Raw genomic sequence first — 57,671 nt, forward strand, 5'->3', positions numbered from 1 at the left:
TAATGCGAGACAGTTCAAGCTTGATGGGAAACGGGATAGGGCCTATCCACGTGCGTTAAAAATGAGTAAAAACAAGTATCCCATTAAGTCTAAGAAAAATGCCGTTCACACTAAGTGAACGGCATTAGCCTGAGGCCGGTTTTTTGATAACGAGAAGTATTACTTGGCTAATAAGCCGCGACTGCGAAGTAAGGGTTCAATGCCAGCTTCTTTGCCCCTAAACTGCTGATATAACGCCATCGGATCGGCACTGCCGCCTTGAGATAGGATGTTATCGCGAAAGGCTTTGGCGGTTTTTGGATCAAAAATGCCATTTTCTTTGAAGGCCTCAAAGGCGTCGGCGCCTAGGATATCTGACCATAAATAGCTGTAATATCCCGCGGAGTAGCCACCGGAGAAGATGTGCGAGAAATACGTGCTGCGATATCTTGGGACTATTTCTTCAATCAGTCCCATATTGGCCAGCGACGCTGCCTCAAATTTAGCGGCATCTTGCGGGGTGGTATCTGTCAAGGTATGCCAATCGAGATCGAGCTTAGTGGCCGCCATGTATTCAACGGTAGCAAAGCCTTGATTAAACTTACTGGCGGCTTGAATTTTTTCCACCAATGCCGTTGGGATCACCTCTCCGGTCTGGTAATGCTTAGCAAATTGCGCTAATACTTCAGGCTGTGTCATCCAGTTTTCCATGACTTGCGATGGAAACTCCACATAATCGCGCGGCACGGCCGTCCCGGCTTGCGAGCGATATTGTACATTTGACAACATGCCATGCAGGGCGTGACCAAACTCATGGAACAAGGTGCTGGCTTCATCAAAGGTTAATAGGCTGGGCTCGCCAGCGGCGCCCTTAGGATAGTTAAGGACATTGACAATAATGGGTACTGAAGTTTCGCCATTCATTTGATACTGAGGGCGATACGCATTCATCCATGCGCCACCACGCTTTGAGTCTCTGACAAAATAATCGCCCATGAAAATAGCCAATAACTTGCCGTCGTTATCAAATACTTCAAAAGTGCGGACATCAGGGTGATATTTAGGCAAGTCATCGCGTTCTTTGACCGTGATCCCAAAGAGTTTATTGGCGGTATAGAACACCCCGTTTAATGTATTTTCTAATGAGAAATAGGGGCGCGTATCTTGCTCATTAAAGTCATATTTAGCCACCCGAATTTTATCGGCGTAGTAATCCCAATCCCAAGCTTGTAAGTTAAAATCTTGGCCTTGTTGATCAATCAATGCTTGCATGGTGGCCACTTCTGCTTGCGCTTGCCCTAAGGCCGCAGGCCATACTTTGTTCAGCAGTTCATACACATTTTCAGGTGTTTTGGCCGTTCTTTCTTCTAAGACCAAGTGTGCGTGGGTTGGGTAACCTAATAAGGCGGCACGTTCGGCTCTGAGTGCCGCCATTTTAGCTAATATCTGCTTGTTATCATTTGCATTATTGTTATTGCCGCGCTGGATGTAAGCGTTAAAGATTTGCTTTCGTAGCTCGCGATTGTCGGCATAGGTTAAGAAGGGCGTGATTGATGGGCGCTGGGTGGTGAAGACCCATTTGCCATCATAGCCTTTTTGTTTGGCGGTGGCAGCCGCGGTGGCAATTACATCGGCAGGCAGACCGGATAAGTCGGCTTCATCAGTGATCACCAATTCATAGGCATTGGTTTCTGCCAATAAGTTATCGCCAAATTCTAAGCTTAATTTGCCGATGGCTTCGTTGAGTTGGCGTAAGGTATTTTTGTCTTGCTCACTGAGGTTCGCGCCGCCACGCACAAAGCTCTGATAAGTATCAGATAATAACTTTTGTTGGGCGGGTGACAGTGTCGCTTTGTCTGGGCTGTTATAGACGGCTTTCACACGTTGGAATAACTTATCATTGAGCATGATGTCATCATAGGCTGCGGATAACATCGGCGAGACGTCTTTAGAAATTGCCCTGAGATCATCATTGGTATCGGCACTGGTTAAGTTAAAAAATACCCCTTGCACCTTGGCGAGTAAATTACCTGAAAACTCCATGGCTTCAATGGTATTGGCAAAGGTTGCTGGTTGGGGATTATTAATAATCGCGGCAATTTCCGCTTGCTGCTCGGCGATACCGCGTTCAAACGCTGGTAAGTAGTGGGCTGGCTTAATTTTGCTGAAATCAGGGATTTCTAAATAGGTATTGTACGGTGCAAAGAATGGATTGATGTCGGTGGCTTCCTGAGTTTGTGTATCACTGGCCACTGGTGTTTGCGTCACTTCAGTGGGGGCTTCTTGGCTACAGCCGCTCGCAAATATGGCAAGTGCGACGGCAGCGGCCAGATGAGTCATTTTCATTGGATGTCCTTAATTTTCTTGATGACGTTGTTAGAATTGATAGTTGAAGTGGTGTTGTCACTTCTGTGCAACAAAGTTATCACAGCAGGGCGGGACTGGCTAATAATCAGCCATAAAAAGGCCGGTATTACCCGGCCAGTAGAGATATTGCCAACAATGACTAATGGCCAGCGGTTAATGAGCCTGGGCGGCGAGGATCGGAACTGCCATACCAACCGTCAAGGGTACGCATGATTGATTGGGTACTGCCCATGGCATTTTGTACTTTAACCTTGTGTCCCTTGGCTTCTAATAATTTTAAAGTGTCGAGATTAATCGAGCGTTCGACTCGTAATTCATCGGGAAGCCATTGATGATGAATGCGACCAGCTAAAGTAGCCTCGGCAATATTAAGCTGATAATCAATCACATTGGTGATGATTTGGAGCGTGGTTGAGATAATGCGTGAGCCACCGGGAGTGCCGGTGACTAAATAGACTTGGTTATCTTTCAAGACGATGGTGGGGCTCATTGAACTTAATGGCCGTTTTCTCGGGGCAACCGCATTAGCCTCACCACCAATTAAGCCATAGCCATTAGGGACCCCAGCCTTGGCGGAAAAATCATCCATTTCATTATTGAGTAGTATGCCAGTGCCAGCCGCCACTAAGCCCGAACCATAACTGAAATTAAGGGTATAGGTATTGGACACCGCATTACCCCATTGATCCACCACCGAATAATGGGTTGTTTGCGGACTTTCGTACTGAAGTTCGGCGCCGGGTTTAATTTCGGCCGAGGCCCTGGCAGTATCTTTAATGCTGTTGGCCAATCGTTGCGCGTAGGGTTTGGCGATTAGGGCTTGGGTAGGCACCGGGTAAAAATCGGGGTCGCCTAAATACTCACTACGATCGGCGTAGGCTAATTTCATTGTCTCTGTGAATAAGTGCAAGCTCGCGGCACTATTATGTCCAAGCTCAGCTAAAGGAAAATGTTCCAGTGTATTGAGCATTTGAATAATATGGATCCCACCTGAGGACGGCGGCGGCATTGAAATGACACGATAGCCGCGATAATTACCCTCGACAGCATCACGCTCAACGACTTGGTAGGATTGCATATCTTCAAGCGTTAAGATCCCGCCGGCCTCGGTGACGGCAGCGACAATGTTATCGGCAGTTTCGCCTTGATAAAACCCCGCAACGCCTTTATTGGCGATGAGTCGTAAACTATGAGCTAGCTCGGGTTGTTGCAATATAGCGCCGGGGGCAAAGGCATCGCCATTGGCTTGATAAAAAATGGCATTGGTGCTTGGCCAGCGACTGAGCCTAGGCTGGAGATCGCTTAAAGATTGGGCGAGGTCATAGGTTACCTCTATGCCATCTTGGGCAAGCGCAATGGCGGGGGCCATCACTTGTTTTGGCGTCATGGTGCCATACTTTTCCAGCGCACTCAGTAAGCCCATCACAGTGCCAGGGACCCCGACCGCTAAGCCATGTTGTCTCGACCATTGCTTGTTGACTTCACCGTTATCACCAATAAATAAATCTTTATGGGCTTTTGCCGGCGCCATTTCACGGTAGTCAATGGCGATGGTTTTTTGCTTATCCGCTAAATACACCAGCATAAAACCGCCTCCGCCAATATTACCGGCTCTGGGCAACGTGACCGCGAGGGCAAAACCTGTGGCCACGGCCGCATCTACGGCATTGCCACCTTGCTTTAATATGTCGACTCCAATTTGGGTTGCTAAGGCTTCTTGACTGGCGACCATGCCATGCCGTGCCCATTGCGGTTGAGCTGTCGCTTGGTGTTCATAAATAGAGGTCGTCGTTGGGGAGTCGGCGTAAACAGAGCCAGTCGATAAGAGTAACATCAGCAGGAATGACGCGTTCCACCAAGGGGTGATGCCTAGGCCCGGCACAGCGTGGCAGGAACGATTAAGAGTTGTTGACTGTAACGGCACAATGCTACCTTAATGTTGTTATTGTTAGTAAGCACTCAATGTGCCGTTAAATGATAGGGATTGCAACTGTGAAGCCATCAACGATAGCCCGTCTGCCCAGTGGCGCCAATGGCGAGTTAGCACTCAGTGTGCATGAACATCAGGACATCACTGCCATTGATGCTTGCGATTGGGATCGCTTAATGGACGATGCTGGGCTAGCTAACCCTTTTAATTGCCATGGGTTTTTATCGTTACTTGAGCGCAGCGGCGCGGTAGGTAATCACAGCGGCTGGCGCAGTTGTCATTGGTCAGTCGAACTCGATGGTCGAGTTGTGGCAGTGATGCCCCTGTATATAAAAGCTCACTCCTATGGGGAGTATGTGTTTGATTTTTCATGGGCTCAAGCCTACAAACAGCAGGGATTAGACTATTACCCTAAGCTATTAACCGCGATTCCGTTTACCCCAATTTCGGGCACGCGATTAGGGCTATGTTCGCGACTCGATAGTCAGCAAAAGTCACAAGTGCTTGACATAGTGATGGCCACCATCGCCAGTCGTTTGACTCGCGGAGTGTCATCCTGGCATGCCTTAGGGATCCCGGAATCACAAGCCATGTCATGGCAACAACGGTATTCAGGGGTCATGAGACAGACGGCGCAATTTCATTGGTTTAATGATCAATACGCAGATTTTGATGACTTCTTAGCGCGCTTAACGGCGGGCAAACGTAAAACGATTCGTAAAGAGCGGCGCCAGATCGCAAGCTACGGCTTATCGTTTCGATTTTTAACCGCAGACGCGATAGAGCCACAGCATTGGCAAGGGTTTTATGCGTGTTATCAGCACACTTATTTAAAGTTATCTGGTCATCAAGGCTATTTGCCTTGGGCTTTTTTTGAGGGCCTAGGTCAGTTGTCACTGGAGGTCATGTTATTGGTGGCCGAAGACAGTGACAAAGCTATGGTGGCCTCGGCGTTATATTTTCGCGATGAGGAGACCTTATATGGCCGCTATTGGGGCTGTTTGCAAGAGTTGCCCCTGTTGCACTTTGAAATGTGTCTCTATCAGGGAATGGATTACTGCATTGAGCAGCGGTTAGCTTGTTTTAATGCGGGGGCTCAAGGCGAGCATAAGTTACTGCGTGGTTTTGAACCGGTATTGATGTATTCCTATCATCGCCTTGAAACCTCCATACTCAGTGCTGCCATCACTCGCTATTGCCACGATGAACGGCAGCAAGTGGACCATTATGTCGCTCAAGCGAGGTTATGTTTGCCCTACAAAGAGGCTGGCAATCACCGCGCTTGAGCACCTAGCTTAGCCAAACGCTAGCCATAGGCCGACAAATAGCATCAGACTGCCGGCAATGCGGTTGAGCAGTTTAATGTTATTACCTTGGCTTAAAAAGATTTTTAAGGTTCTGCCACCACTGGCATATAGCATCATACACACAAACTCAGACACTAAAATAATCGCTATTAATGCGATCAATTGTGGCGGCATAGGCGATTGCGGGTTAATAAAAGGCGGTAAGAGTGACACCATAAATGCCCAACCTTTAGGATTCGCGATCGCCGTCCCGAACCCTTGCGTTAACAAGGTATAGCGGCTCACGTTTTTGTCAGTATCGGCCACTATTGCCATGCTGCCACGGCTGCGCCACATATTGATCCCGACATAAATCAAATACGCTCCGCCAATCCATTTCAGCAGCGAAAATACTTGAGGGTAGTTGAGCATCAAGCTCGCAACGCCCATGACGGCGGCAATCGCGACTAAGGCAACGCCAACGAGTTCACCCAGCATCATCCATAAGGTTTTACGTACGCCAATACTCATGCCAAGTGTCATGGCTAAGGTCATGCATAACCCTGGGGTCACAGATACAAAAAAGAAAGTGGGAATAAATACGGCGAGCAGAGTGAAATCAGGCATAGTGGTCTTAAGCAAGAAAAGGTAGTGGATTTTACCTGTGAAGCGGTTGAAAAAAAACTGCTCATAACGAGGTTATAAGCAGTTTGTGATATTGACCATCAGTCTATCGATGTTGACCGGAGATGGGCAGGTTATAAAACGCCCCGGCGAACTTGATCGCGCTCAATCGACTCAAATAAGGCCTTAAAGTTACCTTCACCAAAGCCTAAGTTATTTTTACGTTGAATGATTTCAATAAAGATAGGACCAAACAGATTTTTGGTGAAGATCTGCAATAAATAGCCAGATTCATCGCCATCGACCAAAATTTGATGCTGTTTAATTTTTTCTCTATCTTCCGTCACTTGCGGTAATTTCTCGAAGATGGTGTCGTAATACTCGGGAATGATATCTAAGGTACTGATCTTTGTTCCTTGCATTGCATCGAGAGAGGCGACGATATCCCGGCTTCGAAACGCCAAATGCTGCACGCCTGGACCATTGTATTCTTTAAGGTACTCATCAATTTGATTATTGTTATCGCCTTTACCTTCGTTAATCGGAATACAGAAGCTGCCATCAGGTGAACGCAGGGCATAAGAGATCAATGCGGTTTGTACGCCGCTGATATCAAAGTAGCGCACCTCAGTGAAACCAAAAATATCTTTATAGAAATTGGCCCAATACTCCATGGTGCCTTTAAAGACATTGTTAGTGAGGTGGTCGACCTCGATAAAGCCTTTGTCTGGCACAATGATAGGATCGGTTAGACTGACAAAGTCCGCATCATAAATCGTGCCTTTATCACCAAAAGTATCAATAAAGTAAATTAAGCTATCGCCAATGCCGTAAATCGCAGGATAGGGCAGGTCTGTTTGCTCCGCCGGCGCCGGTTTTGCGCCGCGAATAACGGCTTGCTCAAACGCAAAATTAGCGTCTTTGACCCGCCAGCCCATTGAACTAATCGCAGGGCCATGCGCCTGAGTAAACTCGGCACTAAATCCTTTTTTTGATTTATTTAGTAAGAAGTTAATGTCGTTTTGGCGATAATAATAAATGTCTTGCTGTTGATGTTTTTTGAGCATTGAAAAACCAAAGTCAATAAACACTTGGTGCATAAAGTCGAGATCTGGGCTGGCAAATTCAGTAAATTCTATGCCCATTAAACCTAGAGGGTTAGTTGCGTTTGTCATGTGAATAATCCTGTATCAAAAATGGGTAACTATGAATAATCGACGGTGGCTCATTCAAGCCATGAACTCGGATAATCGGCTGCCATGCTGTGTTTGACGTGTTCAGTGAGTTTAAGCGCTGCAAACGTGTCAACCATGACCGCATATTCTTGGGTGTCTTTTTTACCGATACTCGCTTCTGTCTTGCCGGGCTGCGGCCCATGAGCCACCCCTTTTTGATGCAAGGTGAGGTAGCCCGCTTCAATGCCTTTGCGGCTCATAAAGTCGCCATCGACGTAATATAAAACTTCATCACTGTCGATATTGTTGTGGAAATACGGGGCTGGGATCGCTTGGGGGTGAAAGTCATAGAGGCGTGGAACAAAGTTACATACCACAAAATTGTGGGCGGTAAATACCAGATGCTCTGAAGGCGGCAAATGAATTTTCCCGACTTTGGGGGCGTAATCTTGGATATTAAAGGCCCAAGGGTAGACATAGCCGTCCCAACCAACCAGATCAAATGGATGCCACTCAAGCAGGCTTTGTTGGTATTTATCACCAAACTTACTGATCAAGCTAAACTCACCTTGCTCGACAATGGCGGCACTTAACTCGGGCGTGCGGATATCTCGCTCACAATAAGGGGCAGACTCCAGTAATTGGCCATATTCATTACGAAAGTGCTTAGGTATTTCGACCATGGACATGGATTCGATAATAAACAGCCTGACATCTTGATAGTCATCAAATTTCAATTGATAAGTCGTACCACGGGGCACCACCAGGTAGTCCCATTGCTTGACAGATAAGACCCCATACTCACTGAGCAGTTGCCCTTGCCCTTGATGTACGAAAATAATTTCATCGGCATAGGCATTGCGATAGAAGTGATCGGTATCCTCAGTGACTTTAGCGCTGTACATGGCAACATCAGCGTTATAGAACAATTGATTGCGGGCTGAGAAGAAATGTCCAGGTCTATCTAGCACCCGTGAGTCCAATTTGTAATTTTGGATCAAGGCATTTTGCCAAGGTTGACCATGCTCAATATCAAATATGCGATTTTCTAATAGTTTAGTGGGCATATTATGGTGATATTTATTTGAATAGATATTGGCAAAGCCATGGGTCGAAAACAGTTCTTCTCGATATAAGCCACCCTCGGGCTTTTCAAAGATGATATGACGTTTACTCGGAATATCACCTTGCTTGATATAGGTCGGCATAAGGTTTCCTTGGATAAGCTTAGGTTGGCTAAATGTGATCCTGATAACAATTTAGTTGCTTGAATGAACAAAAAAAAGAATAATAAATTGCTCAACATAATCTAATTATTTGATGGAGTCGCCATGAAAGTCGATATCGATGCTTTTCGCGTGTTAACTGTGTTAGTAGAGAAAGGCAGTTTTGCTGCGGCGGCTGAGTCGTTACATAAGGCGCAATCGGCGGTGAGTTATCAAATTAAAAAATTAGAACAAGAGCTTGGGATCCAGTTATTAGATAGGAGTCAGTATCGGGCTCAGCTCACCCCTGAAGGTAAGGTGATCCTCAAGGAAGGCCAAAGGTTATTGCGCCAATGGGACAACATTCGCCAGTTAGCCAGTCGCTTTGGAGAGGGCTGGGAACCCAAATTAGAACTGGTGATCGACGGGGCTTTACCGATGGAGCCGGTGATGACTGCGCTTAAACGTATGGCCGAGCATCAAGTGCCCACCAAAATCCAATTAAATATCGAATATCTTGGCGGGGTTCAACACAGGTTTTTACGCGATAGTGCCGATGTCATGTTAGTCAAAGAGCTACACACGGGGCCTGAGTATCATGCGACACCTTTGCCGCAAGTCACCAGCGTATTAGTAGTGGCTGCCAGCCATGCTTTGGCTGTGAAGACCCAGGTCACATTGAGTGAGTTACAGCAGTTTGTTGAGTTGACCATTGAAGACTCATCTGGGATCACAGGTTATCGAGACGATATGCAATTTGGCGGCGATAAAGTTTTTTATTTGTCCGATTTTATGATGAAAAAAAATGCCATCTTAAAAGGGTTAGGCTTTGGCTGGATGCCAGATTATTTAGTGGAACAACAACTGGCCTCTGCTGAGTTAGTCGAGGTGGATTTTATTGGGGGGTCGCGCTACCCCTTTATTCCGCAGTTGGTATGGAGCCAGCAGCGTCCGCTAGGGCGAGCTGGGCAGCTATTTACCCAATTGCTACTGGAAGAATGTGGAAATTCATTTGAACACTCACCTTTGGGTTAACGGCCTAAATTGAGCAGTAGTTGCCAATAGTGAGCGCTGACCGGTTGAATGCTCAAACGCGGGGATTTTAGCAAGGCCAGATCGGCAACTTGCGGTAAGGTTTTCAAGGTAGAAAGACTCAAGGTGTGGTGCCAACGCTCAACGAACTTAATATCCACCATTAACCATTTCGGTTGCTCATGGCTGGATTTAGCATCGTAATATGGGGATTGGCGATCAAACTGACTGGGGTCTGGGTAAGGGTCACTGGCGACTTCGGCGAGGCCGACAATGCCAGGCTGCTTGCAACTCGAGTGATAAAATAAAATGCCATCACCAAGCACAATGTTATCGCGAATGAAATTACGCGCTTGGTAGTTACGTATTCCACTCCATGGTTCAACGTTAGGCGCAAGCTTGGCGAGATCATCAATGCTAAATTCATCGGGTTCTGATTTAAATAACCAATACTGCATGTGATTGCCTTATTTCCAGTGCCGTAGTCGCAAGATTGCTCGGCTAATCATCCTAGTGGACAGTGGCTAACAGTTTACGAAAATCTAAGCGGCTCAGCAATATATGGCAGCAGGCAACCATGAATGTCTCTCTCCTCTAGGCTAAAAAAATGCCCCAAGATGGGGCATTGCGCTGTAAAGCCGAGACACCACCGAGGTTGATTATTCGGCGAAAGGTTGAGGTCTTGGCGTTTGTGGGGTGGACGGTGGCAAAATTGGCAAGACAATTTGCGGTTGTTCACCGGTTAACGACTTTAAGAAGGCAACCACTTGTTGAGTTTGGCCTGCAGTAAAGGTTTGCCCTAATTGAACATCAGCCATTACGTTTACCGCATCTTCAAGATCCCACACACTGCCATCGTGGAAGTAGGGGTAGGTGAGTTCGATATTTCTCAGTGTCGGCACCTTAAAGACATGCAAGTCAGCTGGATTACCTGTCACGCCCTTGCGACCTTCGGCAGGGTTATTTGTATGAAATGGTTTGATCAGTCCCATTTTCATGTACATGGTGCCGCCAACTGCAGGGCCATTGTGACAGCTAATACAGCCTTTATCTTTAAACAGTTGATAACCCGCTTGAGCGTCTGAACTTATCGCCGCTTTATTGCCCGCTAAATACAAGTCAAATGGACTGTTGGGGGTCACCAAGGTTTTTTCAAACTCAGCAATGGCATCGGTGATCATCTCGATATTGATAATGTCGCTGCCATAAATTTGTTTAAATTTAGCGCGATATGCCGGTAACGATGACAAGGTATCGATGGCTAATTCATGAGTGAAGCCCATTTCTTTGGGGTTTGCTATTGGGCCGCCAGCCTGTTCTTGCAAATCTTTGGCACGTCCGTCCCAGAACTGTGCCAACATAAAATCGGCATTCAGTACGGTTGGAGCATTAATGGGGCCTTGTTGCCACTGATCACCGATGGACGTAGGGATCGCATCGACACCACCGAGTGACAAGTTGTGGCAAGAATTACATGAAATAAAGCCTGATTTCGACAATCTTGGTTCGAAATAGAGCATTTTACCTAGCTCGACTTTTTCAGGTGCAGTAATTGTTGCTGGTTGGATAATATCAATTGGTTCCGCCTGTACCAGCGGCGAACAGCATAATGCAATAACAACCCAGTTGAGTTTCACAGTTTAATCCCTTACATCTATTGTGTGTATAGCCCAGATAATATAGCTAAATTAACTTATTGAATAATAAAATATTTAGATTAGCGAAATCGAAGTTGTGGATTAAATTTTTGTGACAAAGCCCGTAGTCTTCTTTAAAAATACTTGCTAGAGATACACTATACTTAGCGATTATCACCGCCGTAAGGACAATCAATCATTGATTATGCGCTCGTTAGTGTTAACTATTATTAGGCGTGGTCTTACCATGGCGTTGTTAAGCGGGTTCGTATCGACCGTTTGCATGGCCGAAACCTTAAGGCTGACGTCGCTATTATGGCCACCTTATTCGGGGCAAATGTTGGCCGAGCAAGGCGTGAGTGTCGCAATTGTCAGAGCGGCATTACAAGCAGAGGGCCATACTCTCGATGTTGATTTTTATCCATGGAGTCGAGCAAAAAAACTGGCACTATCTAACACAGGTCAGTATCAGGGGTATTTTCCTGCGTATGGTTTTGATACCGATGAGTATATTTTTTCCAATGCTATTGGCATCAGCCAGTTAGGCTTGGCCACTAAGCGATTATCGCCAGTGGTGTGGCGTCAAATCAGCGATCTAGAGCAATATAAGCTTGGGGTCGTGAAAGAGTATGCCAATCAAAATGAATTGGATAGAGCCATTTTATCGGGTCAACAACCCGTCGTTGAAGCGGGATCTGATGAACATAACCTGCAACTTTTGGCCAGTAACCGCATCGATGCGGCGGTGATCGATACTAGAGTCATGGAATACTGGTTGGCACAAGCATCTTTAACCCCCGTTGCTCACCAAATACAGCGCCATGCTAAATTATTGGTGAGCCGAGATTTACATATTGCCTTCGCCGCCAATAGCGAGGGCGAAAAATGGCGTAATCGAGTCAATGATGGCTTAAAGAAAATAGATACTCAAACCATCATAGAGAATTACTTCTCAGCCCATCCTTAAGCCTTAGCAACTACCGTTTGACCAATCGGCGTTAAGCTGAGTACCGCCAGTTTGAGGTGCTGCAGGCCAAAGGGAATCCCGATAATGGTAATAAAATAGCCTAACGCTAAGACAAGGTGGCCAAGTCCGAGCCAAAAACCGAAGAAGATAAACCAAATGATATTTCCGACCATACCAAAGGCGCCGGTGCCCAGATCTTCTTCTCCTGAAATCAGTTGACGATTGACACTTTGTTGTCCAAAAGGCCAAAAAGCCATCTCACCGATAACAAAACAGGCGCGGCCGAAAGGAATGCCAATAATACTGATAAAACATATTAAGCCAGCTAACCACCAACCTAATCCCATAATGAAACCGCCACATACAAACCAAATAATATTTAACAGTAAACGCAGCACTGACATTGAGGTGTCTCCATAAGTAAAAACATGAATAAAGCAATCTTAATGCCATCATGTTAACACCATGATTTAATTTGCAATAATTAATGATAATTTGTTTGGCGTGAGCATTCTTACTAATTAATGGTTAGGTTTTGAAGCTAAAGTGGCTAAAATACACTTTTTGCCAATCGCTCAATGATGAAACTCGCTCACACGCCTATTCAGCCTTTTCAATTTTTAGAACATTCACTGTGGATCAAGCGCGATGATTTATTACATCCCCATTTCTCTGGCAATAAGGCCCGTAAATTTTCGGCCTTATTAGCCGCGAAGTCTAGTCTTTACACTCGGTTAATTGGTTACGGCTCACCCCAAGCAAATTCATTATTATCGATGGCAGCACTGGCCAATATGAAAGGCTGGCAGTTGGAGTTTTATGTCGATCATATTGCCAGTCACTTGCAGCAACACCCTCGGGGTAATTATGCGCATGCCTTAGCACTTGGCGCGAAAATTATTGCCATGGATACGCTAGCAACGCAGTTGAACTGTCATGATTATATCGAGCAAGTCCGGATGGTTGCTGATGATGCTCAGCAGTGTGTGTTTGTGCCTGAAGGCGGACGCTGCCAACTGGCTTATCAAGGGGTGGCACAACTGGCGGATGAGGTCATTAACTGGCAAAGGATAACGGCACAAGCCACGACGGTGTTTTTGCCTTCTGGCACCGGCACCACTGCATTTTTCTTGCATCGGCGCTTTTTGGAGCGTGGGGTCGATATTGAGGTAGTGACGTGCGCTGCGGTTGGGGGCTGTAGCTATTTGCAAATGCAATTTAAACAATTAGGGGCAGCAAGTTTTGGTATGCCTCATATTATTGAATTGCCGAAAAAATTCCATTTTGGAAAACCTTACCTTGAATGCTATCGCCTCTGGCAAGCGGTCAAGCAAAGCTCGAACATGGATTTTGAACTGTTATATGATCCGATAGGGTTTATGGCGTTGCAGCAATGGTTAGCGAAGCCGCGCTTACGGCAGATAGTCTATTTACATCAAGGGGGATTAATAGGTAATGAGTCTATGTTACCTAGGTATCAACGGAAATTTGGACTATAGGGAGTGTGATGCTTTGGTTGGCAATGGATTCCACACCATGGCATCACACCTTAACGACACCTGTTGAGGTACAGGGCGTAGAATTAACGATTACCGCTCAGTAACCATTTCATGAATTTCAACGCATCAGTGCGTTGAGAAAAGGTTTTTCTATTTTTACCTAGTCTATCGGTGAAAGCGATAGATGATTTGTTCACCGAGATTGAATCTACTGGAAAACAAACGTTTATTTCGTGGCCATCAAATTTGTATGACATAGTTAAAGCTCCATTAACACCAAAGGTGTCGAAAATTATGCAATAAGCCATCCTCGTACTGTGAAATTTACGGGTTTGCTAGATCGGGTTATGTTTTGATATCACTAGTAATTCCTCAAGGTTAATTGAGTTGTCAGTCTACATATTAGGCTTGTTTTATGACCAATAGATGACGCTGAATCATTTTCTTACATTAGTTGCTTAACTAATCGAGAAAAGAGTAGAGGGACTACGGAGATAACAATGACGGATAATAACAAGTTACCAGTCATTGTCAATCATTCTGTATAAAAATTAGCAGTTAACCCAAGGTGAGGCCAACGCCATTGACGTTAGCCTCACCTAACTCATTTTAATAGATCAGATCACCAATCGGATTGAATAATTTGCTAATGCCTTTAGTGAAATGCAAGGGCGCATTGACCACGGTATAACATAAACAACCCGATGCACTGCTTGGGCTATGTTCGTCATCGGGGCCTTTGATAATAAAATCACCTGGACGGTAACTGCCTTGGTCATCGCAAAATTCACCCGCTAACAATAAAGTAATTTCCACTCCCTTATGGGTATGGGGCGGAATATTTCCTGTCGCTTGGATGTGTAACAATGATGCTCTTGCCGCATTATCTTGATGAGGTAGGCGCATCCGACTAATTTTCCCAAGTGACTGCCATTGACTCGCCAGTTGCTGATTAAAAACTTTAGGTAACTGATAGCGTTGGTTTTTAATAGTGACTTCGGGGGGGGGTATCACCGGTTGCGAATGGTCGGCATCGAGTGCGGTAATAGCCCCAATCATAGCAGAAAGATCATCTGACTCAGCAAGCGCGGTGTTTGTCGCTGGAGACTGCACAAATGCCTTGGCTGAGTTGCACTTGACCATGTTTGCTAACGCTTGTTGACAGTCATGGCAATAATGGCAATGGGCGCTCACCCCAATGGCTAATGAAAGGTCAAGATCACCCGCTGCATGAGCAGTTAACATCTCTTGAGTGGGATGAAATTTAATCATGAACATTCTCCAAATAACTTTTTAATTTTTCAAGTCCAAGCCTGAGTCGAGATTTGACGGTACCTATCGGGATTTGTAAGCGATCGGCCAGTTCTTGTTGACTGAGTTCTTGTAAGTAAATGCCTTGCACCACCTGACGTTGCAACACGGGTAGTTGGTGCAGTTGCGCTAGCAGTTGTTGCGTGATTTGCGGTTCCTGTGCCGGCGGGACGTGTTCATCTTCATCAATCAGCGGCCAAATATCATCGCCAAAAGTATCTTCTCGATTAGTTTGGACTTTCCTCAACATATCAAAGCATTGGTTACGCATGATGGTGTATACCCAGGTGGTTGCTGCCCCTTTATCTAGGTTATACAGGTGAGCTTTAGTCCAAACCGTCGACATGGTTTCTTGCACAAGATCTAACGCCAGCCCCTGTTGATGCAAGCGTTGAAAACCAAAGGCGCGGATTTTAGGGGCAAAAAAATTAAATAAATGGGTAAAGGATTGTTTGTCCCTGTGCTGAGCGACTGCCGCAATCCATAGCTTCAGCAAATGTTCTAATTCTTGTTTGTCATCTGACATTCTAAGGGCCTGAGTCGATGGAGCGTCTTCGGCTAGTGTAGCGTTATTCACCGTCGGTTGCCCACGAATGCTGTCCAATGTTATCGGTATAGAATGCGGCAAATTCATCAACTCGGCTTCCTGTATCATAGTGTCGGTGTTGTGAACTCAACCTATTGAGTCCGCGATCATTGTTGTCAATATTACTCAGTACGAATCAAACAATAAAATGGATCTGTTAGGGCGTAATTTTAAAAATACTGTGCAATAGTTTCATTGTGAGTCGATGATCGCTCTGATGAATACATTGCAGTTTTTTATCGTTCTCTATGGGGAGCATTTCTAGCCAGCGTTGACATAAAAACCCAATATCATCGAGCTGCGCCTCTTCGTAGGCTTGATGTTGTAAAGGGTATTGTTGCAAAATCTGCGAAAAATAGGTCTGTAAAATTCGTTCAGATGGCTTGACTGGTAGGCTCGGCCACTGAGGTAATAATGCCACAGTCCCTAATTGCAGCCCATCGCTTTCACGCGTGGTTTGCTTGAGATTAAATCGTTGCTTGCCAAAGATGGTAATACCCAGCAAGCCATCCTCTAAGGTTTCAAAATCGATAATTTCAGCCAAGGTGCCAATGGCAGCCGGTCCTGAGGGGGTCGGTAGGCACACGCCAAACCCTTGTTGATTACTGGTGGCAATGGATACTAATCGCTGATAACGCGGTTCAAAAATCCGCAGTTGTAAGTATCCACCGGGTAGCAAGCATTGATTTAACACAAAAAGTGGCAACTGCATGATTGACTCGATTGATCTATTTGCCTTTTTTTACGTATGCCTAAGCGTGGTGGATCACAAATAGGTTGAGATGATGAAACTGAATGAATTTGAAAAACGGCTGGTGGCTCATCCCATTCGGCGATGGTTCCAGTCAAAGGTTGAGTTACCCATATTAGTCTCCTTGTTTAAGGGGAGTCCGTCGCCAACGCCTATGGTCTTAGAAATTGGCTGTGGCTTTGGTCATGGGATCCCGCTTATTTTAGAACACTTTAAGCCGATGCAACTGACCGCGGTTGATATCGATGGCGACATGGTCGAAGCTTGCAGACAGCAGTGGCAACATCATCCCAACGTTATGATTTCTCAAGCCGATGCCGAGCAACTGGGATTTCAGGATAATCAGTTTGATTTGGCCTGTAATTTTGCGGTGTTTCACCATATACCGCAATGGCAAAAAGCGCTGGCGCAGGTCTATCGGGTTTTACGGCCCGGTGGCTACTTTTTAATGGAAGACTTGTATCGGGCAGCGATCTGCAACCCCTTAAGTAAGCGCTTGTTTGACCACCCTCAAACCAATCGTTTTGATCATCAATCCTTGCTTGATGAACTGCAATCCTGCGGCTTTGAGATTGTAAATCAAGCGCATATCTTGAATTTATCTGGGATGATCCTCGCACAAAAACCGCGACATTATTTATCATGAGTGACCCAGATAAAGGCGTCTGGGCTTATCCCTAGGCGGCCGGCATCGCTGATTAAATCTTGTTTGGTTTGCGCTGTAATTGCCGGTTGACGTGACAAGATCCAAGCATAATCGAGGTTAGGGCCAATAATTAATGCCGCATCATATTGGTCTTGCTCATTGGTTTGTAATCGATGAATTTGGTAGGCTCCATAAAAGGGGCCAAAGAATGATACTTTTAATAAGCCGATGTTAGGGTTATCAATGAATTTGGCTTTACCGATCGCTTGTTGCCATTGCTGCGTTTGCGGATCGAATCCGCGATTGATGACTTTAATTCCATCGATGAGAGGGATGTATTGTGCGGTAACGTTTGTTAAACCACGTTCAAAACGATGATCTAATCGAGCCACTTCATACCAAAGCCCGACGTATTCATTACTGTTAAAATTATCAACCACACTGACTTCATGATCTAACATGACGCAACCTGTCAGAAGTAGGATCCCTAATATGCTTAAAATTCGTTTCACGGTTTGTCATCCTTATGCAGGTATTTAAGCTCAATACACATTGAAAAATCAGTAATAATTTTTTTTGATAACTTTCAATATTTATACTGTTTGAGTCTATACTTGCAACAAGCAATAAGGATAATCTGGTTCAAATCAGTTTGAACCCTGAGACAGTGGGATAGTCATCTATGGCCAAAGTACTAGAAAGTGTCGACCAGCGAACGCAGCTGGTGGGGGAAAACCGACTCGAATTACTCCTCTTTCGTATTAACTCTACTCAACTCTTTGCTATCAATGTGTTTAAAGTGAGAGAAGTGGTAAAACTCCCGCCGTTAAATGCGCTTCCAGGGAGTCATCAGCATGTCGCTGGAGTGGCCAATATTCGGGGTGTATCCATTCCCGTGATAAATTTAAAAGGCGCCATTGGTTTTAAACCCATGGAGATGACGGCCGATTGTAACCTGATCATTACTGAATATAATCGCACGATTCAAGGCTTCTTAGTGGGCAAAGTTGAGCATATTGTTAATATGACGTGGAGCGATATTTTACCGCCGCCCAAAACTGCTGGTGCTAATAATTATCTGACGGCGATCACTCGCCTTGAAGAAAAGAATATGAACCAGTTGGTGTCGATCATCGATGTTGAAAAAGTGTTGGCAGAGATTATTGCCTACGATACCGATTTATCGGATGGCGTATTAGATGACGATTTAGTTGATCATATGCAAGGTCAACATATTTTAGTGGTGGATGACTCAGGTACTGCTCGGCGTCAGGTGAAAGAAACCTTATGCCCATTGGGCATTGAGATCACTGAAGTTCAAGATGGTTTGCAGGCCTTAAGACTATTACAGTCTTGGTCTCGAGAGGGCATTGATGTCAATAAAAAGCTATTGATGGTGATTACAGATGCCGAAATGCCAGAAATGGACGGTTATAAACTGACCAACGAAATTCGCAGTGATGATAAGCTCAAAGACTTGTATGTCGTACTGAATACGTCATTAAGCGGCAATTTTAACAACGCCATGGCTGAAAAGGTGGGCTGTAATAAGTTTATTTCTAAGTTTCAGCCCGACATGCTGGTTACCTTAGTTCAAGACAGACTCAAAGACCGACTTACCAATGGTTAGTCTTGACTAAACTCCTCGAGCAGCTCAGAAATGAGCTGTTTTTTTGGGTGAATCCCCAATCCTCGATACAATTTAGCCAGTCGAATGACATAGGCAAATCGTTGTTGACCAACAATCTCAATCATTTGGATCACGAAGGCTTCATCTAAGGCATGTTGACGACATTGTTGATGAACGGCTTCGGCCACATTGGCATACACAAGGCCATTAAACTTGAACGTGTTTGTCAGTGGCGGTAGGTATTCAACACCATCAATAACGATAGGCCAGCCATTAGCATTGACTCGTTGCTTGGCGATTTCATACATCATCCACGCACTTTTTTTAAACCCACCAAAGGCATTGTCATCAAACTCGCTTTCTAGTAGTTCTTGTTGCGTCCAGTTGTCACCGATGGCTAAATGTTGGTGGTATTTTTTGCGCAACGACCGCTTAATGATATCTCGGCATTGCCAAATATCTTCAAAATACACTTGGCGCGTGAATTGATGACATTCAGCGCAGATAGGGACTTGCACTTGGGGATGTGACATGGCTTTTTTTGCTGTGGATGGGCACAAGATGAAGCCGTGCCTTGGCTCATCGCAAAACCAACAGCTATGACGCTTATCAAAGGGGATATCTATCATGGTCAAAACATCGCCGGGCCTTGATACCCGGCGTATAGATCACTGCTGAAGGGCTTCAACGTCTACTAAATGCTTAGCTAACTCAATGGGATCGAGTTCTAAGCAGCCTTGGTCATTTTGCCAATCAATGCCAATCACCACACCATCATCATTTAAGTCAGAGACCCAAAATTCAAGATACTCAGACAAGGGGATAGCCACCGCTTGATAATCTGCCCATTCATCGGTGCAATGGGTTTTTGCCATGGCTTCGGTTGACCATAATGGCATGGCGTCGGTTTCTTCATAGTCAGCTGAATCACACACTACCCAACCTTCGCCGGTTTCATCTTGCAGGCCCCAAAGCATTTGCTGTTCTTTGACGTTGGCGATAAAGCTGCTTAATACAGGATCTAATTCAGACATTTAGGAGTTCTCAAGAGATAAAAAGTGGCTCGATTATATCATGCTTGCTCAGTGAGGCTCTACAGATTGAGTATTTTTCGACTGGTTAGCATGAATTTAACCAATCCTTGATTGTCACAAAGATGAACTTGGGTCAGGATGTGGCTATGATTCATGTTCACTCAGATAGCAGCGCTAGAGCCTTATGTTGGCCACGACCTCTCGAGAGTGAGTTTATTTTATCAACACAGGCGACCCGTAGTGTAAGTGTGTTGTCAGTGATAACCAGCAAGGAGTGAGGGTATTGAAAACACGTATTTCTATCCTGTTACTGGCGAGCGCAGGAGTAGTGACAACTGCTTCTGCCGATAATTCTGCTCAACAGTCACAGCCGTCTTCACTTGAGCAAATCGTTGCCCAATCGCAAGCAGATTTTCCTCAATGTTTGTTTCGTCTACAAGAGCTCGCCCGCAGTGAAGGCCTTGATGAGGAGTTGATCCATCAAAGTTTGGCCACCAGTAAATTTGTGCCCAGAGTCATCGAACTGGATCGCGCCCAGCCAGAGTTTAGTCAAACTTTTGGCGATTACCTTAACAAACGGGTGACCACCAAGCGGATCGAGCAAGGCAGATTGTTATATAAAGAGCACCGTGCTTTATTGGATAAATTAGCGCAGCAGTACGGTATTCCTCCGCAATACCTGTTGGCATTTTGGGGGCTCGAAACTAATTTCGGTAGCTATAAAGGCAAGATGCCGGTTTTGGATTCTTTAGCCACCTTGGCTTGTGAGCCACGTCGAAGTAGCTATTTTACCCAAGAGTTAATGCAGGCGCTGCGCATTCAGCAGAAATTTGGCATTGATAACCGCCAAATGGTGGGATCATGGGCCGGGGCGATGGGACATACCCAGTTTATGCCGAGTGCATATTTACATTATGCTAAAGATGGTAACGGTGATGGCAACATCAATCTGTGGAATAGCTCTGATGATGCATTGACCTCCGCCGCTTACTTCTTACAGTCTTTAGGTTGGCAGCGAAATCAACGTTGGGGACGTGAAATTAAATTGCCTGATAACTTTGATTTTCAACTGTTAGGGGCTAAACAGCGCCAACCGTTATCGCAATGGGCCAGTTTAGGCGTCACTCAAGCTGATGGTACACCGCTAGCAAAGGTAGACATGGAGGCGGCCATCTATTTGCCGGCTGGTCATCAAGGGCCTGCGTTTATTGCTTATGATAATTTTGAGGTGATCCAAAAATGGAATCGTTCAATATTTTATGCCATTGCGGTGGGCCACTTAGCCGATAGGATCAATGGGGCAGGTCATTTAGTCACCCCAGCGCCCGAGCAAGCACGGTTAAGCCGTGCTCAGTTAACCCAGATGCAGCAGCAGTTGGCTAAATTAGGGTATGATGTAGGTAAACCTGATGGTGTTTTTGGGCGTAAGTCAAAAGCCGCGTTGCAGGCATTTCAGTTGAAACAAGGGCTAGTTGCCGATGGTTTTCCCCATCAAACTAGCTTAGATGCGTTGGGCATCGTTAATTAACCCGGGTAAACATCCCCCTTTTGAGACAAGATGATGATAGTAGCAGATGATAAAATCGTTCGTTTTTCGTATTCGATCAGTGATGAACAAGGCCAATTATTAGAGTCTAATCAAGGTGAGAAGGCCGTCGCTTACTTGCATGGCCATGACAATATGATGCCAGGTGTCGAAGCTATGCTGGAAGGTAAAGCTGCTGGAGAAACCGTAGAAGCTTTATTGCCGGCAGCGCAAACGTTCGGCGATCGCCAAGACGGTTTGGAACAACGGGTACCGGTAAAGCATTTGCAAGGCGCAACTAAGTGGCAAGCAGGCATGACAGCATTAGTTCATACCGAGCAAGGTCCGCGTCAAGTGACTGTGCTGAAAGTGGGTAAGTTTATGGCCAATGTTGATATGAACTATCCATTGTCTGGTAAGACCCTCAAATTTAACATCACCATTTTAGATGTACGTGATGCTAGCGATGAAGAAATTGCCCATGGTCATGCCCATGGTGATGGCGGCCATCAACACTAGGTTATACATTATGATAGGTACCAGTGAGTTGCCTTATCGTTAACTGGTACCTTAATGATTAAGCGCGATGTGCACGTTAAGTGTCGCATTGATTGTTGCCCGATGAGTGATAGATTGGAATCGACTATGATCCTTGATATTCCCTTAGGTAAATTGATTGTCACCGCCCAAGAAGTGCAAGTGAGACTCACTAGCACTGGGGTCATGTTGCAAAGTTTTTGTGATGATCTGATTATTTTACCTGGTCCTTTATTACTTGCAGATGCTGGCGCAGTGCGCTGGAGTTTACCCATCACTCAAGAAGTGGCTGATCTTATGGTTGATTTTATCGGCCCGCAATTACTTAAACGCTAATATATTGACGGCTTATTAGTGATTGTGCGACTGCTCTCACTGTCAGAAATAGGGTATGCTGTGGCGAGTTTTTGTATTAACAGTCAATAGGATGCCAATGATGGCTTATACCCAATTAACATCATCTTTATCTGGGCTGGTGGTTGAGCCCAAGCAAACTGCCAGTGCTTGTGTTATTTGGTTGCACGGTTTAGGCGATAGCGCCGATGGCTTTGCACCTATAGTCAATAGCTTACACTTGCCAGCAACCTCAAGCATTCGCTTTATTTTTCCTAACGCTCCCGAACAAGCAGTCACCATTAATGGCGGCTATATTATGCGTGCTTGGTACGATATTAAGAGCCTTGATTTACATGATAGAGCTGATATGCCAGGGGTTATGGCGTCGGAGCAATTGATCAACCAATTAATCGATGACCAAATTGCCAAGGGTATTCCCGCCAATAAAATTCTACTGGCCGGCTTTAGTCAAGGCGGGGTCGTGAGCTTATTTACCGGTTTACGTTGCCAACATACCTTGGCCGGTTTGATGGCATTATCTTGTTATCTGCCTGGCGGCGACCGTTTACCAGCGGCATTATCGGCCGAGAATCGTGCCACGCCCATTTTGTTTCAACATGGACAACAGGATGATGTGGTGATCCCCGCGGCAGCCGAAATGGCGCGAGATGCCTTGCTCGAGGGCGGCTATCCGCTCGATTTCTCTTTTTTCCCGGTGGCTCACGGCTTGAGTGCCGAACAGATCCTGCCAATTCGTCAATTTATCCTTAGCCGCTGTTAATTGTGCAATCGACCTCGGATGTTAGGGGGATCTCCACCTTTGACATCTGAGGTCGTTAGCAGCCATCTACCTAGTTGACACAAGGCTGACTCCTACTGCCTGAGCCCACATCAGGGGTTATCCCCAGTGCCGATAGCCCGAGTCTCCAAACAATATGCTCAACGCGCACAGGCTATCGACTCGCTGTTAGCTAACCGTCGAAACCAGGGCGATTTATCTGTTGTCGATGGCAGTCAGCCAGTCTGAGAGTGTCTGCGCCATGCACTTCATCAAGGCCGCTATGTTGGCGGCCCATCTCATACTTTCGTGCGATATTAGATTAAATTTACCACTTAAAGCTAATCACAAATCCGTCACATCGCTGTCATAGTGTTGCCTCAAAATCGCAGAGGTTGGGCGAGCAACGATGTTGTTTGATGACACAGATCCGATGATGTCGTTGGCACTGATAAAATCAATATAATGACTATCAAGGGTGATTTAATGGGGCATATATATCTAAAGTCGGCAGTCAGCATAGCGATGGTGTTCGCTTTATCTGCCTGTCATGGTGACAATAATGAGCAAACGCAATTAACGTGTGAACAATCGGACACTTGTATCCGCTTTACCGTGCTACATACCAATGATAACCATGGCCGTTTTTGGGAAAACTCCCGCGGAGAGTATGGTATGGCAGCGCGTAAAACCCTGATTGATAATATTCGGGCGGAGGTCGAAAGTGACGGCGGACAAGTATTGCTACTTTCTGGCGGTGACATCAACACAGGGATCCCTGAGTCTGATCTACAAGATGCCGTCCCTGATTTTATTGGCATGAACCTGATTGGTTATGATGCGATGGCAGTTGGCAATCATGAGTTTGATAACCCGTTATCAGTGCTCGATATGCAGGCAAGCTTAGCAGAGTTCCCCATGTTAGCGGCCAATATCTACCGCACTGATGGCAGTCGCTATTTTGAACCCTATAAAATATTCGATATCAATGGTGTTAAGGTTGCGGTGGTTGGCTTAACCACTGATGATACCGTAAAAATCGGTAATCCTGAGTTTATCAGTGAATTAACCTTTACTCAGCCTCAACAAGAAATGGCCTCGGTAGCTCAAGCACTGAGAGATAATCACCTGGCCGACATTATTTTTGCGACGACGCATATGGGACATTATGCGGATGCAAAAAGTGGCAGTAATGCTCCGGGCGATGTGGCAATGGCGCGCAGTTTACCCGGAGGAATGGTGCAAGCCATTTTTGGTGGCCACAGCCAAAACCCCGTGTGCATGGAGCCTGGGGGTGCCAATACCTATGCCGATTTTTCTCCTGGTGATGACTGTGTGCCTGATCAACAAAATGGCACCTGGATAATGCAGGCCCATGAATGGGGTAAATATGTGGGGCGAGCTGATTTTGAATTTGATAACAATACCTTAAATCTAGTGGGTTACCGGCTTATCCCCGTTAATCTTAAAGTGAAAAATGAAGCTGGCGATGATGTGTTGGTGGGGGAGGCCATTCCTGCCGATCAAACAGTCAAAAGAGTATTACAAGAATTTCAAAATAAGGGGCAAGCCCAGTTAGATGAGGTTATTGCTAGTTTAGATGGGCTATTAGTTGGCGATAGAGCCGTGGTTCGTCAACAGCAAACTAACTTGGGACGTTTGATTGCGTTAGCTCAGAGCACTGGCCCTGTGTCGGCAGATTTTGCGGTAATGAACTCAGGTGGCGTGCGGGCAGATATCGACGCCGGAGAGGTGACTTATCGGGATGTGCTCACTGTGCAACCGTTTGCTAATACCATCACGCTTAATCAAATGTCGGGCAGTGACGTGGCGCAATATCTCGCTCAGGTGGCGACAATTACCCGCGGCTCTGGCGGCTATGCACAAATTGCCGGTGTTAAGATGATCATTGATTGCAGTGATCAGTCGGTTGAGATTAGTGAGATTAATGGCAAAACTTTTAATGCCGCGGACAATTATCGCTTTACGGTGCCCAGTTTTAATGCCGCCGGTGGTGATGGTTATCCGGTACTTGCGAATGCCATTAACACTGGGTTTGTGGATGCTGATGTGCTCTATCAATTTTTTAAAGCGCAACAACACGTCGTGGCGGCCGATTATCTACCTATGGGTGAATTGGTGTACCAAGGGTCGAGTACTGGACTTGGTTGTGATGCTCAGTAAGTCAGTATGAGCTTAACGCCAGTGCGCTTGTGCTGGCGTTAAGGTAAGAATTTTTGATGATTAGACTTGAAATCGCAAAATCTGCCTAAATATAGAGTATGTGGACGCTCATGATGAGGCCCACAGTGGTGGCGACACCTATTGACGTCGGGGCAAACTAATTTGACCGACATTGACTTTCCATATTGCTTTCGAGGATATGATTATGCGTAACTATGATTTATCACCTTTATTCCGTTCTGCCATTGGTTTTGACCGTTTAGCGCGCATGGCTGAACATGCTGCAGCCAACAATGGCAATGCAGGCTATCCACCTTATAACATTGAGCTGCTGGGCGAAAATCGCTATTGCATTACCATGGCCGTTGCCGGTTTTGGGATGGCGGATTTAGACATTACCAGCGAAGGCGATAAGTTAGTGGTAAAAGGGACTCGCCAAGAGTCGACCACTGAGCGTCAGTATTTACATCAAGGCATCGCCGAGCGTAGTTTCGAGCGTACTTTTCAGCTCGCCGACCATGTCACTGTCACTAGCGCGCAGCTAGAGCATGGTTTACTCAATATCGAGCTAGTGCGTGAAATTCCTGAGGCCATGAAAGCCCGTAAGATTAGTATCAATAGCCAAGACGCGTTAGAGCAACACGCAGCCAACTAATCCCCTAAGGATGGCAAAAAGGGAAGCTTAAGCTTCCCTTTTTTAGGCCAGAACTAATGAGCATTGTGGCCAACTTGCCCGGTCTTTTAACCGCAATCTTGGCTTTATACCCGCATGGCTTTGTCACCTCGACATAAGCCAACCACTCCAGAGCGGGACACTTCAACCACTTTAGTACTCTCGCCTAACGTGCGAATGAACGCATCGAGCTTTTCACTGGTGCCAGCTATCTGGATGGTATACAGCCGTGCATTGACATCGACTATTTGAGCCCGAAAAATATCCGAGGTACGCTTAACCTCTTCCCGCTGCTCTGCTTGAGCTTTGACTTTCACCAATGCTAACTCTCGCTCAATATGATCCCCGCCAATACTAGACACCTTAAGCACATCGATGAGTTTATGCAGTTGCTTTTCAATTTGCTCGAGCACTGAGTCGTCGGCTTCAACGGTAATATTTAAGCGCGATAGCGTAGCGTCATCGGTGGGCGCTACACATAAGGTTTCGATGTTATAGCCCCGCTGAGAAAACAGCCCCACGACCCTTGATAGCGCACCCGGTTGGTTTTCTAATAAAATACTTATGATCCGTCGCATCAGCTTTTCTCCGTCTTACTTAACCACATTTCATTCATCGCACCACCACGAATTAACATGGGGTAGACGTGCTCGGTTTCATCAACGCTAATATCGACAAACACTAACTTGTCGGTTAATGACAACGCGCGGGTTAACGCAGCTTCTAATTCATCAGGATGACTGACGGTAATGCCCACATGGCCATAGGCTTCGGCAATTTTGGCAAAGTTAGGCACAGAGTCCATGTAAGAGTGAGAATGACGACCTGAATAAATCATGTCTTGCCATTGTTTTACCATGCCTAAAAAGCGGTTGTTGAGGTTAATGATTTTCACTGGGGTATCATATTGCAATGCCGTGGATAGCTCCTGAATATTCATTTGAATGGAGCCATCACCAGTCACACAAACCACGGTCTCATCCGGCAATGCCAGTTTGACCCCCATCGCGGCCGGCAGACCAAACCCCATGGTGCCAAGGCCACCGGAGTTTATCCAACGTCTGGGCTTATCGAATGGGTAATAGAGCGCCGCAAACATTTGATGTTGGCCAACATCGGAACTCACATAAGCCTCCCCCTTGGTTAATTTGTAAAGGGTTTCAATGACTTGCTGAGGCTTTATGCGCTTTGACGAGGTGTCGTAAGCCAAACTTTTGCGACTGCGCCATTGATTGATCTGCTGCCACCAATCTTGTAAGCGTTTTGGGGTTGAATTGGCCTCAAAGCTAGCATCGGCAGGGGAGTCTAATAGCTGCAGCATCTGGTCGAGCACTTGTTCAGCCGAGCCTACAATCGGAATATCAACCGCAATGGTTTTAGATATGGATGATGGATCGATATCTATGTGCAAAATTTTGGCGTTAGGGCAGTATTTTTCAACATTATTCGTGGTTCTATCATCAAAACGAACCCCGATCCCAAAAATAAGATCGCTATTGTGCATGGTCATATTGGCTTCATAACAACCGTGCATGCCAAGCATTCCGACGGCATTATCATGGGTGCCAGGAAAGGCGCCGAGCCCCATCAAGGTACTCACCACCGGAATATTTAGCTGTTCAGATAAGGCGGTAATTTGGGCGCCACAGTCAGAAATAATGGCGCCTCCCCCCACATACAGCACGGGTTGTTTGGCGGCTAACAAGGCTTGCAGACCACGCTTTATCTGGCCTTTATGGCCATGAGTCGTTGGATTGTAAGAGCGTAAGGCAATTGACTCGGGATAGTGATAGGCAAATTTAAGCTCAGGGTTTAAGCAGTCTTTGGGTAAATCGACCACTACCGGACCCGGACGTCCGGAGGCCGCAATATAAAAGGCTTTCTTGATAGTTTCTGGAATATCTTTGGGATCTTTGACTAAAAAACTGTGCTTAACCACCGGCCGCGAGATCCCAATCATGTCGCATTCTTGAAAGGCATCATTACCAATGAGGTGACTCGGAACTTGGCCTGATAACACCACCAAAGGAATTGAGTCCATATACGCGGTGGCAATACCGGTAATGGCATTGGTGGCCCCAGGACCACTCGTCACCAGCACCACCCCAACTTTACCTGTGGCACGGGCATAGCCGTCAGCCATGTGCACTGCGGCTTGCTCATGACGCACTAAAATATGCTCAACGGATGAGGCTTCATGCAGGGCATCATATATATCAAGGACAGAACCGCCGGGGTAGCCGAAAATGTGTTTCACACCTTCGTCAATCAGAGAGCGCACGATCATTGCGGCGCCGGAAAGCATTTCCATGTCAGACTCCTAAGTTACCGTATGGGTGAGCAGTAGCTTAAATAGGTGAGGGTATTCACACTATTTGAGGAATTTCCTGGCCGGGAAATTCCCCTAAGTCAAAGGGACCCTACTTTGACTATGCCAATTGCCCAGTTGACTGGGCAAGATTTGAGCATATCAATCAGTGGTGAGAATTCAAGCGCTATTTGTGAATATTTGGTTAGTAACAATTTTTTTCATCTTGCTATCGGTGGTGATGAAAACCCAGGCATAAAAAAACAGGTTGTCTAAGACAACCTGTTGTTGAGGTTTACGCCAATGGATGTCGGTGCGATTGGCTCAAGACGATTAGCCAAGTAATGAATATACAATGGCTGAAATGGCGATAATTCCAATGAACGTCACGAAAATATTGCTGATCTTACCGCTATATTGACGCATAGCAGGAACCTTATGAATGGCATACATAGGCATAAGGAACAAGATACAGGCGATAACCGGCCCACCTAAGGTTTCAATAATTCCTAAAATCGATGGATTCAAGGTCGCCACTAACCAAGTGGTCACCAGCATAAAGATAGCGGTTAAGGTATTGAGCTTGTCTGGGGCAATGTGCTTTCCACGTTGACGTAACGATTTAACCACGATGCCATTAAATCCTTCTCGAGCACCGAGATAGTGACCTAAGAAAGACTTAGTAATGGCTACAAATGCGATTACTGGCGCTAAATACGCAATGACCGGGGTATTAAAGTGGTTGGCGAGATACGACAGAATCGAGATATTCTGTGCTTTCGCTTCAGCCAAATCAGCAGGTGATAAACTTAATACACAGCTGAATACAAAAAACATCACAGTCAACACCATCATGATGTGAGCATAAGCCAAAATCTTTGATGTTTTTTTATCGGCGACTTGGTCCCCATATTCTTGACGCTTGGCGACAGCAAAGGCCGAAATAATCGGTGAGTGGTTAAATGAGAACACCATCACAGGGATAGCTAACCATAGGGTCATCCAGATCCCTGGGCCAGCGTTATTACTCACATGAATGGTATCAAAAAATGCACCTTGCCAATTGGGGATCAAGTACAGCGACAAGAGCATTAACACCCCAACAAATGGGTATACCAGAATACTCATGACTTTAACGATTAAATGTTCGCCAAATTTAACAATCGCCATTAAGCCAACAATCAATATTAATGACAATAGTGCTCGTGGCGGCGCGGTCAGGTGCAGCTGGTGGGTGATAAAACTCTCTACAGTATTGGTAATCGCGACGCTATAGACCAACAAAATGGGATAAATAGCAAAGAAGTACAACAAGGTAATGATTTTACCCGCACCCACACCAAAGTGTTCTTCTACCACTTCGGTAATGTCGCCATTGGGGTTTTTGCCTGATAACACGAAACGCGTTAAACCTCGATGCGCATAAAAGGTCATCGGGAATGCCAGCAACATCATAATGATCAGCGGTATGATCCCACCGACACCGGCATTGATGGGTAGAAATAAGACCCCAGCACCAACCGCAGTGCCGTATAAGCCGAGCATCCACATGGTGTCAGATTTTTGCCATTTATTGGCCGCTGCAGGACTCATGACGTTGTCGGTCGTGTTTTGCGTTGAATCCATTAATGTTCTCCAAAAGTCGATAACTGACTTGGTTAATATCGTTTATTTGTTCAAAACTATTGATTATTAGAATGACTGGTGGCGAGTAACTAGCGGAAAGACGATTCTATATTCTGCTGTTGCCGCGATAACATTGTGATGACAACCATCATTTGCTTATTAAAATAATCACAAGTCATGTTCTACTGGGTATTACATCATTATTATTTAGAAAATCCAGTTAAAACGATATTTAACTCTGACTTTTGCTATGTTGCCGACAGTTAATTCTGTTGGCTAATGTTAGCTTGGGTGTTAATTGTAATAATTGCTTTATATACAATGACTTATCTATTATATTTTGAATTACTCAGCGCACATCAAAAGATTCATGTAACAATTGATATGGCGGCTAGAATGGGTAATTAACAATTGGCGCTGGCAGGTGTATGAATATATTTAAAAATATATTTTGGTGTTATTATTTGGTTAAATTTGGCTGGTGTAGACTTGTAGCGCTTAAGTTTCAACAAGGTACATTTTTGAGTTAGATTAATAGCGAATTAGCTAACGATAGATAACGACTGTTAGTAAGTTGGCTTCAGGTTGAATACTTTGGATAAGTGTTTGCTAAAGTTTAATTGCGGCAAATAAATACAATTAAGTAACAAAGGCAGTGGCAAGGTGATGAACACCATGATTGCTTCTCTCCGTGGGCCGGCCTAGGTATAATGTGCTCGTTCCCATTTGTAGAGATGTTTCATGGATTTTAGCAGCAAGAATAAAATGCATGCTGCGAGCTTTAGTGCTCAGCAGCGCTTAATTAAGTCAGTATTTGCTGGCAAAACTGTGTTGTGTCAGCAGTGCCAGCAACCGCTGCAGCTATTGGCTCCGCCTAAACATGCATCTCACAATAATAGTGACGCTGTTTATGGTATTCGTTGTCAACGGGCGTGTACTGACATTGAACTGGATTTTATTTGAGCGGTTTGCGACCACAGTACAATATGCAATTGCTAAGAACCACCAAGAGACTAACACAGAGCAAGAGCGGGAATGGCCAGAGTTGATTTGGCGCCATGGCTAACAGAGGACCTGCTAATGATCCGCCACCAAATTTTAATGTGCCCATTACGGCGGTGGCTGTGCCACTGTCTTGGTTAAATCGCATCAATACCATCGAGTCGGCATTCACCGACATCATGCCAATACACAGCATCAGTGGAGGTACCAGCAGCATAAGACTGGATGTCATCGACCATAAGCTTGCCGCAATCATCAATAAGGTAATGATAAAACCGGTGCTGGCGGCAATCGTCAAGATCCGTAAAGAGCCAAATTTGCCGACAATTCGACTATTAATGACATTGGCGAGCATTAAGGCACCGACATTGACGGCAAATAGCACCGCAAAATGGTCGGCAGAGATCCCAATGATCGACATATACATTATGGGCGCGGCAGTTAAGTAAGTGAAAAAGGCGAAGGATGACAGCATGGAATTGGCAATTAAGCCAAGTATACCTGGGGTGCTAAATACGCGCCGATACCGCCCAAGATAACTAATGGACTCCTGCGGGCTATTGGACATTGGAGGCAATGTCAGTACCCAAGTTAGACTGAGGAGTACCATGGCATAGAGAGTTAACAAGGCAAAAATCGCGGGCCAATGCGAGATTTTCAGTAACCCGGCACCAATCGCAGGGGCGACTAACGGCGCAATCATCATGATTAAGCTGACATATGACATGCCTTTAGCCGTATGTTGACCATAGATTTGGCGGATGTAACCTGGGACCACCACGGTCGCGCCCGCGCCAAAAAAGGCCTGCATGAAACGTAACGCTAAAAAATGATTAATGTCAGAACATACGCTAATTAACAAACTGGCGATTAAAAAACCACCAAGACCCAGTCGCAGAATATATTTCCGTCCCCATTTATCCGCCAGTGGGCCTAACAGCAGCATGCCTACGGCATAGCCTGCGAGATAGAGGCTCATGGTTTGCTGAACGAGGGCGGTCGAGGTTGATAAACTCGAGGCAATGCTTGGCATAGCCGGCAAATACATGTCGATAGCCAACGGACTGATCGCAATAATCGCCGCGAGAAAAAATAGCAATCCGAGTTTGATGCCGGGTGTGTTCAAAGTGTGCTCTCTTACTGCGCCGATGGCGTGTGGCAATAGTGGCAAAAGATGAGAGATTATACCTAATCAGTCGCAAGATGCAGAATGCTGATTCTTGGCCACCTCAATCACCAAAGGCTGACAGTGACAACCAGTGGCGCGAGTTAAGCTAGCACGCCAAAACATCACTATGGCGAGCAAGATAAAGTGAGCTCAAGCTCGGCTATTTATACTCATGGCGACCTCTTGTGGAATTTAGCTGGCTTGTGCTAGTCTCTTGGCTTTTTTATCGAACCCCAAGAAGCGGAGCGCATCATGAAGGTTGGTTTTGATTATGGCAGCGCAAATTGCGCTGTCGGGGTGATGATAGCGGATGAGGTTAGCCTAATCGAGTTAATGGCGGGCAGTCCTTACCTCAGCTCAACCTTATATGCTTGGGATAAAGATTTGATTGCGCTAGCCGTATATCAAGGCTTACCCAGTTGTGAGCAGCGTGACTATGCCGGTGCAAGAAGTGCCGAGTTATCCCGAGCGCGGCGAGTATTAATCGATTTGGATTTACGTGCTGAAGATACCCTCATATTTTTTGGTCAGGATGCTATCGACCAATACCTAGAGTGTCCTGAAGAAGGGTTTTATGTGCGTTCACCTAAATCGTTTTTAGGTGCCAGTGGCTTACGGGCTGATCAGATAGCGCTGTTTGAAGATATCGTGACATTGATGATGCGCAATATCTTACAGCGTATCTATACGCAAACGGGCACTGATAGCGCCACAGATATTAAAGCGGTGATCGGTCGTCCCGTTAATTTTCAAGGGCGGGGTGGCGATGAGAGTAACCAACAAGCGCAAGCCATTTTAACCACGGCTGCCTTGAGAGCCGGTTTCTGTGACGTCGCCTTTTTGTTCGAACCTTTAGCCGCGGGCATGGATTTTGAAGCAAAACTAACTGCTGAACGCACCGTATTAGTGGTGGATATTGGTGGTGGTACGACCGACTGCTCAGTGGTTAAGATGGGGCCGGAGCGCCGGCAGATCATTGATAGAGAACACGACTTTTTAGCACACACCGGCCAGCGAGTTGGGGGGAATGATGTCGATATCGCGTTAGCCATGCATTCGTTTACTCCCCTGTTAGGACGTGGCAGCTTTTTGGCCTCTGGTAAGCCATTACCTAATAATGTGTTTTGGAATGCGGTTGCCGTCAATGATGTCAGTGCTCAGCGCGACTTTATGTCATTAAGTTGCCGTAAAATGATCGAAGATTTGAAAAAAGAAGCCCTCGAGCCGAGCTCACTGGAGTTGCTATTAAAGGTACAGAAATATCAATTGGGTTATCAGTTGGTACGTAGTGCCGAGCAAGTCAAGATTGGTTTATCTGAGCGTGATTGTCAGCCCGTGGGCTTGGATTATTTGGCAGCGGATGTGACGAAAGATGTCACCCGAGACGATTTTTGTGCGGCGACGCTGGATACCTTAGACAAGATCCAGCAGTTAATGATGGAGGCCATTGTTAAAGCTAACTGTCAGCCCGAGGTCATTTATGTCACCGGTGGGACCGCACGTAGCCCAATGATATTTGAGCGCATTAGCCATTGCTTCCCGCACAGTGACATTGTGGTGGGGGATCATTTTGGCTCAGTCACAGCTGGCTTGACTCGTTATGCGCAGCAAGCGTTTTAAAAAAACGCATTGAGTTGAGCGCAGTCGTATTGCTAACCGACAAAAATAAACCCCACATGGCTGAACCTCGTGGGGTTTTTACTTTCTGTAGTTTGAGGATAGCTATCCTCATTTATCTTTCAAGGCACTGCCAACTTAATGACTGCGCAGGACAGTCTGCCTGCCAGCATTAGGGCTTAGAGAATCAGATGGCCCAGCATAAATCCAAAGGCGACTGAAAGACTGATAGCCAAGAGTCCCGGGATCATAAATGGGTGATTAAAGACGGCTTTGCCAATCCGTGTTGTTCCGGTGTCATCCATTTCAACTGCGGCTAATAAGGTCGGGTAGGTCGGTAGCACAAACAGGGCAGAGACCGCCGCAAACGATGCGATGGCGGTAATTGGATTCACGCCTAAGGCTAACGCTGCCGGCATTAATGCTTTGGTGGTTGCCGCTTGAGAGTACAATAACATTGCCGCAAAAAATAAGGCTAAGGCCAGCATCCATGGATATTGATTGAGGAACTGACTCGCTGAGGCCTGAATATGCGCGAGATTCGCTTCGACAAAGGTGGCGCCGAGCCAAGCCACACCCATCACACAAATGCAGGCACACATGCCAGATTTAAAGGTGGCGGCGCTGCTTATTTTATCGGCATCAATTTTACAAACCCAAGTGATCAATAGCGCCGCTGTTAGCATAATGGCAATGATTGCGTGATCACGACTGAGCACGGGATCCGCAATCAGCCCGACCGCCGGTGACAGGGCCGTGGCATAAATCATGATAAGCGCGATGGCGCCACAAAAAATGAATAGTGACTGCCGAGCATAAGGCTGGTCGCAATTGTTTTCAGTTTGACGCTGAGCCACTTCACCAAGACGCAGACGTTCAAGGTAGACAGGATCATCCTTTAATTCGCAGCCTAAAAATTGGGTGACTAAGGCGGTGAGTATCACGGCCGATAGGGTCGAGCAGAAACAGATAAAGATAACCGTTAAATAGCCGACACCTTGTGGCTCTAACAGGCTGGAAAAATACACCATTGCTGCGGAAACCGGCGATGCCGTAATGGCGATTTGTGATGCAATCACCGAAATGGAGAGTGGTCTTGACGGGCGGATCCCTTGCTCTTTAGCGACTTGAGCGATCACCGGTAGGGTCGAAAATGCGGTATGACCTGTGCCGGCTAACAAGGTCATAAAATATGTGACCAAAGGCGCCAACAAGGAAATGTGGGTGGGGTGACGTCTTAATAGTCTTTCGGCGTGATTGACTAAATAATCCATGCCGCCAGCCACTTGCATGGCAGCAATCGCCGATATTACGGCCATGATAATTAAGATCACGTCCCATGGAATATGGCCGGGTTCAACCCCGATAGCAGCTAACGCTAATACCCCCAAACCGCCAGCAAAGCCAATGGCTACACCACCAATTCTCGCACCCATAAAAATTGCTAGCAGAACAATGCCAAGTTCAAGCCATATCATAGCGGATCCAAATAACGAAATAAGCGCTTATTTTAGCGTAATTGAATATGGACTGGGGCGATAGTTAGCTCTAAATGAGGCGTATCACGCGAATTGCAAGCAGGATCACATTCGCACGATTGGCAATGTGATCACAGTAGTTTATGGCTGGGCTAAATGGAAACGTTCGAAGGCGCGTGCGAGATCGTCAATGAGGTCGGCAGGATCTTCTAAGCCAATATGTAATCGTAGTAACGGCAATGAGGCGTCCCAATGGGTCACACTGCGGATTTTTTCAATGCCAGAGATCCATAAGATCAAACTTTCAAAACCGCCCCAAGAGAACCCGAGTTTGAAATGTGTCATGTTGTCAATAAAAGCACTTAGGGCCTGTGGCGTTGCGGGCTTTAGTACCATCGAAAATAAGCCGTTGGCGCCACTAAAATCGCGGGCAAAAAATTCATGCCCTGGGCAAGTGGCAAATGCTGGGTGTCGAATATGATCGACCTCGGGTCGTTGCTCAAGCCAGCGGGCGACTTGTAAGGCATTATTGGCTTGCTGTGCCAGTCGCACCCCTAGAGTGCGCAGGCCTCGTGTCGCAAGATAAGCATCATCGGCGGAAACACATTGGCCAAGTAAATAACTATTGTGCTGTAATTGCCGCCAATACTTGGCGTTGGCGGTCGCGCATCCCATCATGACATCGGAGTGACCGACGATATATTTGGTGGCGGCTTGAATGGAAATATCCACCCCCATGGCAAAAGGGCGGCTATTGATGGGTGAGGCCCAAGTATTATCGAGTAGGGTGATGCAACCGTGTTGATGAGCAATATCACATATGGTGGGGACATCTTGGATTTCCATGGTAATCGACCCTGGGGACTCCAGAAACACCACTTTGGTATTGGGTTGGATAAGGGCGGCGATGTCAGCGCCGATGAGCGGATCATAGTAAGTGGTTGTGATCCCAAACCCAGTCAGCAGTTGCTCGCACAAATCACGGGTGGGTTCGTAGACGCTATCGACCATGAGCAGGTGATCGCCTGCACGTAAAAACGATAATAACGTGCCACTGATGGCCGCTGTGCCAGAGGGAAATAAGGCCGTGCCAGCCCCGCCTTCGAGTTCGGCAATCGCCGTTTGCAGGGCAAAATGGGTGGTGGTTCCGCGGCGGCCATAAAACATCTGACCATCACACTTACCCTTGCTGGCTTGATGCATGGCGGCCAAATCATCGAAAATAATGCTCGAGGCGCGAAAAACTGGCGGGTTTACTACCCCTTGGCTAAATTGCTTGTCACGACCCAGACTGACAATTTGAGTATTTTTTTTCATAGACTTCTATGATGATAGATTTGTTAACACTGTACCACTTGGTATGATCTTTCTACTAGCAATCAACCCCAATCCTCAGGTAATGGGCATTACCCGATTACGCCCGAGATGTTTTGCTTGATAGAGTTGGCGGTCGGCCTCTTCAATTACGGCTTCAATTTTTAGTTTCGTTTGCCATTGACTCACACCGAAAGAGGCGGTGATTGCATCGACCTTAGCGCCTTTACGCCGATCTTTAATCACTAACTTCTCAAGTGAACGCCGCATGGTTTCTGCCTGATGTCGTGCTAGCGCCAAGTTGGATTTAGCAACAATAATAATAAATTCTTCGCCACCAAAACGGTACACTTTGGCGCCATCACGACACTGCTCTTGTAAACGCTTGCCGACGGACTTTAATACGGCATCACCTAATTGATGGCCAAAGGTGTCGTTGAATTGTTTAAAGTGATCGATATCTGCCATGATGATACATAGCCCTTCGGGCGACTGTTCGAATAACCCTTTGATATCCATATCAAAAGCGCGCCGATTTAAGCAGCCGGTTAAGGCATCATGCAACATATCGGCTTCACTTTGCGCAAGCTTGGCCCTTAATTCAGAGATTTCCGATTGGGCCTTGGTAAGTTGCTTGGTAAAGTAGCCAGTATTTTGGCGAATGCTATCAGACTCACTGACCAGCGACTTCACTAAAGAAAGCACTTGTTCAAGTGACATACCTTCTTGTTCAATCATATTTAATTTAGTGAATTGATTGTCTATTTGATTTTGGAACTTGACGGCATCCTTGTTGGTATCTTGTAGTGAAGCCAATAACTCAATACTCATGGCTTCAAGATTTTGGCGCATAGAGCGCACATCCAGCTCCACGGGATCGGCAACGTATTGACGATAGAGCAATTCACCGGTTACCGACGGACAGGTTTGGTAATCCGCGATGACTTGATCAAGCTCACGGTTCAGTTCGGGTTGCTGCTCTGCAACGTAGGCATACCATAACGCATAGTTGGTTGGTGTGGTTGGAATTTGATGTTTCATCATTAAAGGCACGGCTTTCCGGAGGTGATTGGCCGCCGTTTGTAATAATGCATCTGACATACGCTATCCTTGCTGAAATTTATGTTTCGCTGTCGCGAGCCGGCCTGAACAAAATTAGAATTTATAACTCACTGATATCATAGGACCAATAAACTGGTAGTGGATAGCATAATCAGCGATTTTAATGTCGGTTTTTCCGAGATTTTGACCAATGTCGGCGCTGACTTTGTAGTAGTTATAGCCTAAGTTTATCTGCCAATCTTCGTTAATATCTGAACTCACTGCCAACAATACATCATAAAGTGAACCTTGAAGATCATCAAACTTGATATAAAAGTATTGAGCGTGGGCTTTAAAGGTCCAACCGGGATAAAACTCATAATCACCGTAAACCCCAACATCGGGTAAGGGGGCGGTGATATTTTCATCAAGATAGCGTGGAATGGTTTGAATGTTACATTGGCCGCCAGTCGTGCGATTGAGGCAAGCACCAATTTGGCCTTGTAAGCCAGTCTTGATCATCATGGTGTGCAGGCCGACAGACACCCCTAGATCGTAATGATCACTTTGCAAAATAGAGTAACTATAGCCAAGGCGCAGGATATCAATATTGAGCTCAGTTTCTAGTTTAACGCCAGCTTGTACGGTATAGATATTATCGTTTAATGATAATTCAAATGGGGTCGTGATGGCTTCATTGGTGGCAGAGCGGTGCAGCCTTTCCCACTCAATAAACAGCTGATGACGTTCGTTGAAATGATACTCGAGCTCAATGAAGGGCAAAAATTGATTTTTCGCGAGCTTTAAATCAGATTCTAAGTCGAGGGTAAAAGGATTATTGGTAAGCGGGCTAGTAACTTGTAAATCAGTATCAGAACGGGCATAAAAACCGCCAAAATTCAATTGCCAGTCATCTTCAGCGTGTGAATCAAGTGCCATTAAAAACAATAGTCCAGCGACTATTTGCCAAATTTTCCCTGTCATTATGACATCATCCATGTAAGTCAATTAAATTAGCGCGATATTGGATAAGTGTAACAGAAGATGATGAAAGGTGAGAAATTTGTGATTAAAATGGCCCGAGGATCGGGCCATATCATTGGCTGGTTTATTCAGCCGTGTGAATATGCTTCTTTTTCAACTTCAACGGTGGCTCAACATGGGTTGGGCTACTTGGCTCGTTTTTGTTGAACATGCCTAAACGGATGCGGATAAAGTGCATAATTTGAGTGGCAATATCAACATCGAGACAGGACTCAAGCCCTTCAAAACCTGGCGATGAGTTTGCTTCACAAATTTTGTAATGACCATTGTCGAACAACAAGTCAATCCCAGCGACATCGAGATCTAAGATATTTGCTGTTTGAGTGGCTAACCATTCAATTTCAGGCGTCACTTCAAACGGGCTAGCAGACCCGCCGGCACTCACATTGGCCTTGAAGCTATCTTCTTGTCCACGACGTTCATAGCAACCAACGACTCGGCCACCAATGGTGAACACGCGTAAATCGCGACCATGGCTGTTAGCGATAAATTGCTGCAAAATAATGTTAGCGTTTTTGTTTGTCGCCTCTATTAATTGCATTAAATCATCAAACTCACGGGCCTTATGGGATAAAAACACACCGCTGCCTTGTGAGCCAGAGAGGGTTTTGATCACCACAGGGAAACCTAAATGACGTTCAACTAAGTCGATATCGACCGGGAACTTCACTAACATGGTTTTCGGTGTTGGCAAATTCTTCTCGGCTAACAGTTGCTGAGAGAATAATTTATCCTTCACCGTTTCGATCGCTGTTGAAGAGTTTAAGCAGTAAACACCTAAACGCTCTAGGTGGCGAATGATCGCCAACGCAAAATATGTTGTACCTGATCCCATCCGCGGAATAATGAAATCGGGCAACTCAACTGGTTGCCCGTTCAACAAGATACTCTTGTTGTCTTCCCTGGTGACCGTCAGGTCGAATTCTTCTGGGGCAAAAACTTCTAACTGAATATTATCGGCTTTTGCTGCCTCGAGGAGACGGTTGATCTCATATAATTCAGGTTTCAGCAGCGTCGCAGTTTCTTTGTATAAAATCCAACCACGCATTATTCGCAAACCTTCATTTTCATTGTTAATCCTCACGCTCTCTGAATTAGAGAGCTACTGGGTCATACTGGAACTCAGAGTTACACTGCTGAGTGTGGTGCCATGTATCCCCCAGTGATGGAGGTTACAATACGGCGTAAAAGGGTTTTCCCTGTGCAAGTTTACAATACTTAGACCAAATGCGCTCATATAAACTTGTGGGAAGGGCATTTCCTTGCGCTACATCAACAAAATTTTGCTCTTCTTCATTGCATGGCAGACGTTTACCTTGGGCTAACTCTGCCATGGCATGGCCAAAAGCAACCAATATCTCAGCTTCTTTCTGAGTGAAATCACCGCAACGGTGAAACCCTTTTGGGAAATGGATATCATCGAAAAATCGTTTGTGGCTCGCAAAACTAATGTTCTCAGGTGTTTGAGAGTATTGAATAATTTGCGGTTGCTGAGAAGATTGACTTGGCATCGTGTTTTCCTTAACCGTATTCCAATATAATTATCAACAAAGATTTTCAAGCGCAGTATTGGCGAGTATTATTGTTTTTGAAATCAAAATATTTTGGCGCTATCGGTGAAGAATTTTTATGGATACAGATTTATTAAAGACTTTCTTGGAAGTTTCAAGAACGCGACACTTTGGAAAAGCAGCCGATAACCTCTATCTGACCCGAAGTGCCGTGAGTTTTCGGGTCAAGCAACTAGAAAGTTTATTGGGGGTCGCCTTGTTTGAGCGGCAGAGAAATAACATTCACCCGACCTATGCCGGTGAGAGAATGTTAGTTCATGCTGAAGCGGTGCTCACCGCTTGGGAACGAGCCAAACAAGATGTGTCCTTAAGTGAACAACACAGTATTCAGCTTGCCATAGGTACTGGGCCAAATATTTGGGAGACGTTCTTAAAGCGTCGTATGCAACGTCTCTACCAAGGTGTTGAAGGGGTGGCATTGCGAACCGATGAAAAGCCTAACGCGGTTGTGGCAAGGCAGCTGTTAGATAAAACGCTCGATATTAGCATTACCTTAGATCCACCGCAGCTCGATGAGCTAGAGCAAGTGGCGATAGGTCAGTTAAGTCTAGTGCTGGTGAGCTCGCAAGCTGAGACTGATGTGGAGTCCATGGCTAATTTAGCTTATGTGAAAGTCGATTGGGGCACGGCATTTAATAGTTGGCATGCGCAGCACTATAGTTTTTTGCCGGTGCCAATGCTACAGACAAGCTCTGCTGATATGGCGCTCAATTACCTGTTGGCGCAAACCAGTATGGCATTTTTACCCTTGGATTTAGTCGAGCCATATCTTGCGGCGGGACAATTGCATGTAGTCCGTGGGGCGAGTGGCTTACAGCGGAATGTCTACCTAACCTATTGGCCGCAATCATCCAAAAGTAATGAAATCTCTGCCGCCATAGATTTACTATCGAGCGTGAGTTAGCGAGTGAAATAGTCAATCAGTACCAAAGCCCAAGTGGTGCCGCATAAGGCTAAACTCATAAACACGGCGGCCGATGCAATATCTTTGGCGCGACCACTGAGAGGGTGGATCTCATCACTAATGCGATCCACAACGGCCTCAATTGCTGAATTTAATAATTCGGTGATCAACACGATAAATACGCTTGCCACTAGCGCTAACTTGGCGATTAATTCAACCGGTAACAGTAGGGCAATAGGCAGCATAATACAGGCCAATACGGCCTCTTGACGAAACGCGGCCTCATGTTGCCAAGCTGCTTTTAATCCCTGCCATGAAAATCCGGTGGCTCTGATAACACGTTTTATTCCATGGTTATTTATTGGTTTCATTAGTAACTTTAACCCGTTGGATCCTAAAGGTGCGAATTATATCAGTTAGTATTTTTCACGTTAAGCAAGTTTAAACAATACTTAACTGTGAGGAGTACATCATGAAAAATCTAATCAAGCTAGTGCTGGTTCTTTGTTGCTTTTGTGCGAATACAGAACCTATGTCTCAATTGCAGTTAGCAGGTTCTGCCTATAAAAACGTGGATATCCGGCTGTACCTTGTGAGCGAAAAACTCGATGGCGTCCGTGGCTATTGGGATGGTCAGCAGATGTGGTCAAAGCAGGGCCATATGATTAATCTGCCCGCGGAATTCACGGCGGGCTTTCCTAATATTGTATTAGATGGTGAGCTCTGGGCTGGCCGAGGCCAGTTTGAACAGGTGTTATCCATTGTGTTGAGTCAACAACCTAGCATGGAGCAACTGACACACTTAAGGTATATGGTGTTTGATACCCCGGCACTCCAAGTTCCCTTTTCAGAGCGTTACCACTGGGCCCAGCAATACTTGGTGGGTTTAACCCCGAACTTACAGTTGGTTGAACAAGTTAGACTGGACTCTCACGCCGAGTTACAACAACATCTGTCAGCGGTGATGGCCAAGGGCGGCGAGGGGTTAATGTTGCATCTAGCCAGTGCATTATATTCTCCAGGCAATAGGGACGTCTTGATTAAGGTGAAGCCATATATGGATGCTGAAGCTACCGTCATAGGCTATGTTGCTGGCAAAGGGGCATTCACTGGAAAAATGGGGTCAATTAAAGTGCGAACTCCTGAAGGACTTGAGTTTGCCATTGGCACTGGATTTAGTTTAGATGAACGCGTAAATCCGCCGCCAATAGGATCAATTATTACTTACCGTTATCAAGGGGTTACAGCAAAGGGTGTTCCTAGGTTTGCCAGTTTTATCCGCATGAAATCAAGCATATGAGTTCAGGGCCTGCCATGCAGGCCCTGATAGGATTAATCGTTGTGTCTGACACCCGAGCGTTTGCGCTTTTCAGCTTCCAATTGCTCTTGGCGAAGCGCTTCTTTTTCTGCCAGCATACGCTCAACTTCTGCTTGCTCGGCAATGGCCATCGCAGGGGTTTCTAAGGTCAATAAGCCAATTTTACCGCTGCGATATTCATGCAGTAATAGCTCGGAGACCTTATGCAGATCAATGTAACCACCAGGACGTCTGGCACCACGGTTAATACCGATAGCTTCAAGTAACGGTAATTCCTCTAAATCTAGGTCCTTAAGCTTATATCTAAGCTGTAACTCCGCCGGATAGGCATCACGTAGATAGCCTACGGCAAACATGGCAACGTCTTCATATTCCATGGCCGTGTCTTTAATCGCACCGGTAATTGCAAGACGATAACTCGACGCAACATTATCTACTTTTGGCCATAAGATCCCTGGGGTGTCGTTGAGGACGATACCGTTGCGCAAATTAATGCGTTGTTGGGATTTGGTCACCGCGGGTTCATTGCCAGTTTTAGCAATAACACGCCCAGCTAATGTGTTGATAATAGTAGATTTACCGACATTTGGTATGCCCATAATCATGGTGCGAATATCTTTTTCGGTATCAGCACGATGCGGCACTAACTTACGACATAACTCAGGGATAATGCGCTTTATTTGAGCCGGTTGTAAGGTGGTGACGGCCATCGCCTTTACCCCTTGCTCTTGCTCCAAATGGCTGATCCATTGCTCTGTAATGGCAGGATCAGCTAAATCGCTCTTATTGAGTAATTTTATACAAGGTCTGTCGCCACGAAGTTGTTTAACTAGCGGGTTTTCACTGCTGAAGGGAATTCTAGCATCAAGAACTTCGATCACTAAATCGACGGTAGGCATGGCTTCGGCAATTTCTTTGCGTGCCTTGTGCATATGTCCAGGGAACCATTGGATCGCCATAAGCGCTAAATATCCTGAATTGAAAAATAATCGCGCTATTTTACCTTGTTATTGATCAAATTGCTCAATCAATCTGTTTGGCGAGCACACCGAGATCATGTAATCGTTCGTTGAGCATTTGTGAGGCGGTGGCTCGAGACGATAACACTTGATTTGGCGCTGGGTGAAAGAAAAATGGCATTTCTATATTGGCACTCGACCCGCGCGGGAGGGTGACTTGATTAATTCGATGAAATAACGCCGGATATAAGCCTTGGCTCATTTCACTTAACATTTCTCCGACGGCAACTAACACTGTGTTAGGAAAATACGGTATACGTTGCCAGTGATCATTGACACGATACTCGATGGTGTTGATCGAAGTTAATGGGGTGATCGTAAGTAAATTTATATCGTGATGCGGCGCGCAAGGATAGGCCCCAAATTCTTGAGCAACATCGGGCTTAGGATAGTTAACTATGCGTAAAAGATGTTGTTTATGTGGCTTAGTTAAACTCAATTTGGCTAATGGATGATTCGTGTGTAGTGTAGGATCATTCACCAGCATGGTCATCAGTTGTGAAGTGAACGATAGCGCTTGCTCAAAATATGCTTGGCTGCTCTGTTGTAGCTGCGCTGGCGTTTTAGCCCCTGGATGATAATGAAAAAACTCTTTGATGTCTTTGACGCAATGTTCTTTAGCTGTCTCAGAAATTTCCAGCGGATAAAAGCCAAGCTGATCTTGGGGATGGTAGAGATATTGATATTTATTATCATCATTAAAAAACTGTCGCCACTGACGATACAGGCTCTCAATTAAATCAAAATCTAATGATGTTTGATGTAATAGTACCAGTCCATCTTGTTGTAAGCTTTGGCACAGGTGTTGTGCACAATCCTTTGCGCGAAAATCTAAATTTATTAACATACTGCTCTCCATGTCACGCTCAGTGTAAACTGGGGATTTGGATGATGCAAGACGTATAAAATGAACATTCAAGGTTTAACACTATGAAATTGGAGAAGTTCTCATGGCTAAATTAACAGAGTTTGAACGTTTTGTGATCGAGCAGAAGGGAACAGAAGCTCCATTTTCAGGAGAATATGATAAGCATACAGCGCCAGGCGAGTACCTATGTCGTAAGTGTGAACAGCCGCTGTATTTGTCCCAACATAAGTTTCAAGCTCACTGTGGTTGGCCAGCATTTGATGACGAAATCGCTGGGGCGGTATCGCGTCACCCTGATGCCGATGGCCGCCGAGTTGAAATTGTTTGTAGTCATTGCCAAGGGCATCTAGGTCATGTCTTTGAAGGAGAGTATCTAACGGAACGCAATCTGCGCCATTGCGTGAATTCTGCGTCATTACTATTTAGAGGAAATGATAAAGATGAATGAGCAACGTCAAATAGCCACATTGGGTGGCGGTTGTTTTTGGTGTATTGAAGCTATATTTTTAGCCATTAATGGCGTCGACAGTGTCACTTCTGGCTACAGTGGCGGTGAGGCTAAAGACGCCGATTACCGGCAGGTATGTACTGGCAAGACTCATCATGCAGAAGTGATCCAAATAGCGTTTAATCCCGAGATCATAAGCTTTCATGATTTGCTGGAGGTCTTTTTTGCCGCTCACGATCCAACGACGTTAAACCGGCAAGGCAATGATATTGGACCTCAGTACCGCTCTGTGATTTTTTATCACAGTGAGCAACAACGGCTAGAAGCAATGGCGATGATTACTGTGCTGAACGAACGCGAGAATTTGGGGGTCGTTACCGAAGTGTCAGCCTTCACTGAGTTTTTCAAGGCAGAAACCTATCATCACAATTATTTTGAACAAAATAGCCAGCAAGGTTATTGCCAATTCGTCATCCGACCAAAGCTGACCAAAGTGTTGCAGCAGTTTAATGAGCGCTTGAAAGTGTGAAAAACCTGGCGCACCGCGAGTTATCATAGTGCGCCAGTTGTTGAACGATTCACGCTGGCGCAGGTTAATCGAGTTTATCGTCACCGATGCGGTAGTGCGGATCTTCAATCATATTGACTTCAACCAAACTGCCGGCTTTTTTCAGTAATAACACGCAGTCAGGACTTAAGTGACGCAAGTGCAAGGTCTTACCGGCATTGACATAGCGTTCTGCTAATGTGTCAATGGCGTCAAGCGCTGAATGGTCGGCGACGCGGGAATTTTCAAAATCAACAATCACATCTTTAGGATCATTTTTAGCATCGAATAGATCTAAAAAATGGGCCACTGAACCGAAAAATAACGGGCCGTTAAGTCGGTAGACTTTACAGTCATCCTGTTCTTTACCGATAACCACATTGATGTGTTTGGCGTGTTCCCAAGCAAACACCAGGGCCGAGACGATGACGCCAACAAACACGGCAAAGGCAAGATCGGTAAACACAGTCACTGTGGTCACTAACACAATGACAAACGCATCATGCTTAGGCACTTTGCGCATCACTTTAAAGCTGGCCCACTCAAACGTGCCCAACACCACAATAAACATGACGCCGACTAGCGCTGCCAGTGGGATCATTTCAATGTATTTGGCGGTAAACAAAATAAAGGCCAGCAAGGCCAAGGCGGCCGTAATACCTGATAAGCGCCCGCGTCCACCGGAATTGATATTAATCATCGACTGGCCAATCATGGCGCAGCCACCCATCGCTCCGAATACGCCACAGGTCATATTGCCAATCCCTTGGCCAATACATTCTTTATTTCCTTTGCCGCGCGTAGAGGTCATTTCATCGATAACCGTTAAGGTCAGCAATGACTCAATCAGGCCAACAGCGGCGAGAATACATGAATAAGGCAAAATAACTTTTAATGTCTCTAAGTTCCAAGGGACAGCTGGAATAGCAAAGCTGGGTAAAGAACCTGCCATGGTGGCACTGTCGTCACCAGTCATGGATTTTAAGAAGTCGAGCACATTGCGGGTGTCTAAATTAAAATACAGCACGATGCCGGTGACCGTCAGAATGGCAACCAAGGATGAGGGTACTGCGGTGGTCAATTTAGGTAAGAAATGGATAATAGCCATGGTTAATGCCACTAAGCCGAGCATAATATATAAAGGTTCACCCGTTAACCAGACCTCATCACCTAAGGCATTAATCAACTTAAACTGATCTAATTGGGCGAGAAAAATCACAATTGCTAAGCCATTAACAAAACCAATCATGACCGGATAGGGTACGATTCGAATGAATTTTCCGAGCTTAAAAACGCCCGCCAGGATTTGAATAAGACCTGCAAGCAACACGGCTGCAAATAGGTATTGCACCCCGTGGGAAGAGACTAAGGCAACCATAACCACAGCCATAGCCCCGGTAGCACCTGAAATCATGCCTGGTCGACCACCAATAAGCGCTGTGACCAGTCCCATAATAAACGCGGCATAGAGTCCCACCATGGGCTCAACCCCAGCGACAAATGCAAAGGCAATGGCTTCTGGTACTAATGCTAGGGCGACCGTGAGTCCAGACAGGACGTCAGCTCTAACACTGCTAGAGTGGTGTCTGATGATATCGAACATTGAACCTCTGTTGTTTTTATGTTGGTGAATGTGGCGGGGTATGTTAGCAAAACATCCCACCAATCCAAAGGTTTATCAAAGTAAAAAGCCATGCAATGCATGGCTTTTGAGTGTCAACATCAGTGGTAATTATGGACGGGCCATGTCAGATGTTGCGCTATTCGCTTGTCGAGGTGATTTAACCTCTTCTTCGCCTTGATGGCTCGGATATTCGCGACCTTTAGGTGCATCGACTTGCGCTCTCATTTCAACCTGAGGTTTAGTCGTCGTTGACATTACCATCGAACCGAAGCGACTAGTCACGGGAGATTTTTCAACCACCGGCGTATGCTCAGGTGCGGCTGCTGCACTCTCTGGCGTCGATTCTACAATCGCTTTATCCAGTTTAGTTGGCTTGATTGCCGCGGGCTTAGCCATCGGCGCCTGAGCCACTACTTTTGACGAACCAGCCGCGGCATTCACTGGTGCCACATCGGCAATCTCAACCGTCGCGACTGGCGTTGTTATGCTAGCCACTGTTTCAGTAACTACTGCCTCAGTGACCACTGGCGGGATAGATTCCTGTGCGGTTGGAGCGCTCACGGCTTGATTGTCAGCACTCTTGGTGGCGACCTCAGACTCAGCCACTGTCGCTACAACTTCAACCTCAGCAACTGCCGCGGCAGGTTTGGCTGGGGATGTTGCTTGCGCTTGACTGCTTGATGTCGACGCTGTTGAAGACGTCGCCACCGGCTTGGTGTCAGCCGCCACTGGTGCTACTACTGGCGCAACTTCAATGACTTCTTCGACTAAATCGACAACCACAGGTTGTGGCGCGGCCGTTTCTGTCGCTGCAGGGGCATTGGTTTGTTGGGCATGAGCAGCCGCAAGAATTTCAGCCTGGTTTTGTTCTTCCACAGTTAAGAAATTAGCTTTCTCATGGGTTTCTTCAAAACCGCTATCTTGCTCATCACGACGACGACGTTGACCAGCTGCACGTAAATGACGCGGGCTACGACGATTACGGCGTTGACCTTCTTTGGCTTTATCTTCACAAGCATCACTAGTGACTTCAACGGCTTCGGTGACAATTTCAGTGGCTGTTGACGCGTCAGCTGCCACTGATGGCAAGCTATCGGTAACAGTATTGTCAACAGTGTCTTGGCTTGGCGCAACTATCGTTTGGGCCTCATCAGTAACCTGTTGCTCTGGCGTGTTCAGTGCTTGTGGCTCTTCAGTCACGGCTTTTTCAACCGGCTTTTGACGACGAGGCTTAGCGGCTTTTGGCGCTTTAACCGTTTCAGTTGCTGGCGCTTCAGTGGCTAACGCCGCTTGGGTATCAGCTTCAGCCTGTACGCCAGTATCGACTCTTACCTTACGGCGCATGTTACGACGTTGACGACGTTCACGTGCCGCTTCTTGCTTGGGAGCGTCAGCGGTAGTGGCATTGTCTTTAGTCTTAATCTCTTGCTTAGATTCAGTATTTTTTGCTGTATCTTGCTTGTTGCGCTTGTTGTCACGATTGCGATTAGGTACATCGGCGCTATTGGTGTTGTCGTTGCGCTTATTGCGACGAGTCTCTTTAGCGTCAGATGATTTAGTGCCTTCGTTGGCCGAGGTATTGGTGCGACGCGTATCGTTACGACGGCGACGGTTATCTCGATTTTGTGGGCGCGTTTCTGATTTTGTTTCGGGCTTAGACTGCGTCGTGGCTTCACTGCTAAACAATGAACCAATCGCAGACATTAAGCGGCTGAATAAGCCAGGTTGCTCTACTTTAGTCGGTTTAGTTTCCGCTTTGGCAGCCACAGGTGGAGTGTTCGATGGTGAAGAAAAACCACTTAACGCTGGCTGAGAGGGCGCTGCACGTTCAAGTTTACGCGGCTCATATAAATTAGCCTCGGGTTTTTCTGTGCGCTTATAACTGACTTCTTGGCTTTCATCATCCTTACGATGACGGACCACTTTGTACTCAGGAGTCATCATATGAGCATCAGGGATGACATAGACTTCGACACCATGACGATCTTCAGTAATGCGAATGGCTTTGCGTTTTTCATTCAGCAGGAACGCAGCGACATCCACAGGAACAATAGCTTCGATTTGCGAGGTATTATCTTTAATGGCTTCTTCTTCCATTAATCGCAAAATTGAAAGTGCTAAAGACTCGGTGCCACGAATAGTGCCTTGGCCATGACAGCGAGGGCATAAGTGTGCGGCAGATTCTTCCAACGATGGGCGTAAACGCTGACGACTCATTTCCATTAAGCCAAAGCGAGAAATACGACCTAATTGTACGCGAGCACGATCATGAGCCACTGCATCACGCATGCGGTTTTCAACATCGCGTTGATGACGCACAGGGGTCATATCGATAAAGTCGATGACCACCAAACCACCCAGATCGCGTAAACGTAATTGGCGCGCAATTTCGTCAGCCGCTTCAAGGTTAGTGTTTAAGGCTGTCTCTTCAATATCACCGCCTTTAGTAGAACGGGCAGAGTTAATATCGATAGAGGTTAATGCTTCAGTAGGATCAATGACAATGGAGCCGCCCGATGGCAGGCGCACTTCGCGTTGAAACGCTGACTCAATTTGAGATTCAATTTGATAATGGGTAAATAGTGGCACTTCAGACTTGTAAAGTTTCACTTTTTCGACGAAATCGGGACGAACCAGTCCGATATGCATCTTGGCATCTTCGAAAACTTTAGGGTGATCGATTAAGATTTCGCCCACGTCGCGACGTAAATAGTCACGGATGGCACGAACGATCACATTACTTTCTTGATGAATTAAGAACGGTGCTGGACGACTATCGGCGGCTTCACGAATCGCAGCCCAGTGGTGTTGCAGGACGTTGAGATCCCACTTTAATTCAGCCGCTTCTTTACCGACACCTGCAGTACGAACAATCAAGCCCATGCCATTAGGTACATCAAGTTCAGCAATGGCCGCTTTCAGTTCAGTACGCTCGTCACCTTCGATTCGACGAGAAATACCGCCTGCACGTGGATTATTCGGCATTAAGACTAAATATGAGCCCGCAAGACTGATAAAGGTGGTCAGTGCCGCCCCTTTATTGCCGCGTTCTTCTTTATCAATCTGAACAATGACTTCCTGACCTTCCTGAACAACTTCACGAATATTAGGACGACCTTGGAAGGTATAACCTTTAGGGAAATACTCGCGACCAATTTCTTTTAACGGCAAAAAACCATGACGCTCAGCACCATAGTCAACAAAGGCAGCTTCTAAAGAGGGCTCTACGCGGGTGATTTTACCCTTATAGATGTTAGACTTCTTTTGTTCATGACCTGGGCTTTCAATATCCAGATCGTACAGTTGTTGCCCATCCACGAGGGCAACGCGCAACTCTTCTGATTGAGTTGCATTGATTAACATACGTTTCATGATGACGTGTTTCTTCTTGTTTCGCGTCACCAAACATCGCGTTCACTGCATTACGGGCCTATTGCTGATGAGCAGCCTCGCGGCTGGATAATAGGCGTTGGGTGTGCATCACTGTCCGACGCATCGCTGCGTGTCACACCAATTTATGGCTTATTTTTTAGTGTTTCAAAAACAAGGAACCGGTAGGTATACCAACTCCATAAATGTTTGTTTCATCCGTTAATGCCGAGTTCGAAAGCGTGGTCTGATGACTTGGTTATCGTATAGTCGAATTCGGTTGCAGCAAGTGCTAGGAGGCATCAATGAGACATTGATAACTAAACTTGTTTAGCCGTAATTATAGGTATTATCGAATTCTTACCCAAACTAAGACTTGCAAATCATTCATTTGCGACTAAGTAAAGTGCCGTTTTAGCTAGCTTATCTGCCCTGATATTGGGTATTTAGCGTTAATATTTCGCCATGAGAACCAATAACTGTATGAATATAGCAACAATCAAAAAAATCAGCAATGAAAAGCCGCAATAACTTACGTCTTGTTGTACAATACGGGTCGTTTTGATTAAGTGACATGATATGACAAATAGCACAGTACAGCACCAGGTTGAGCTGGTTGACATCAATGAAGATAATCTTGACCAACGAATCGATAATTTTTTAGTAACTCGCTTAAAGGGTGTTCCTAAAAGTATGATTTATCGCATCATTCGTAAGGGTGAGGTTAGGGTAAATAAAAAACGCATCAAGCCTGAGTATAAATTACAAATCGGTGATTGTGTCCGTATCCCTCCTGTGCGGGTATCGCAAAATGACACACTTAATGCGCCGTCACCAAAATTAACTCGAGTTGCGCAATTAGCTGAGCGTATCTTATTCGAAGATAATCATGTATTGGCATTGAACAAACCTGCAGGTATCGCAGTTCATGGTGGCAGTGGTGTCGATTATGGCGTGATTGAAGCACTGAGGGCTTTGTACCCCGACCAGAAATTTTTAGAGTTAGTGCATCGGTTAGATAAAGACACCTCTGGGGTATTGTTAGTCGCCAAGAAGCGCAGCGCGTTAAAGCATATGCATGATCAATTGCGCACCAAAAAAATGCAAAAAGATTACTTAGCATTAGTGCGAGGCGATTGGCAGACGAGTGATAAAGTTGTAAAAGCACCGCTATTAAAGCTGACCTTAAAATCCGGTGAACGCATTGTGCGGGTAAATCCTGAAGGTAAAGTGTCAGAGACACGATTTAAGATAATGCAACGTTATGACGGCGCGACATTAGTCCAAGCCAGTCCAGTGACTGGCCGCACGCATCAAATTCGTGTGCATTGCCAATACACAGGTCATCCTATCGCATGTGATGATAAATACAGTGAGCAAAAGTTCGATGACAGCATGCGGGTCCATGGCTTAAATCGATTGTTCCTGCATGCCGCTCAGTTACAGTTTATTCACCCTGACACTGAAGAGGTGACTGTGGTTAAGGCGCCTTTAGATCCATTATTAGAGACGGTACTGGCCAAACTTAAAAAGAAATAGGGATAGTATGCAACGGCAATTTGATCTGATTGTATTTGACTGGGATGGCACTCTGATGGACTCCATTGGTAAGATCATTGCTTGTGTTGAGAAGCTTGCCGAACACATATCTGTGCCGGTACCGGAGGATGAGGCTATCCGTGCCATTATAGGCTTATCCTTATCAGAGGCATTAGCCACCTTGTTTCCAGAGGTTGATATGCCGCCGTCAATGATGACGCAAGTGTATCAGCATCAGTTCAAGCATGTGGAACTGATGCCGACGCCACTCTTTACTGGCGTCGAATCCCTATTACAACAGTTAACCGCCCAAGGTTATACTTTGGCGGTGGCCACGGGGAAATCCCGAGCCGGGCTGGATGCATGTTTTGAACGCACTGCGCTGAGTCATTATTTTGCGGCGAGTCGTTGCAGTGATGAATGCGCAGGTAAGCCACACCCGCAAATGCTGCAAGAGTTACTTGCGCAATTGGCGGTCGCTCCGGAGCGAGCCGTGATGGTGGGTGACTCTCGTTTAGATATCCAAATGGGTAATAAAGCCGGCATGGCCACCATTGCGGTCACTTATGGGGCTCAAACTCCCGCATTGCTTGCCTTAGAGCAACCCACGGCGATGGTGGATAGTATTGCGCAGTTAGGGCAATGGTTGTTGCAATAAACGTTGGCTCACTGGCACGCTTGGTGCCAGTACCTTGAATGCTGACATAAGCCCAGGGTTAATCCAGTAAATGGGCCCCTAAGACATCAATACCTACCTGAGCAAACATATCACACAGTCCTATTAGGGGCAGTCCAATCAAGCTGTTGGGATCGCGACCACACAGGGATTCGAATAAGCTGATGCCTAAGCCTTCGCATTTAAAACTGCCTGCGCAATATAAGGGTTGTTCCTTCTCGATATAATGAGCAATTTGTGCGGCCGTTAACTGGCGAAAATTGACCGTAAAGGGTTCACAAATTACTTGGTGATTGCCTGTCACCGAATCAAACAAAGCAAGTCCAGTATAAAAGGTCACGGCTTGACCGCTCGCGGCCGCTAACTGTTGCTGCGCTTTGGCTATGGTGAGCGGTTTTCCAATGATGTGACCATCAATGACCGCCACCTGATCAGAACCGATAATCCATTCTGGAGTGTGAGTGAGGCGACAGGCTTTGGCTTTTTCGAGAGCTAAGCGCTTGACTAATTGCTCTGCTGATTCGTCCAAACGCGGACTTTCATCAATATTTGGTGAGCGGCAACTGAAATCTAAACACAGTTTTTCGAGGCATTGGCGCCGATAGATAGATGTCGAGGCGAGAACGATGGGGTTATGCATAATGACAGACAATGATTAATTGAATGTAGATATTGTCCATTTAAGGTGCTGCCAGTGCAATAGCTGATATACTTTTGAGCATAGTGTGTTAACCGTTGCGATATTCCTAAGCTTTTTATGGTTCAGTGCTTGTGCCAAGGTCTGTGCTTGGGTAGAATTTCGCGTCCGTCAATTTCTTGGTGGGTGTTGGTCAGTCTTGATGAGGGCATGTCTCTCATATTGATAAATTTCCTTTGACTCCAGCATCACCAAACTATAATATGCGCGCCTTATGCAAACAGTAAAGATACCGGTTTCAATTGATCCAACACGAGCAGCCACGAGTGGCCTGAGTTATCATGGCTATATTCCTGGTAAGCAACTGAAGCGATTAAGCGAATTATGTGCCGGCGACTGTTCCGATGTGATAGTGTCTTTGGAATGTGGCGTAGATTTACAGGGGATAGTCTACCTGAAAGGGAAGGCTGTGACGGAGCTCACTCTGCAATGTCAACGCTGCATGGCACTCATGACCACTGAGGTTACGGTCGACTTTTGTTTTAGTCCTTGTCGGACTGAGGCGGAAATCGATGAGCTCCCGGATGCGTATGACCCTATTGAGTGCAATGAAATTGGCGAGATACGTCTGCATCAATTGATCGAAGATGAATTGATAATCGCTATCCCAATTATCCCAATGCATCAGCAAGCTGATTGTAGTTTGGGAAGTAAGGATATCGTTGTAGGCGAGATTGAACCCGCTCAACAGGAGCGTCCAAATCCGTTTGCAGTGTTAGAAAAACTGAAGAGCAAGTAATCTAGGAGACAGGGCCAATGGCTGTACAACAGAATAAAAAATCACGTTCTAAGCGCGGTATGCGCCGTTCACACGATGCACTGAGCACTGCTCAGTTGTCTGTAGACGCTACCAGTGGTGAACTGCACTTACGTCACAACGTAACTGCTGATGGTTTTTACCGTGGTAAAAAGGTAATCAACAAGTAATTGTTGGTTAGCTTATGAATAATCTGACGCTTGCGTTAGATGTGATGGGGGGCGATTATGGCCCCCCAGTCACAGTGCCTGCAGCCTTGCAGGCACTGACATCTCACTCACACCTACACCTTATCTTGGTCGGTGATCAACACACGATATCTCCTTTACTTCATGATTGTCATGAAGATATTCGACGACGTATAGACATCATTCATACCACTGACGTGGTTGCCATGAATGAACGCCCCGTGCATGCCTTACGAAAAAATAAACACTCATCAATGCGCTTAGCATTAGAGCAAGTGAAAAGTGGTCGAGCCGACGCCTGTTTAAGTGCAGGGAATACCGGCGCATTAATGACCATGGCCAAAGTGTTACTAAAAATGCTGCCAGGTATTGATCGACCAGCATTAGTGACCTCATTGCCCTCAGCCATTGGTAAACCAGTGTATTTACTCGATTTAGGCGCCAATGTCTCTTGCGATTCTGAAACCCTATTTCAGTTTGCCGTGATGGGTTCGGTGCTTTATGAATTGGTCGAAAAGCGCGCGCGGCCCAATGTGGCCTTATTAAATGTCGGCATTGAAGAGATAAAAGGTAACGATCAAGTTCAGCAAGCAGCGCAACTGCTGCAATTTACGCCTCAAATTAACTACAGCGGATTTATTGAAGGTGATGACATTTACACTGGATGTGTGGATGTGATCGTCTGTGATGGTTTTGTGGGAAATATAACCCTCAAAACATCAGAAGGGATTGCCAAACTACTGGTACATCAACTCAGAAAGGGACTGACAGAAGGGATTGTCGTAAGATTTTTGGCCAAGCTGATAGCACCTCGCATACAAAAGGTGCTGAATCAGATGAACCCCGACCACTATAACGGCGCGAGTCTGTTAGGATTGCGCGGTATCGTAGTCAAAAGTCATGGTAATGCCGATCAAGCGGCCTTTTTGCAAGCGATAAACCTTGCAATGACCGAGGCACAACGTCGACTCCCTGAAATGATCCATGATCGTTTAGAGTCGATCCTTTTAGACATAAACAGCTGATTTCTCCTTATGTATACAAAAATTCTTGGTACCGGTAGCTATCTTCCGGCACAGGTTCGTAGTAATCAAGACCTGGAAAAAATGGTAGATACTAACGATCAATGGATCGTAGAACGCACGGGCATATCTGAACGACGCATCGCCGCTGATAATGAATCAGTGTCCACCATGGGTTATCAGGCAGCGCTAAAGGCCTTAGAGATGGCGGGTGTGGCTGCCAGTGAATTGGATATGATCATTGTCGGTACCACCAGTGCCAATAATGCGTTTCCTGCAGCGGCTTGTGAAATTCAAGCCATGCTTGGTATTCATACCATTCCGGCATTTGATGTTGCCGCGGCCTGCTCGGGCTTCGTGTATGCATTATCAGTAGCCGATAAGTTTGTAAAAACGGGTTCAGCGGGCAAAGTGTTGGTCATTGGCGCCGATGTCTTGTCTCGCTTCTGCCAACCTGAAGATCGTAGTACGGTCATTATCTTTGGTGATGGTGCCGGTGCTGCGGTTGTTGGCGCTAGCCAAGAGCCAGGTATCATTAATACTCATATTTATGCCGATGGGCGTTACGGGGATTTACTCAAATGTCCAATGCCATCTCGTGGCTTAGATGCTGATGATGTCAATAAATTTATTACCATGAAAGGTAATGATGTCTTCAAAGTGGCGGTCACCCAACTCTCCCACGTTGTCACTGAAACCTTACGATTGAACAATATCGATAAGAGTGAAATTGATTGGTTGGTGCCTCATCAAGCCAATTACCGCATTATTTCTGCGACGGCAAAAAAATTAAGCATGAGCATGGATAAAGTGGTAGTGACCTTAGGTAAGCATGGCAATACTTCGGCGGCGTCAGTGCCCATCGCGTTAGATGAAGCCGTACGTGATGGCCGCATTCAGCGCGGGCAATTATTGCTGCTTGAAGCCTTTGGTGCCGGATTTGCTTGGGGCAGTGCGCTGGTGCGTTTCTAATCGATTTAACCGTTTCAAATAACATCATTTAGGAAGAAAGATCATGGAAAATTTTGCTTTCATCTTTCCTGGCCAAGGCTCGCAAACCGTGGGTATGCTAGCAGAATTGGCTGCTGAGCATCCGTTGGTTGAGCAAACTTTCGCCGAAGCCAGTCAAGCACTTGGCTATGATTTATGGGCCTTGGTACAACAAGGACCTGCAGAATCTTTAAATCAAACAGATAAAACTCAACCTGCATTATTAACTGCTAGCGTTGCTATTTGGCGAGTATATGTTGCCAGTGGCAAACCTATGCCTTCTTTGTTGGCGGGTCATTCGTTAGGTGAGTATTCAGCCCTGGTTTGTGCGGGCGTATTAGCATTTACAGACGCGGTTAAATTAGTCGAATTACGTGGCCAGCTCATGCAGCAAGCTGTTCCTGCGGGTACCGGTGCTATGTATGCCATCATAGGGCTAGATAACGACAGTATCGCTCAGGCGTGTGACACGGCCGCGCAAGGTGATGTTGTTAGTCCCGTGAACTATAACAGCCCAGGTCAAGTGGTCATTGCTGGCGAAAAAGCCGCCGTTGAGCGAGCTGCTGCAGAATGTAAAGCCGCTGGTGCTAAAATGACGGTTGCCTTGCCGGTGAGCGTTCCGTCTCATTGTGCGCTGATGAAAGGTGCTGCTGAACAATTAGCTGCCGCCTTACAGACGGTTGAATTTTCAACACCGGTCATCGATGTAATCAATAACGTTGATGTTGCCATTGCCACTGATAGCGCGCAAATACGTGATGCGTTAGTCCGTCAATTATATTGCCCAGTGCGTTGGACTGAAACGGTGGAATTGATGGCAGCAAAAGGGATTAACCAACTCTTTGAATGTGGTCCCGGTAAAGTGTTAACCGGCTTGACCAAGCGGATTGACCGCAGCGTTAAAGCGTCGGCAATCAATGATGTTGACTCGATAAATGGATTAATTTTATAAGGAGAAGGGCATGAGCATCGCATTAGATTTAAGCGGTAAAATCGCCTTGGTGACGGGCGCTAGTCGTGGTATTGGTAAAGCCATTGCCCAAACGCTAGTGAGCGCAGGTGCCACTGTGGTAGGCACTGCCACCAGTGATAATGGCGCCGCCTCCATCAGTGAATATTTAGGCGACAAGGGCGTTGGATTAGTACTCAACGTCACCGATCCTGCGTCTGTCGAGCAAGTATATGCTGATATTAAAGCCAAGTTTGGTGAGGTTGACATTTTAGTCAATAATGCCGGTATCACGCGTGATAACTTGTTTATGCGCATGAAAGACGATGAATGGCAAGACATCATCGATACTAACTTAACCTCATTATTTCGTTTATCTAAGCCATTGATGCGCCCTATGATGAAAAAACGTCATGGTCGAATCATCAATATTGGCTCGGTTGTTGGTACCATGGGTAATGCCGGTCAAGTGAATTATGCGGCTGCCAAGGCCGGTTTAATTGGCTTTACTAAGTCATTGGCTCGCGAAGTCGCTTCTCGCAACATCACGGTGAATGCGATCGCTCCTGGGTTTATTCAAACGGATATGACCGATGAGTTGACGCCAGAACAGCAACAAGTAATTATGTCTCAGGTGCCGATGGCACGATTAGGCCAAGCACAAGAAATTGCCAACGCAGTAGTCTTTTTAGCTTCAGATTCTGCGGCATACATCACAGGAGAGACGTTGCATGTCAACGGCGGGATGTATATGGTTTAATACTAGTAAAACAGGGATTTTGTCGCAATTGAGTAGCTTACTTTCAACAATTTAAGTGGGGTTACGTGGTTAGACCACAAAATCGGGGCTTGCATTGTTTGTCAGATCTAATAAACTACTCGCAATCTTACGCAA

The 57,671-nt window shown here is 46.0% G+C and carries 53 protein-coding genes and 2 pseudogenes; 25 read left to right on the forward strand and 30 right to left on the reverse strand.

Features of this window, described 5'->3' with window-relative positions; all coding sequences use genetic code 11:
• Positions 1–159: 159 nt before the first annotated feature.
• Together KU855_RS01290 and ggt are read right to left on the reverse strand one after the other, a co-directional pair.
• Positions 160–2,325, reverse strand: a complete 2,166-nt coding sequence (locus KU855_RS01290) for a M3 family metallopeptidase (RefSeq protein WP_218528542.1) — start codon at positions 2,323–2,325, stop codon at positions 160–162.
• 160 nt (positions 2,326–2,485) lie between these two features.
• The gene (gene ggt, locus KU855_RS01295; RefSeq protein WP_218528646.1) at positions 2,486–4,180 is read right to left on the reverse strand and encodes a gamma-glutamyltransferase; all 1,695 of its coding nucleotides are present in this window, start codon (positions 4,178–4,180) and stop codon (positions 2,486–2,488) included.
• Between the two features lie 158 nt (positions 4,181–4,338).
• Between ggt and KU855_RS01300 the strand changes: the two genes are divergently transcribed.
• Positions 4,339–5,562 carry a GNAT family N-acetyltransferase gene (locus KU855_RS01300; RefSeq protein ID WP_371316304.1) on the forward strand — a complete coding sequence of 408 codons (1,224 nt, stop codon included), beginning with the start codon at positions 4,339–4,341 and terminating at the stop codon, positions 5,560–5,562.
• Between the two features lie 9 nt (positions 5,563–5,571).
• On the opposite strand, the gene KU855_RS01305 is transcribed toward KU855_RS01300, so the two are convergent.
• The 3 genes from KU855_RS01305 to KU855_RS01315 form a co-directional block, all read right to left on the reverse strand.
• On the reverse strand, positions 5,572–6,189 hold the full coding sequence (locus KU855_RS01305; RefSeq protein WP_218528544.1) for a LysE family translocator: 618 nt from the start codon (positions 6,187–6,189) through the stop codon (positions 5,572–5,574).
• A 131-nt stretch (positions 6,190–6,320) separates the two neighbouring features.
• On the reverse strand, positions 6,321–7,361 hold the full coding sequence (gene hppD / locus KU855_RS01310; protein WP_218528545.1) for a 4-hydroxyphenylpyruvate dioxygenase: 1,041 nt from the start codon (positions 7,359–7,361) through the stop codon (positions 6,321–6,323).
• 50 nt (positions 7,362–7,411) lie between these two features.
• Positions 7,412–8,569, reverse strand: coding sequence for a homogentisate 1,2-dioxygenase (locus tag KU855_RS01315; RefSeq protein ID WP_218528546.1), 1,158 nt, complete (start codon positions 8,567–8,569; stop codon positions 7,412–7,414).
• Positions 8,570–8,692: 123 nt separating this feature from the next.
• On the opposite strand from KU855_RS01315, the gene KU855_RS01320 reads away from it, so the two are divergent.
• Positions 8,693–9,601, forward strand: coding sequence for a LysR family transcriptional regulator (locus KU855_RS01320; protein WP_218528547.1), 909 nt, complete (start codon positions 8,693–8,695; stop codon positions 9,599–9,601).
• Here the strand turns inward: KU855_RS01320 and KU855_RS01325 are convergent.
• Together KU855_RS01325 and KU855_RS01330 are read right to left on the reverse strand one after the other, a co-directional pair.
• Entirely contained in the window at positions 9,598–10,056 is a 459-nt protein-coding gene (locus KU855_RS01325; protein WP_218528548.1) for an EVE domain-containing protein, read from the reverse strand. The two genes, KU855_RS01320 and KU855_RS01325, sit on opposite strands and share 4 nt — an antisense overlap.
• A 201-nt stretch (positions 10,057–10,257) precedes the next feature.
• Positions 10,258–11,235: a cytochrome-c peroxidase gene (locus KU855_RS01330; protein ID WP_218528549.1), complete on the reverse strand. Its 978-nt coding sequence runs from the start codon at positions 11,233–11,235 to the stop codon at positions 10,258–10,260.
• Positions 11,236–11,482: 247 nt separating this feature from the next.
• Between KU855_RS01330 and KU855_RS01335 the strand changes: the two genes are divergently transcribed.
• Positions 11,483–12,202, forward strand: a complete 720-nt coding sequence (locus KU855_RS01335) for an ABC transporter substrate-binding protein (RefSeq protein ID WP_218528550.1) — start codon at positions 11,483–11,485, stop codon at positions 12,200–12,202.
• Here the strand turns inward: KU855_RS01335 and KU855_RS01340 are convergent.
• Complete coding sequence (locus KU855_RS01340; protein ID WP_218528551.1) at positions 12,199–12,606, reverse strand: YccF domain-containing protein; 408 nt, start codon at positions 12,604–12,606, stop codon at positions 12,199–12,201. The two genes, KU855_RS01335 and KU855_RS01340, sit on opposite strands and share 4 nt — an antisense overlap.
• Before the next feature lie 174 nt (positions 12,607–12,780).
• Here KU855_RS01340 and KU855_RS01345 point away from each other — a divergent pair, with 174 nt between their 5' ends.
• On the forward strand, positions 12,781–13,701 hold the full coding sequence (locus KU855_RS01345) for a pyridoxal-phosphate dependent enzyme (protein WP_371316305.1): 921 nt from the start codon (positions 12,781–12,783) through the stop codon (positions 13,699–13,701).
• 609 nt (positions 13,702–14,310) lie between these two features.
• On the opposite strand, the gene KU855_RS01350 is transcribed toward KU855_RS01345, so the two are convergent.
• From KU855_RS01350 to KU855_RS01360, 3 genes are all read right to left on the reverse strand, one after another.
• Positions 14,311–14,973 carry a ChrR family anti-sigma-E factor gene (locus KU855_RS01350; protein WP_218528552.1) on the reverse strand — a complete coding sequence of 221 codons (663 nt, stop codon included), beginning with the start codon at positions 14,971–14,973 and terminating at the stop codon, positions 14,311–14,313.
• Positions 14,966–15,538: a sigma-70 family RNA polymerase sigma factor gene (locus KU855_RS01355; RefSeq protein WP_218528648.1), complete on the reverse strand. Its 573-nt coding sequence runs from the start codon at positions 15,536–15,538 to the stop codon at positions 14,966–14,968. Before KU855_RS01355 ends, KU855_RS01350 begins: the two co-directional genes overlap by 8 nt.
• Before the next feature lie 217 nt (positions 15,539–15,755).
• A complete protein-coding gene (locus KU855_RS01360) occupies positions 15,756–16,310 on the reverse strand; it encodes an LON peptidase substrate-binding domain-containing protein (RefSeq protein ID WP_218528553.1) in 555 nt (184 codons plus the stop codon).
• Positions 16,311–16,383: 73 nt separating this feature from the next.
• Between KU855_RS01360 and KU855_RS01365 the strand changes: the two genes are divergently transcribed.
• On the forward strand, positions 16,384–16,995 hold the full coding sequence (locus tag KU855_RS01365) for a class I SAM-dependent methyltransferase (RefSeq protein WP_218528649.1): 612 nt from the start codon (positions 16,384–16,386) through the stop codon (positions 16,993–16,995).
• On the opposite strand, the gene KU855_RS01370 is transcribed toward KU855_RS01365, so the two are convergent.
• A complete protein-coding gene (locus tag KU855_RS01370) occupies positions 16,983–17,507 on the reverse strand; it encodes a lipocalin family protein (RefSeq protein WP_371316306.1) in 525 nt (174 codons plus the stop codon). The genes KU855_RS01365 and KU855_RS01370 overlap by 13 nt on opposite strands.
• A gap of 170 nt (positions 17,508–17,677) precedes the next feature.
• Between KU855_RS01370 and KU855_RS01375 the strand changes: the two genes are divergently transcribed.
• Complete coding sequence (locus tag KU855_RS01375) at positions 17,678–18,625, forward strand: chemotaxis protein CheV (protein ID WP_218528554.1); 948 nt, start codon at positions 17,678–17,680, stop codon at positions 18,623–18,625.
• Here the strand turns inward: KU855_RS01375 and KU855_RS01380 are convergent.
• Positions 18,622–19,158, reverse strand: coding sequence for a hypothetical protein (locus KU855_RS01380; protein ID WP_218528555.1), 537 nt, complete (start codon positions 19,156–19,158; stop codon positions 18,622–18,624). The two genes, KU855_RS01375 and KU855_RS01380, sit on opposite strands and share 4 nt — an antisense overlap.
• A 135-nt stretch (positions 19,159–19,293) precedes the next feature.
• On the reverse strand, positions 19,294–19,659 hold the full coding sequence (locus KU855_RS01385) for a DUF2750 domain-containing protein (RefSeq protein ID WP_218528556.1): 366 nt from the start codon (positions 19,657–19,659) through the stop codon (positions 19,294–19,296).
• A 283-nt stretch (positions 19,660–19,942) separates the two neighbouring features.
• Between KU855_RS01385 and KU855_RS01390 the strand changes: the two genes are divergently transcribed.
• The 6 genes from KU855_RS01390 to KU855_RS01415 all read left to right on the forward strand — a co-directional run bounded on the left by KU855_RS01390 (position 19,943) and on the right by KU855_RS01415 (position 25,674).
• Positions 19,943–21,187 (forward strand): lytic murein transglycosylase, encoded by a 1,245-nt coding sequence (locus KU855_RS01390; protein ID WP_256260824.1) that lies wholly within the window; start codon positions 19,943–19,945, stop codon positions 21,185–21,187.
• Between the two features lie 33 nt (positions 21,188–21,220).
• Positions 21,221–21,703: a peptidylprolyl isomerase gene (locus KU855_RS01395; RefSeq protein WP_218528652.1), complete on the forward strand. Its 483-nt coding sequence runs from the start codon at positions 21,221–21,223 to the stop codon at positions 21,701–21,703.
• Between the two features lie 126 nt (positions 21,704–21,829).
• Positions 21,830–22,057 (forward strand): DUF3389 family protein, encoded by a 228-nt coding sequence (locus tag KU855_RS01400; protein WP_218528557.1) that lies wholly within the window; start codon positions 21,830–21,832, stop codon positions 22,055–22,057.
• A gap of 97 nt (positions 22,058–22,154) precedes the next feature.
• Positions 22,155–22,838: an alpha/beta hydrolase gene (locus KU855_RS01405; protein ID WP_256260825.1), complete on the forward strand. Its 684-nt coding sequence runs from the start codon at positions 22,155–22,157 to the stop codon at positions 22,836–22,838.
• 483 nt (positions 22,839–23,321) lie between these two features.
• Positions 23,322–25,019: a bifunctional UDP-sugar hydrolase/5'-nucleotidase UshA gene (gene ushA / locus KU855_RS01410; protein ID WP_218528558.1), complete on the forward strand. Its 1,698-nt coding sequence runs from the start codon at positions 23,322–23,324 to the stop codon at positions 25,017–25,019.
• A gap of 205 nt (positions 25,020–25,224) precedes the next feature.
• A complete protein-coding gene (locus KU855_RS01415) occupies positions 25,225–25,674 on the forward strand; it encodes an Hsp20 family protein (RefSeq protein ID WP_218528559.1) in 450 nt (149 codons plus the stop codon).
• Positions 25,675–25,778: 104 nt separating this feature from the next.
• Here KU855_RS01415 and ilvN read toward each other — a convergent pair whose 3' ends face one another.
• The 3 genes from ilvN to KU855_RS01430 all read right to left on the reverse strand — a co-directional run bounded on the left by ilvN (position 25,779) and on the right by KU855_RS01430 (position 29,626).
• Entirely contained in the window at positions 25,779–26,270 is a 492-nt protein-coding gene (gene ilvN / locus KU855_RS01420) for an acetolactate synthase small subunit (protein ID WP_218528560.1), read from the reverse strand.
• On the reverse strand, positions 26,270–28,003 hold the full coding sequence (locus KU855_RS01425; protein WP_218528561.1) for an acetolactate synthase 3 large subunit: 1,734 nt from the start codon (positions 28,001–28,003) through the stop codon (positions 26,270–26,272). Before KU855_RS01425 ends, ilvN begins: the two co-directional genes overlap by 1 nt.
• Positions 28,004–28,333: 330 nt before the next feature.
• Positions 28,334–29,626, reverse strand: coding sequence for an HAAAP family serine/threonine permease (locus KU855_RS01430; RefSeq protein WP_218528562.1), 1,293 nt, complete (start codon positions 29,624–29,626; stop codon positions 28,334–28,336).
• A 741-nt stretch (positions 29,627–30,367) separates the two neighbouring features.
• On the opposite strand from KU855_RS01430, the gene KU855_RS01435 reads away from it, so the two are divergent.
• On the forward strand, positions 30,368–30,589 hold the full coding sequence (locus tag KU855_RS01435) for a hypothetical protein (protein ID WP_218528563.1): 222 nt from the start codon (positions 30,368–30,370) through the stop codon (positions 30,587–30,589).
• On the opposite strand, the gene KU855_RS01440 is transcribed toward KU855_RS01435, so the two are convergent.
• Positions 30,582–31,754 (reverse strand): multidrug effflux MFS transporter, encoded by a 1,173-nt coding sequence (locus KU855_RS01440; protein ID WP_256260826.1) that lies wholly within the window; start codon positions 31,752–31,754, stop codon positions 30,582–30,584. The genes KU855_RS01435 and KU855_RS01440 overlap by 8 nt on opposite strands.
• A 294-nt stretch (positions 31,755–32,048) precedes the next feature.
• On the opposite strand from KU855_RS01440, the gene yegD reads away from it, so the two are divergent.
• Entirely contained in the window at positions 32,049–33,416 is a 1,368-nt protein-coding gene (yegD, locus tag KU855_RS01445) for a molecular chaperone (protein WP_218528564.1), read from the forward strand.
• 176 nt (positions 33,417–33,592) lie between these two features.
• Here yegD and KU855_RS01450 read toward each other — a convergent pair whose 3' ends face one another.
• The 6 genes and pseudogenes from KU855_RS01450 to KU855_RS01475 all read right to left on the reverse strand — a co-directional run.
• Positions 33,593–34,891 (reverse strand): anaerobic C4-dicarboxylate transporter, encoded by a 1,299-nt coding sequence (locus tag KU855_RS01450; protein ID WP_218528565.1) that lies wholly within the window; start codon positions 34,889–34,891, stop codon positions 33,593–33,595.
• 141 nt (positions 34,892–35,032) lie between these two features.
• Entirely contained in the window at positions 35,033–36,208 is a 1,176-nt protein-coding gene (locus KU855_RS01455; protein WP_218528566.1) for a cystathionine beta-lyase, read from the reverse strand.
• 75 nt (positions 36,209–36,283) lie between these two features.
• A complete protein-coding gene (locus KU855_RS01460) occupies positions 36,284–37,306 on the reverse strand; it encodes a GGDEF domain-containing protein (RefSeq protein ID WP_218528567.1) in 1,023 nt (340 codons plus the stop codon).
• 54 nt (positions 37,307–37,360) lie between these two features.
• The gene (locus KU855_RS01465) at positions 37,361–38,230 is read right to left on the reverse strand and encodes a hypothetical protein (RefSeq protein WP_256260827.1); all 870 of its coding nucleotides are present in this window, start codon (positions 38,228–38,230) and stop codon (positions 37,361–37,363) included.
• A 124-nt stretch (positions 38,231–38,354) separates the two neighbouring features.
• Positions 38,355–39,338: a RimK family alpha-L-glutamate ligase gene (locus tag KU855_RS01470; RefSeq protein ID WP_218528568.1), complete on the reverse strand. Its 984-nt coding sequence runs from the start codon at positions 39,336–39,338 to the stop codon at positions 38,355–38,357.
• Between the two features lie 127 nt (positions 39,339–39,465).
• A pseudogene (locus KU855_RS01475) lies at positions 39,466–39,801 on the reverse strand (DUF413 domain-containing protein); the annotation flags it as partial.
• A 118-nt stretch (positions 39,802–39,919) separates the two neighbouring features.
• Here KU855_RS01475 and KU855_RS01480 point away from each other — a divergent pair.
• Positions 39,920–40,765, forward strand: coding sequence for a LysR family transcriptional regulator (locus KU855_RS01480; protein WP_218528570.1), 846 nt, complete (start codon positions 39,920–39,922; stop codon positions 40,763–40,765).
• Here the strand turns inward: KU855_RS01480 and KU855_RS01485 are convergent.
• Positions 40,762–41,136: a diacylglycerol kinase gene (locus KU855_RS01485; RefSeq protein WP_218528571.1), complete on the reverse strand. Its 375-nt coding sequence runs from the start codon at positions 41,134–41,136 to the stop codon at positions 40,762–40,764. The two genes, KU855_RS01480 and KU855_RS01485, sit on opposite strands and share 4 nt — an antisense overlap.
• A 101-nt stretch (positions 41,137–41,237) precedes the next feature.
• On the opposite strand from KU855_RS01485, the gene KU855_RS01490 reads away from it, so the two are divergent.
• A complete protein-coding gene (locus KU855_RS01490) occupies positions 41,238–42,065 on the forward strand; it encodes a DNA ligase (RefSeq protein ID WP_218528572.1) in 828 nt (275 codons plus the stop codon).
• 32 nt (positions 42,066–42,097) lie between these two features.
• Here KU855_RS01490 and ylqF read toward each other — a convergent pair whose 3' ends face one another.
• Positions 42,098–43,042 carry a ribosome biogenesis GTPase YlqF gene (gene ylqF, locus KU855_RS01495; protein ID WP_218528573.1) on the reverse strand — a complete coding sequence of 315 codons (945 nt, stop codon included), beginning with the start codon at positions 43,040–43,042 and terminating at the stop codon, positions 42,098–42,100.
• A 64-nt stretch (positions 43,043–43,106) separates the two neighbouring features.
• A complete protein-coding gene (locus KU855_RS01500) occupies positions 43,107–43,949 on the reverse strand; it encodes a 2OG-Fe(II) oxygenase family protein (RefSeq protein WP_218528574.1) in 843 nt (280 codons plus the stop codon).
• Between the two features lie 103 nt (positions 43,950–44,052).
• On the opposite strand from KU855_RS01500, the pseudogene KU855_RS01505 reads away from it, so the two are divergent.
• Positions 44,053–44,947: pseudogene (locus KU855_RS01505) on the forward strand (bifunctional methionine sulfoxide reductase B/A protein).
• Between the two features lie 64 nt (positions 44,948–45,011).
• Here KU855_RS01505 and KU855_RS01510 read toward each other — a convergent pair.
• Together KU855_RS01510 and rne are read right to left on the reverse strand one after the other, a co-directional pair.
• A complete protein-coding gene (locus KU855_RS01510; protein WP_218528575.1) occupies positions 45,012–46,568 on the reverse strand; it encodes a SulP family inorganic anion transporter in 1,557 nt (518 codons plus the stop codon).
• Between the two features lie 129 nt (positions 46,569–46,697).
• Entirely contained in the window at positions 46,698–49,961 is a 3,264-nt protein-coding gene (rne, locus tag KU855_RS01515; RefSeq protein WP_218528576.1) for a ribonuclease E, read from the reverse strand.
• 576 nt (positions 49,962–50,537) lie between these two features.
• On the opposite strand from rne, the gene rluC reads away from it, so the two are divergent.
• The gene (gene rluC / locus KU855_RS01520; RefSeq protein ID WP_218528577.1) at positions 50,538–51,497 is read left to right on the forward strand and encodes a 23S rRNA pseudouridine(955/2504/2580) synthase RluC; all 960 of its coding nucleotides are present in this window, start codon (positions 50,538–50,540) and stop codon (positions 51,495–51,497) included.
• A 7-nt stretch (positions 51,498–51,504) separates the two neighbouring features.
• A complete protein-coding gene (locus tag KU855_RS01525) occupies positions 51,505–52,155 on the forward strand; it encodes an HAD-IIIA family hydrolase (protein ID WP_218528578.1) in 651 nt (216 codons plus the stop codon).
• A gap of 58 nt (positions 52,156–52,213) precedes the next feature.
• Here KU855_RS01525 and KU855_RS01530 read toward each other — a convergent pair whose 3' ends face one another.
• Positions 52,214–52,813 carry a nucleoside triphosphate pyrophosphatase gene (locus tag KU855_RS01530; RefSeq protein ID WP_218528579.1) on the reverse strand — a complete coding sequence of 200 codons (600 nt, stop codon included), beginning with the start codon at positions 52,811–52,813 and terminating at the stop codon, positions 52,214–52,216.
• Positions 52,814–53,084: 271 nt separating this feature from the next.
• On the opposite strand from KU855_RS01530, the gene yceD reads away from it, so the two are divergent.
• Genes yceD through fabG form a run of 6 tightly spaced genes read left to right on the forward strand, consistent with a single transcriptional unit; the run spans position 53,085 to position 57,536 of the window.
• The gene (gene yceD, locus KU855_RS01535; RefSeq protein WP_218528580.1) at positions 53,085–53,609 is read left to right on the forward strand and encodes a 23S rRNA accumulation protein YceD; all 525 of its coding nucleotides are present in this window, start codon (positions 53,085–53,087) and stop codon (positions 53,607–53,609) included.
• A gap of 17 nt (positions 53,610–53,626) precedes the next feature.
• The gene (gene rpmF, locus KU855_RS01540; protein WP_011496728.1) at positions 53,627–53,797 is read left to right on the forward strand and encodes a 50S ribosomal protein L32; all 171 of its coding nucleotides are present in this window, start codon (positions 53,627–53,629) and stop codon (positions 53,795–53,797) included.
• A gap of 14 nt (positions 53,798–53,811) precedes the next feature.
• Positions 53,812–54,840, forward strand: a complete 1,029-nt coding sequence (gene plsX / locus KU855_RS01545; protein ID WP_218528581.1) for a phosphate acyltransferase PlsX — start codon at positions 53,812–53,814, stop codon at positions 54,838–54,840.
• A 9-nt stretch (positions 54,841–54,849) separates the two neighbouring features.
• Positions 54,850–55,809: a beta-ketoacyl-ACP synthase III gene (locus tag KU855_RS01550; protein ID WP_218528582.1), complete on the forward strand. Its 960-nt coding sequence runs from the start codon at positions 54,850–54,852 to the stop codon at positions 55,807–55,809.
• Positions 55,810–55,852: 43 nt separating this feature from the next.
• Positions 55,853–56,779: an ACP S-malonyltransferase gene (gene fabD / locus KU855_RS01555; RefSeq protein WP_218528583.1), complete on the forward strand. Its 927-nt coding sequence runs from the start codon at positions 55,853–55,855 to the stop codon at positions 56,777–56,779.
• Positions 56,780–56,789: 10 nt separating this feature from the next.
• The gene (gene fabG, locus KU855_RS01560) at positions 56,790–57,536 is read left to right on the forward strand and encodes a 3-oxoacyl-ACP reductase FabG (RefSeq protein WP_218528584.1); all 747 of its coding nucleotides are present in this window, start codon (positions 56,790–56,792) and stop codon (positions 57,534–57,536) included.
• Positions 57,537–57,671 lie beyond the last annotated feature (135 nt).

Source organism: Shewanella sp. NIFS-20-20 (genome assembly GCF_019209865.1).
Lineage (GTDB): Bacteria > Pseudomonadota > Gammaproteobacteria > Enterobacterales > Shewanellaceae > Shewanella.

What these genes read in the sequence shown, in the direction of transcription:
- KU855_RS01550 (WP_218528582.1), top strand. Translation starts at nt 54,850, where the DNA reads ATGTATACAAAAATTCTTGGTACCGGTAGCTATCTTCCGGCACAGGTT.
- KU855_RS01510 (WP_218528575.1), bottom strand. Translation starts at nt 46,568, where the DNA reads ATGTTCGATATCATCAGACACCACTCTAGCAGTGTTAGAGCTGACGTC.
- KU855_RS01350 (WP_218528552.1), bottom strand. Translation starts at nt 14,973, where the DNA reads ATGATTAAATTTCATCCCACTCAAGAGATGTTAACTGCTCATGCAGCG.
- KU855_RS01430 (WP_218528562.1), bottom strand. Translation starts at nt 29,626, where the DNA reads ATGGATTCAACGCAAAACACGACCGACAACGTCATGAGTCCTGCAGCG.
- yegD (WP_218528564.1), top strand. Translation starts at nt 32,049, where the DNA reads ATGAAGGTTGGTTTTGATTATGGCAGCGCAAATTGCGCTGTCGGGGTG.
- KU855_RS01485 (WP_218528571.1), bottom strand. Translation starts at nt 41,136, where the DNA reads ATGAAACCAATAAATAACCATGGAATAAAACGTGTTATCAGAGCCACC.
- KU855_RS01415 (WP_218528559.1), top strand. Translation starts at nt 25,225, where the DNA reads ATGCGTAACTATGATTTATCACCTTTATTCCGTTCTGCCATTGGTTTT.
- KU855_RS01490 (WP_218528572.1), top strand. Translation starts at nt 41,238, where the DNA reads ATGAAAAATCTAATCAAGCTAGTGCTGGTTCTTTGTTGCTTTTGTGCG.
- KU855_RS01425 (WP_218528561.1), bottom strand. Translation starts at nt 28,003, where the DNA reads ATGGAAATGCTTTCCGGCGCCGCAATGATCGTGCGCTCTCTGATTGAC.
- ilvN (WP_218528560.1), bottom strand. Translation starts at nt 26,270, where the DNA reads ATGCGACGGATCATAAGTATTTTATTAGAAAACCAACCGGGTGCGCTA.
- KU855_RS01450 (WP_218528565.1), bottom strand. Translation starts at nt 34,891, where the DNA reads ATGATATGGCTTGAACTTGGCATTGTTCTGCTAGCAATTTTTATGGGT.
- KU855_RS01315 (WP_218528546.1), bottom strand. Translation starts at nt 8,569, where the DNA reads ATGCCGACCTATATCAAGCAAGGTGATATTCCGAGTAAACGTCATATC.
- KU855_RS01530 (WP_218528579.1), bottom strand. Translation starts at nt 52,813, where the DNA reads ATGCATAACCCCATCGTTCTCGCCTCGACATCTATCTATCGGCGCCAA.
- KU855_RS01320 (WP_218528547.1), top strand. Translation starts at nt 8,693, where the DNA reads ATGAAAGTCGATATCGATGCTTTTCGCGTGTTAACTGTGTTAGTAGAG.
- KU855_RS01305 (WP_218528544.1), bottom strand. Translation starts at nt 6,189, where the DNA reads ATGCCTGATTTCACTCTGCTCGCCGTATTTATTCCCACTTTCTTTTTT.
- KU855_RS01360 (WP_218528553.1), bottom strand. Translation starts at nt 16,310, where the DNA reads ATGCAGTTGCCACTTTTTGTGTTAAATCAATGCTTGCTACCCGGTGGA.
- KU855_RS01335 (WP_218528550.1), top strand. Translation starts at nt 11,483, where the DNA reads ATGGCGTTGTTAAGCGGGTTCGTATCGACCGTTTGCATGGCCGAAACC.
- KU855_RS01365 (WP_218528649.1), top strand. Translation starts at nt 16,384, where the DNA reads ATGAAACTGAATGAATTTGAAAAACGGCTGGTGGCTCATCCCATTCGG.
- fabD (WP_218528583.1), top strand. Translation starts at nt 55,853, where the DNA reads ATGGAAAATTTTGCTTTCATCTTTCCTGGCCAAGGCTCGCAAACCGTG.
- KU855_RS01470 (WP_218528568.1), bottom strand. Translation starts at nt 39,338, where the DNA reads ATGCGTGGTTGGATTTTATACAAAGAAACTGCGACGCTGCTGAAACCT.
- ylqF (WP_218528573.1), bottom strand. Translation starts at nt 43,042, where the DNA reads ATGGCGATCCAATGGTTCCCTGGACATATGCACAAGGCACGCAAAGAA.
- KU855_RS01325 (WP_218528548.1), bottom strand. Translation starts at nt 10,056, where the DNA reads ATGCAGTATTGGTTATTTAAATCAGAACCCGATGAATTTAGCATTGAT.
- KU855_RS01290 (WP_218528542.1), bottom strand. Translation starts at nt 2,325, where the DNA reads ATGAAAATGACTCATCTGGCCGCTGCCGTCGCACTTGCCATATTTGCG.
- rne (WP_218528576.1), bottom strand. Translation starts at nt 49,961, where the DNA reads ATGAAACGTATGTTAATCAATGCAACTCAATCAGAAGAGTTGCGCGTT.
- KU855_RS01400 (WP_218528557.1), top strand. Translation starts at nt 21,830, where the DNA reads ATGATCCTTGATATTCCCTTAGGTAAATTGATTGTCACCGCCCAAGAA.
- KU855_RS01380 (WP_218528555.1), bottom strand. Translation starts at nt 19,158, where the DNA reads ATGTCACATCCCCAAGTGCAAGTCCCTATCTGCGCTGAATGTCATCAA.
- fabG (WP_218528584.1), top strand. Translation starts at nt 56,790, where the DNA reads ATGAGCATCGCATTAGATTTAAGCGGTAAAATCGCCTTGGTGACGGGC.
- KU855_RS01355 (WP_218528648.1), bottom strand. Translation starts at nt 15,538, where the DNA reads ATGTCAGATGACAAACAAGAATTAGAACATTTGCTGAAGCTATGGATT.
- KU855_RS01385 (WP_218528556.1), bottom strand. Translation starts at nt 19,659, where the DNA reads ATGTCTGAATTAGATCCTGTATTAAGCAGCTTTATCGCCAACGTCAAA.
- ushA (WP_218528558.1), top strand. Translation starts at nt 23,322, where the DNA reads ATGGGGCATATATATCTAAAGTCGGCAGTCAGCATAGCGATGGTGTTC.
- KU855_RS01435 (WP_218528563.1), top strand. Translation starts at nt 30,368, where the DNA reads ATGGATTTTAGCAGCAAGAATAAAATGCATGCTGCGAGCTTTAGTGCT.
- KU855_RS01340 (WP_218528551.1), bottom strand. Translation starts at nt 12,606, where the DNA reads ATGTCAGTGCTGCGTTTACTGTTAAATATTATTTGGTTTGTATGTGGC.
- KU855_RS01345 (WP_371316305.1), top strand. Translation starts at nt 12,781, where the DNA reads ATGATGAAACTCGCTCACACGCCTATTCAGCCTTTTCAATTTTTAGAA.
- KU855_RS01375 (WP_218528554.1), top strand. Translation starts at nt 17,678, where the DNA reads ATGGCCAAAGTACTAGAAAGTGTCGACCAGCGAACGCAGCTGGTGGGG.
- rluC (WP_218528577.1), top strand. Translation starts at nt 50,538, where the DNA reads ATGACAAATAGCACAGTACAGCACCAGGTTGAGCTGGTTGACATCAAT.
- rpmF (WP_011496728.1), top strand. Translation starts at nt 53,627, where the DNA reads ATGGCTGTACAACAGAATAAAAAATCACGTTCTAAGCGCGGTATGCGC.
- KU855_RS01525 (WP_218528578.1), top strand. Translation starts at nt 51,505, where the DNA reads ATGCAACGGCAATTTGATCTGATTGTATTTGACTGGGATGGCACTCTG.
- KU855_RS01455 (WP_218528566.1), bottom strand. Translation starts at nt 36,208, where the DNA reads ATGAAAAAAAATACTCAAATTGTCAGTCTGGGTCGTGACAAGCAATTT.
- KU855_RS01395 (WP_218528652.1), top strand. Translation starts at nt 21,221, where the DNA reads ATGATAGTAGCAGATGATAAAATCGTTCGTTTTTCGTATTCGATCAGT.
- KU855_RS01500 (WP_218528574.1), bottom strand. Translation starts at nt 43,949, where the DNA reads ATGTTAATAAATTTAGATTTTCGCGCAAAGGATTGTGCACAACACCTG.
- hppD (WP_218528545.1), bottom strand. Translation starts at nt 7,361, where the DNA reads ATGACAAACGCAACTAACCCTCTAGGTTTAATGGGCATAGAATTTACT.
- KU855_RS01480 (WP_218528570.1), top strand. Translation starts at nt 39,920, where the DNA reads ATGGATACAGATTTATTAAAGACTTTCTTGGAAGTTTCAAGAACGCGA.
- plsX (WP_218528581.1), top strand. Translation starts at nt 53,812, where the DNA reads ATGAATAATCTGACGCTTGCGTTAGATGTGATGGGGGGCGATTATGGC.
- KU855_RS01465 (WP_256260827.1), bottom strand. Translation starts at nt 38,230, where the DNA reads ATGACAGGGAAAATTTGGCAAATAGTCGCTGGACTATTGTTTTTAATG.
- KU855_RS01460 (WP_218528567.1), bottom strand. Translation starts at nt 37,306, where the DNA reads ATGTCAGATGCATTATTACAAACGGCGGCCAATCACCTCCGGAAAGCC.
- KU855_RS01405 (WP_256260825.1), top strand. Translation starts at nt 22,155, where the DNA reads ATGATGGCTTATACCCAATTAACATCATCTTTATCTGGGCTGGTGGTT.
- ggt (WP_218528646.1), bottom strand. Translation starts at nt 4,180, where the DNA reads ATGTTACTCTTATCGACTGGCTCTGTTTACGCCGACTCCCCAACGACG.
- yceD (WP_218528580.1), top strand. Translation starts at nt 53,085, where the DNA reads ATGCAAACAGTAAAGATACCGGTTTCAATTGATCCAACACGAGCAGCC.